The organism is Cetobacterium sp. 2G large, assembly GCF_014250655.1.
GTDB lineage: Bacteria > Fusobacteriota > Fusobacteriia > Fusobacteriales > Fusobacteriaceae > Cetobacterium_A > Cetobacterium_A somerae.
The window spans coordinates 115344-173014 of sequence record NZ_JACHTH010000007.1; the positions used below are offsets into that span (position 1 = coordinate 115344).

The following is a 57671-nucleotide window of genomic DNA, read 5'->3' on the forward strand; positions in this document are numbered from 1 at the left end:
AGAGATTCAATATTAGGAAGTTTAAATTTAAAAGGAGAAAATAATTCATTGTATTTATCTCCGAATCTGTTATATAGATTAAGATATAATGAATTTTTTCAATATATTGAAAATGATATAAAAATGGTACTTAACTAAAAGTTATAGAAAATTTCTATAACTTTTTTTCTTTTTTATAATATTATTGAAAAAAATTTTCAAAATTGAATTGACAAAATTTTAAAGAAGGAGTAGTATTTTAAAAATTACAAACTTGGGGAGGTTTAATAAAATGAGTAAAAAGTATTTATTTGGATTGGCAATAGCTTGCTTAGCTATAGGTGCTTGTGGTGAAAAAGAGAATGGGGTAAAAAATGAAGAGAAAACTAAAGTAGTAACGGTTTCATTAGGATCTAAACCTAAAAGCTTAGATCCAGCTATGTATAATGAAATTCCATCGCTTTCTATAGTGGAGCAGATATATAATACACTGTTTCAGATTGATGAGAATGGAAAAATAGCTCCAGAACTAGCTGAATCTTACGAGTATATAACACCGACAGAATTAGTTATAAAATTAAAAAAGGGTGTCAAGTTTCATAATGGAGATGAATTAAAAGCAAGTGATGTTATTTTTAGTTTAAATAGAATGGTAGAAAAGCCAGCTACAAAAGTAATGTTAGACGTTATTGAGAGTGTTGAGCCACTAAATGACTATGAAGTTAAAATAAAATTAAAGGAACCGTCAGCACCCCTGTTGTACACATTATCTTATCCTTTAACTGCGATATTAAATGAAAAATACACAGAAGAAAAAAATGGAAATATTGCTACAGACGCTATGGGAACTGGAGCATTTAAATATAAGAGTTGGGGAGATGGAGAAAAAATACAATTAGTAGCTAACGAGGAATATTTTGGTGATAAAGCTAAGATAGATGAACTAATATTTAGAGCTATTCCTGAGAATACAAGTAGATTAGCGGCATTGGAAACAGGAGAGGTTGATATAGCCACGATTGCACCAATTGACGTTCAAACTGTAGAAGGAAGTTCGGACTTATATGCAGTTTCATTTCCTACAACATCAACAGAGTATTTGACTTTAAATACAGCAAGAGAACCTTTTAATAATAAGGATTATAGAAAAGCTTTAAATTATGCTATAGACAAACAAAGTATAGTAGATGCAGTTTATTTAGGAAAAGCGAGTGTGGCAAATACAATAGTAAATCCTACAGTTTTTGGAAGTGATCAAAAAGTTGGAAAAATAGATTATAATCCAGGAGTAGCTAAAGAACTTTTAGAAAAATCAGGAGTAAAAAATAAGACAATAAAAATTATGTCTAATGATAATCCAGTTAGATTACAAGCCGCTCAGATTATACAAGCTAATTTAAAAGAGGTTGGAATAAATGTAGAAATTGAAACTGTAGAATGGGGAACTTACTTACAAATGACAGCTCAAGGAGATTTTGATGTGTTTATAGGGGGATGGGTAGCTGGAACTTCAGACTCAGATATAGTTTTATTTCCTTTATTACATAGTAGTTATAAAGGAGGAGCTGGAAATAGAGCTAATTTTGAAAATCCTGAATACGATAGATTGGTTGAACTAGGTAGAAAATCAACAGAGAGTTCAGAAAGAATAGAAGCTTATTCAAAAGCACAAGAAATTTTAGCAGAGGAGAATCCATTAGTTCCATTGTATTATAAAAATGAAAATATGGGATTAAATAAAAGAATAAAGAATTTTGTTCCAGTTGCTAATACAATTCATAATTATGCAACAATTGAAGTTCAATAATAAATCTTCTTGACAAAGGTAAAGAAGAAGAGTATTATAGTCAACAATTTAGATAAAAAATAAAAAAAGGGAGTGTTGAGGGGTATGAAGTTAGATTTAAATTACACACTGCAATTTACACAAGAAATTTTAGCTATTCCAAGTCCAGCTGGTTATACAGAAAAAGCTATGAATAGAATAGCTAAGGAATTGGAAAAGTTAGGATTTAAATATAGTTACAGTAAAAAAGGGTGTTTAATTGTGAAAATAGAAGGGGAAGATTCTACTTATACAAGATTATTATCAGCTCATGTTGATACACTAGGCGCTGTAGTAAAAAAAGTAAAAAGTAATGGTCGTTTAGAGCTTATAAATATCGGAGGATATGCTTGGGGATCTGTAGAAGGAGAAAATGTTATTATTCATACTTTAGATGATAAAGAATACGAAGGAACATTATTACCTATTAAAGCATCAGTTCATGTATATGGAGATATTCCAAGAGAAATGCCAAGGATAGCTGAAAATATGGAAGTTAGATTAGATGAAGAGGTATACTCTGAAAGTGATACGAGAGCTCTTGGAATTTGCCAAGGAGATTTTGTAAGTTATTATACTAAAACTAAAATAACAGAATCAGGATACATAAAATCAAGATACTTAGATGACAAGCTTTGTGTAGCTCAAGTATTAGCTTATCTAAAATATTTAAAAGATAATAATAAAAAACCAAATAATAATTTATATGTTTATTTTTCAAATTTTGAAGAGGTAGGGCATGGAGTATCAGAAATACCAAAAGATGTAGATGAGTTTGTAGCATTAGATATTGGACTTGTAGCTGATGATGCTCACGGTGATGAGAAAAAAGTTAGTATTGCTGCAAGAGATAATAAAACAGTTTATGATTTAAAAATAAGAAAAAAATTACAAGAGGCAGCTGATAAAAATGGTATCCATTATACAGTAGGTGTTTATAATAGATATGGATCAGATGCTACAGCATCAATTCTTCAAGGTGCAGATTTAAGATATGCTTGTATAGGACCAAATGTTGATGCAACGCATCACTATGAAAGAACTCATGTAGATGGGATAGTAGAAACTATAAAACTGTTAATAGCATACTTTTAAATAATAAAAAACCCTCTTCTTTAATTAGAGGGTTTTTATTATTTAATTATATTTATAGTTGTTGTAAAAAAGTTATAGCCATTTTAGCAGTAACAATAGTTGTTATAACAAGAAAAACAGGTCTTATGAACTTTGTACCTCTTGTAACAGCGACTTTTGCACCAACATTAGCTCCAATTAGCATTACAACTCCAACTGTAAGGGCATACATATAAGCAATTTTTCCATAGTATATAAATGTTATAACACTAGCAATATTACTAGCTAAATTTAAAAACTTTGAATTTCCACTTGCTCTGATGAAATCTAATTTAAAAATTTCAATAAATCCAAATATTATAAATGAACCTGTTCCAGGACCGAAGAACCCATCATAAAATCCAAGAGAAAATGCCATTAAGATTCCAAGTTTTAAATTTTTTGAATTTACGCCTTGAAAATTATCATGGCTACCTAAATTTTTATTTTTTAAAGTATAAATAAGAACAAAAACTAGTAAAAAGAATGCAATAGGATATAAATATTTTGAATCAATCAAAATAACCGCTTTAACTCCTAAAATAGCTCCAATAAAAGAAAAAGGAATTAGATATTTAATTAAATCCCAATTTATTTTTCCAGAACGAGCAAATTTAAAAGCACTACCACTACTTGAAAAAAAAGCTGCTAGTTTATTTGTTCCAAGTGCCATATGAGGATCTAATCCTGCAGCTAAAAAAGCTGGTAAGCTAATTAGTCCACCCCCACCAGCAATAGCATCAACAAATGCTGCACAGAAGCAAGCTGAAGCTAAAAACATAAAGTTAATTAAAGAAATCTCTGAAAAAAAGGTTTCTAACATTAAAACGCCCCCTAGTTAATTATTTGTTTTGAGTATATCATTAAATGTATTTTTACACAATCTCTCTTTTTCTAACTTAGTTAGTTTTTTAATTCGAATCTCCTCTTTAGATGCTTCAGATCTATTTTCTTTAATAAAAACAACCTCAATTTTTGTAGGTTTATAAATTTTTGTATATTTAGCTCCTTTGCCACTAATATGTTGTTGAAATCGCTTTGTAAGATCTGTTGTAATACCCGTATATAAAGAGTTGTTTTCACATCTTAAAATATAAACGTACCATTTTTTATTTGAATTATTCATATCATCCTCATTATAATAGTTATATAAAATATTATAATGTGTCTGTGAAGTTTTTAAAAGCTTTTTTTCCAGTATCATCTCTTTTGAAGACCCCAGCATGCTCTAAAACTGTAGAGAAAGTTTTTCCTATCTCTTCTTTTAAAATATCTAATGTTACAATATTGTCTCTTTTTGACACTATATTTTTAATCCAATCATAATGTTTACCAAGAGTAGGATTCTCTTTTAAAGTAATTTGCCAATTTGGATTTTGTAATTCTTTTTCTAAAAGAATCATTTCTTCTTGAAGTCTTCCAGGTAAAATAGCAAGTCCCATAACTTCAATAAGTCCTATATTTTCTTTTTTTATATTGTGAACTTCAGAATGAGGATGGAATATTCCCATAGGGTGTTCATCAGAGGTTCTATTATTTCTTAAAGCTAAATCTATTTGATATTCATCGCCTACTTTTCTAGCAATAGGAGTAACGGTATTGTGAGGAATACCTTCAGAATAAGCTATAATATCAACAGTTTCATCACTATAATTTTTCCATTTTTCAAAAATATATTCAGCTGCTTTAGATAGAGTTTCCTTATTTTTTGAAGATATTCTAATAACAGACATAGGCCATTTAATGGTTCCGCAACTAACTTCAGGAAAATCTTTCATTTGAAATTTATTTTCGATTGGAGCTTTCTCCATAGGGAATGTATGCTTTCCAGCTTGGTAATGATCATGAGATAAAATTGATCCCCCAACTATAGGTAAATCAGCATTAGAACCAATACAATAATGTGGAAAGATTTCAATAAATTCTAAAAGTCTATCAAAAGTATCTTTGCCCATTTTCATAGGTCTGTGATCTTCACAAAAAACTATAGAGTGTTCATTATAATAAACATATGGAGAAAATTGAAAATACCAATTTTCAGACTTTAAATTCATAGGAATAACTCTATGTGTTTGTCTAGCTGGATGATTTAATCTTCCACTATATCCCACATTGTCTAAACACAAAAGACAACTAGGATAAGAAGACTTAGGCATATTTTTTTCTCTTTCAATATCTTTAGGATCTTTTTCAGGTTTAGCCAAATTAATAGTTATTTCTAAATCGCCGTAGGGAGTATTCGAAAACCAATGTAAATTTCTTTTAATTCGAGCATCTCTAATATAATTGGTATTTTTTGAGAATTCATAGTAGTTAGCTGTTGCTTTTTCAGGTGAAATTTTAAAATCATTATTGAACTTATTAATAACTTCTTTCGGTCTTGGAGTGATACAATTCATTAATTTAGTATCTAAAAGTTCCATTTCAGATGGAGAATCATTAATCAAACTATTTTCAATAGCCCAATGACAAATATCCAGAAGTATAATTTCAAGATCTCTTCCTGTTTTAGGTTCTTCTTCTTTCCACTCTTTTAAATTTAAAACATCGAGTAAAAGATTTCTAGAGTAAATCTCTTCACATGAATCGATTAGTTCTTTTTGTAATCCGTAGTTTAACAGTTCTTGTATTAAAGAGTTAATCATTAAAAATCACCTAACTTTTTAGCTCCATCTCCTGGATTGCCAATATAGAATGTTGCTTCTAGCCCTGTTTTTTCTTTGTATTTTTTACCAACATTTTCAATAAATTTTTCAATACAATCATTTTTTACTAAAGATACAGTACAGCCACCAAATCCTGCACCAGTCATTCTAGAACCGATAGTTCCCTCTTCTTCCCAAGCTGCTTCAACTAAACTATCAAGTTCAAGACCAGTAACTTCATAATCATCTTTTAAAGATTTGTGAGAATCATTCATAAGTTTTCCAAAAGTTAAGATATCTCCGTCTTTTAAACATTTCATAGCTTTTAAAACTCTTTCATTTTCAGTAACAGCATGTCTAACTCTAGGTATAGCTTCTTCAGACTTTATAAAATGTTTTGTATTTTCAAATTTTTCTGAATCCATATCACAAAGAGCATTAATGTTAATACCATTATCTTTTAAATCTTTTAGTGCGTTTTCACAAGAAGCTCTTCTTTCATTATATTTAGATTCACCAAGACCTCTTCTTTTATTTGTATTTGCAATAATAATAGACGCATTATTTAAAATAAATGGAGCATAAGAATATTCAAGCGTATTACAATCTAAAAGTATAGCGTGATCTTTCTTACCTATTCCAATAGAAAATTGATCCATAATTCCACAGTTAACACCAATAAATTCGTTCTCTGTTTTTTGACTTAATTTAACCATATCAACCATATTAATATCTAAATTAAATAGAGATTTAAGGATAACTGATGTTAAAACTTCAATAGAAGCAGAAGATGATAAACCTGCACCATTTGGAATATTTCCAAAGAATAAAACATCAAATCCACTATTTATATTAAACCCAGAATCTAAAAAAGTTTTTACAACACCTTTTGGATAATTAGCCCAATCATCTTTTTTGTCATATATTAAAGAATCTAAAGAAAATTCAATAATTCCTAAATCTTTAAAATTTTCAGAAGACATTCTAAAAATGTTATCCTCTCTCTTAGTTACAACAGCATAAGTACCAAAGTCTAATGCACATGGAAAAACTTTACCACCGTTGTAATCAATATGTTCTCCAATTAAATTAACTCTACCAGGTGCAAAGAAAACTTCAACTGAAGTTTTATCATCTCTTTTAAATTCTTTTTTAAAATTTTTTACTAAGTTATTGATAAGTTCCATAAATAATCTCCCCTTTATTTTGTTTATTTTGATTTGAGTATACTTTAAAAATAGATTACTTAAAAGTAAAAATATAATTTTAGAACAAAGTTAATTAAAAAAGTTAAAAAAGTTAGTGTTAAATACATTGACTTAGAGACTTGGATAGAGGTATTATAAATTATATAGAATTAGGGAGGAATATATGGATTTTACACAATCTCAACTAAGAATATTAGAGATGATTAAAAATAAAAATAAAATATCAAGAAAAAGGATAGCAGAGGAGTTAGAGTTGACACCTGCAGCTATAACAAAATCGATTGAACCTTTATTACAATGTGGGATAGTTTTAGAGGTGTCTCAAAGAGAATCAACTGGTGGGAGAAGAGCGATAGATCTATCTTTGAATAAATATTGGGTAGGAAAAATTTTGGGAATATCATTAACTCCTACATCGTTGGTAATATCAGTTGGAAATGTAGCTGGGGAGATAGTTAAAACAAAGAGTTATAAAATATCAGAAGATAAAGAGTTAATAGATTATTTAGAAACAATTATTGAAAAAGAGTTAGAAGAGGAAAAAGGAATAAAAGTTATATCGATGGCAATAACTGGACTTATAAACTCAGAGAAGGGAGTTATTATATTTTCTCCTCACTATAAAAGAAAAAAAATCGATATAAGAGATAGAATTGAAAAAAGATTTAAATTACCTACTCTGATAGAAAATGATGTTAGAGCTATGGCATTAACAGAAAAATATTTTGGTGGAGCTCAAGATAGTGAAAATTATGTAGTTTTAAATGTTTCAGAGGGAATTGGAAGTTCAATATTTGTAAATGGGAATTTATTATCAGGCCACGGATTTATTTCTGGAGAGATTGGTCATGTAGTTATGGATAGAAGTAGTTTAAGAAGATGTTCTTGTGGAAAAAGAGGGTGTTTAGAAGCTGAGGCTTCAAATAAAGCGATAATAAATAGACTTGTTTCTATGATTAAATTAAATAACTATAGTTCATTAAAAGAAAAATTAAATACCAAAGGAACAATTGGGATTCTAGATGTATTACAAGGAGTTAAAGAGAGAGATTTTTTAAGTACAAAGGTTAGCACAGAAGCTATGGTTATAATTGCTCACAGTATAGATATGATAATCTCTTTAATAAATCCAGAAAAAATAATTTTAGTAGGTGAATTATTTAAAGAAAATTTACTTTTAAATACTTTGAAATTAGAATTACAAAAAGTTACTTTAGAGGAACAAAAATATGATTTAATAGTTTCAAATATGTTAGATGAAATGCATACTTATAACCCAATATCGGTTGTAAGACATAATTTATTTAAAAAAAATATGTGGAGGGATGAGGTTTGAAATTAAATATTACAGAGTTTGGAACAACTTTTAATGGTGAAGAAGTATTTTTGTATAATTTGAAAAATGAATTTGTTGATTTAGAAATTATTTCTTTGGGGGGAATTATAAAATCTTTAAAAACTTCTGATAAAAACGGAAATTTTGAGAATATAGTTTTGGGATATAAAACTCTAGGAGAATATGAAAAAAATGAATATTTTTATGGATGTATAACAGGAAGAGTAGCTGGAAGAACAAAAGATGGAATTTTAAAAATAGGAAATAAAATTTATGAACTGCAAAAAAATAATGGAGGAAATAATTTACATGGAGGTCCTAATGGTTTAAATGCGAAAGTGTGGAAGGGTGATGCAAAAGTTTCTGAGAATAAAGGAATTTTAACTTTAACATATAAAAGTCCTCACTTAGAAAATGGATTTCCAGGAGAAGTAGATTTTAAAGTTATATATACTTTAGAGAAAAATGAATTGAAAATAGAATATTTTGGAGACAGTGATAGAGATACATATATAAATTTAACAAACCATACATATTTTAATTTGAGTGGTGAAGCGAAATATGATATAAAAGAACAATTTTTAAAAGTTAATGCAGAGGGTTATGGTTGGGTAGATGAAAATACAGTTCCTTTAAAAATGGAGAGAGAAGATAATTTTGTTAATTTTGAAAACTTTCAAAAATTAGGAGATATATTACAGTTATCACATAAACAAGTAGAGATTGTTGGAGGAGGAATTGATCATCCTTTTGAATTATCAAAAAAATATAATTTTGATATTGAGTTAAAGGATGAGGAATCAGGAAGAAACATTAAAGTAAAATCTAGTGAACCTGTAGCAGTTATTTATACAGGAAATTTTTTAGATAAAAAGCATAATGGAATATGTTTTGAAATGCAAGATTATCCAGATATTTTTAACTTTATGCCAGAAAAAGCTAAAATTTATAATAATAAAATAGAGTATTATACATATACAACATTCGAATTTAATAACTAATTGTAAAATAAATGTAAAAAAAGAGTTAAAAATAAACAAAAATAGTTGAAAAAAATAAAAAGATGCTATATAATAACCTCAGATTTAGTAAAAAACAAGGAGGAAGAATTAATATGGCAGAAGTAGTACTAAAAAAAGTAGAAAAACAGTATCCTAATGGATTTAAGGCAGTTCATGGTATCGACCTTAATATTAAAGATGGAGAGTTCATGGTATTTGTAGGACCATCTGGTTGTGCAAAATCAACTACTCTTAGAATGGTTGCAGGTTTAGAAGAGATTACAGGTGGAGAAATCTATATAGGAGAGAAGCTAGTTAATGACTTACCTCCAAAAGATAGAGGAATCGCAATGGTTTTCCAAAACTATGCTCTATATCCACATATGACAGTTTATGATAATATGGCATTTGGACTTAAAATGGCAAAAGTTCCTAAAAATGAGATTGATAAAAGAGTTAAAGAGGCAGCTGAGAAACTTGAGATTACAGATCTTTTAGATAGAAAACCTAAAGAGATGTCTGGAGGACAAAGACAAAGGGTTGCTGTAGGAAGAGCTATTGTAAGAAAGCCAGAAGTATTTTTATTTGATGAACCACTATCAAACTTAGATGCAAAATTAAGAGTTTCTATGAGAGTAAGAATAACTCAACTTCATAAGCAATTAAAAGAAGAAGGTCAAAATGCAACAATGATTTACGTAACACATGATCAGGTTGAAGCTATGACAATGGGAGATAGAATTTGTGTATTAAATTATGGAAAAATTATGCAAGTTGATACACCATTAAATCTATATAATACTCCGGCAAATAAATTCGTAGCAGGATTTATTGGTTCGCCAGCAATGAATATTGTGAAGGCATCTTTAATATCAAAAGAAAACAAATTATTTGTAAAATTAGCTAATGGGGATGAATTAGAGTTACCAAAGGAAAAAGCTGAAAAAGTAAAAGGACACGTAGGGAAAGATGTATGGTTTGGAATAAGACCAGAAAATGTAGGAAATAAAAATACAGCAAAACCTGGTGATTCATCATTAGTAGGAAAAGTAAATATAGTAGAGCAAATGGGTAATGAAGAGTTTATCTATTTCTTTATAGGAGATGCACAATATACAGCAAGAATTCCAGCAGAGAAATCTACAGGAGCAAACTTTAATCAACAAGAAAATTTCTATTTCGAAATGGATAAGTGTCATTTATTTGATATAGAAACAGAAAAAAATATAACAATTTAATAGTATGAATATAAAAAGAGGTCTTTTTTTAAAGGCCTCTTTCTTATATTAACTTTATTTATTTTCTACTGTAATAGATAACAAATCTTCGTTTAATTTATAAGCTGTAAAAAACAAAGAACTTGCTTCTTTTGAAAATAGATTAGGTGTTCCTTCTGGATAATAATCTTCGAAGTCATCTGAGTCTTCAACAATATATGGAGATTCTAAAAAATCAATAAACTCTCCATCATTAAAATATTGTTTATAAATTTTTAAAGCTTCACTCTTATTCATTTCCATTTTTATTCCTCCCTTAGCTTAATTAGCTTATGTTACTTTCTACTAAAGAATTGATAAAAATCCTACAAAGAATTTTATAGTTTTTATTGTATTTGACAAAAAAGAAAAATTAAAGTATATAGAGATATTGAAATAACTCAAAATAGGAGGAGATTTATGAAGAAACTTATCAATAAAAAAGAAAATATCGTAAAAGAGATGATTGATGGAATGATAAAGGCATTTCCAAATAGTATTGAAAGTGTAAAAGATTTGCCAATTATTGTGAGAAAAGAAAAGAAAAACAAAAAGGTAGCTTTAATTAGTGGAGGAGGAAGTGGTCATGAACCAGCTCATGCAGGATTTGTAGGATATGGGATGTTAGACGCGGCAGTAGCTGGAGAGATATTTACTTCTCCTAGTGCTGATAAGGTTTATGAAGCAATAAAAGCAGTTGACTCAGGTGCAGGGGTTCTTCTTATAATTAAAAATTATAGTGGAGATGTAATGAATTTTGAGATGGCTGCAGAAATGGCAGAAATGGAAGGAATAAAAGTAGGGAAGGTAATTGTTGACGATGATATAGCAGTAGAAAATAGTACATATACAGTTGGTAGAAGAGGAATTGCAGGAACTGTATTTGTACATAAAATTTTAGGAGCAGCAGCAGAGGCTGGATATTCTTTGGAAAATCTTGAAAAACTTGGAAAAGTTGTTGTAGAAAATATAAAAACAATGGGAATGTCTTTGAAGTCGTGTATGGTATTTACTACTGAAAAAAATAGTTTTGATTTAGCGGAAGATGAAGTTGAAATTGGATTAGGAATACATGGAGAACCTGGGACGCATAGAGAAAAGTTTGTAGATGCAAATACACATGTAGATCATCTTTTAGAAAAAATATTGAAAGAGTCTAAAATAGAGAATGAGAAAGTGGCGGTTTTGATAAATGGATTAGGAGAAACCACTTTAATAGAACTATTTATAGTTAATAATAGAGTTACAGATATTTTAAAGGAAAAAAATATTATCATAGAAAAAACTTTAGTAGGAAATTATATGACATCTTTAGATATGGGAGGATTTTCAATTACAATATTAAAACTTAATGATGAAATTGAAAAATTATTAAATGCTAAATCTGATACTGTGGCGTTAAAAACATTCTAGGAGGACAGATGGAATTAATAACTTTAATAGATAAAATAGCAGATAGAATATATGAAAATAAAGATTATTTAAGTGAATTAGATAGAGAAATTGGTGATAGTGATCATGGTGTAAATCTATCTAGAGGTTTTCAAAAAATTAAAGATGAAAGTGAAATATTAAAAAGCCTTAATTATTCAGATTGCTTCAATAAAATGGCAATGATACTAATATCTAATGTAGGTGGAGCATCAGGAGCAATATATGGAACTGGATTAATGAAAGTAGCTCAAACTTTAAAGGGAGTTGATATATTAGATAGGAATAACATAGTAAAAGCAGCTGAAGCAATGGTAGAAGGGATAAAAATGAGAGGGAAGGCTCAGTGTGGCGAGAAAACAATGCTAGATACAATAGTGCCAGTAGTTGAGGTATTAAAAAATAATAAAGAAGATTCTTTAGATGCATTATTAAAAAAAATTCAGATAACAGCAAAAGAAGGAATGGAATCAACTGAAAATATGTTAGCAACAAAAGGAAGAGCGAGCTATCTAGGAGCAAGGAGTATTGGTCACATAGATCCAGGAGCAATGTCTTCATATTTAATTATTGATACAATCTGTAAAAATTTAAAGTAGGTGATAAAATGTTAGGTTTCGTAATTGTTTCTCATAGTAAACGTTTAGCTGATGAAGTTATCGAACTTTGTAATGAAATGAAAAAATATAACTTTCCTGTAGTAAATGGAAGTGGAACAGATGAAGATTATCTAGGATCAAATCCTTTAATTATAGCAGAAGCCATAAAAAAAGCATATATAAAAGGAGGAGTTGCTATTTTTGGTGATTTAGGAAGTTCGATATTAAATGCAGAGTTGGCGTTAGAATTTTTAGATGAGGATTATGATAAAGAAAAAATAAAAATAATGGATGCTCCTTTAGTTGAAGGTGTATTAATGGGAATGGCGATAAATGATGATAAATTAACTTTAAAAGAGTTAGAAGATGAATTAAAAGAGTTAAAGTTTTTAAGTAAGATATAGAGAGTACAAGCTATTAAAATATAACTTTAATAGCTTGTTTTTATATAAAAAAATAAAAAATGTAACTTATGTTACAGAAAAATTGTCTAAAAAGATATATTATATATTCAAAAGAGAAAGGAGAGGATATTGTGGGAAATTTTGGAGGAAATTTACAAAAGATTAAGAATGGTAAAAAAACATATGGAATAACACCTCATATTCCAGGAGGATTTGTAACACCAAATACACTGATAAAAATAGCAGAAGTTGCTAAAAAATATAAAGGTGTTTTAAAAATTACATCGGGACAAAGAATTTTAATAACAAATTTGAAAGAAGAAGACTTAGCTAGTGTTTGGAACGAGTTAGAGATGGAACCAGCTGTAAAAACCCAAAATTCTGTAAAAAATGTAGAAATTTGTCCTGCAAATTTTTGCAAAAGATCAAAATATCCTACAATAGGTTTAGGTATGAAAATTAGTAATGATTTTCATGGAATGGAACTTCCATGTAGAACTAAAATAGCAGTAGTTGGATGTAGAAACGCATGTACAAGTGCTTATTCTAAAGATATTGGTGTTATTGTAGATATGGATGGGAAATTTTTTATTACAGTTGGTGGAAGTGCAGGTTTTAATCCTAGAAATGCAGATATTTTAATTAAAAATCTTTCTGAAAATGAAGCGTACCTTTTAGTAAAAACTGTATTGGAGTATTATAATGAAAATGCTCAAATGGGAGAAAAGTTAGGTCATTTTATAGATAGAATAACAATAGATAAGTTTAGAAGTAATGTTATAAAAGAAAAAAAATTAAAGGAGGAAAAAAATGATAACTAAGGATACTATAATAGCAGATATTATTGAAATAAATCCAATGGCAGTAGAAATTTTAATGGGATATGGGATGGGATGTATAGGATGCCCGTCAGCACAAATGGAAACTTTAGAACAGGCATGTGAGATTCATGGATTGAATATAAATGAAGTTTTAGAAAAATTAAATAAAAAATAGAGAGGTGTAAAATGAGTTTATTTTTAGGAAAAATACACTATTGGCTTTTTAATAAAATATTATGGTTTGAAAATATAGAAGAGTGTGTTATTACTTTAGCTTTAGAAGAGGGAATGGACGTTAAAAATATTAGAAATGAAATTGAAAGTAAATATAGAAAAAAACTTGAAAATAGAAATTTAGAAGAGATTATTGATTTAGAAAATATACACGGATGGTTACAAAATAGAATACATTCATCAGAAGCAAGATTAGCAGCATGGATAAAAATTATTTTACAAAATGATTTAGATGCTCAAATAAAATTAGAGAAAATTTTTCAAGAACAAGGTGTTTTAGCAGCAAGAGAGGCGAAAATTGAAATAGACTATATTAGTGCTACTGATATATATAATAGTATAAATAATTATATTTTAGATGGGATGCCTTGTGATAGAGTAAATGTTGTATCAGTTTCTGAGGAAAATCTTGTGAGTTGGAAAAGAAGAATTTGTGTACACGAAGAAATTTGGAGTAAAGAAGGTGTAGATGTAAGGTTTTTTTATAATTTAAGAAACATTTGGATAAAAAACTTTGTAAAGGAATTAAACAATAATTTTGAGTATTTAGAAGAACCTTTAGGAGAGTATAAAATATTAAAAAAGAATTAAAAAATAAGTACTTAAACGTAGCGAAGTTAAAAACTTCGCTATTTTTATAAATGTCACTAATTTGACTGAAACTATAAATCATGTTACAATATATACATTATCTAAAAAAAGGGAGGTTTTACATGAGTGTGAACAAAGGAGAAAATATAGGGTTAGATATCGAAAAAACAAAAACTTTCAAAAATTTTTTATTAAGAGAGAATCCCATTTTTTATATTTCGTTTTTTATCATTTTTACAATTTTATCAGTTATTGGATTAAATAAATCCCAGTTTGAAAAGATAACAAAAGTATTATTAAATTCCATAATAACAAATTTTGGATTTTTATATTTAATAATAGTATTGTTAATAGCATTAGTATGTTTATATCTTTGTTGTAGTAGTTACGGTGATATTAGATTAGGGAAAGATGACTCAAAACCAGAATATTCAAATATTTCTTGGTTTTCAATGCTTTTTTCAGCTGGAATGGGAGTAGGGCTAGTATTCTTTGGGGTAGCAGAGCCTATGACTCATTTTGTAAATCCAATAGGTGGAATAGAAAGTGGTTCTAAATCGGCAATAGATTTTGCGTTTAATACATCATTTTTTCATTGGGGAATACATCCATGGGCTATTTATAGTTTTTTGGCGCTAGGAATGGCTTATTTTCAATTTAGAAAAGGAGAAAAAGGACTTATTAGCTCACTATTTTCACCGATTTTAAAAGGGAAAAAATATGAAAAACAGTTAAAAATGATAATAGATGTGATAGCTATTTTGGCAACAATAACAGGAGTAGCGACAACTTTAGGATTTGGAGCACTTCAAATAAATAGTGGACTAAATTATCTTTTTAATATTCCAAACAATATAATAAGTCAAATTATAATAATAGGTGTTGTTACAGTTATTTTTGTATACTCAGCATTGGGGTCACTGGATAAGGGAATAAAAACTTTATCGAATTTAAATGTGTTAATATCATTTTTATTATTGTTTATTGTAATTATTTTAGGACCTACAATAGGAATTTTCAATATTTTTTCAGAGAGTTTAGGAAATTATTTGAATAATTTTTTGAAGATAAGTTTAAGAACAAATAGCTTTGGTGATAAAACATGGTTATCTTCATGGACAATCTTTTATTGGTCTAATTGGGTTGCTTGGACACCTTTTGTTGGAACATTTATAGCTAGAATATCTAAAGGAAGAACTATAAGAGAGTTTATTATAGGAGTTGTGGTAATCCCATCGCTAGTTTCATTTATATGGTTTTCAGCTTTTGGAACATTAGGAATATCTTTGGGGAAAGAGTTTGCAAAAGTAGCAATAGAGCATACTGAAACAGCGTTATTTTTAGTTTTTGGTGAGTATCCTTTGGGAGATTTAATGAGTGGAGTAGCTATTGTTTTATTAGCTTCATTTTTTATAACCTCAGCAGATTCAGCAACATATGTTTTAGGGATGATGAGCTCAGATGGAGATTTAAATCCTCCAAAATATAAAAAATTAATTTGGGGAGTTTTTCAATCTCTTTTGGCAATAGCCCTTATATCTGCTGGAGGGTTAGATATGTTAAAAACAGCATCTATAATAATAGCTTTTCCACTTTTGATACTACTTCCTATAATGATTTTTTCACTTTTTTACTCTCTGAAGAGAGATATTTTTATAAAAAAGCGTATAAAATTGAAAAATGAAATAAAAAAGATGTCTTTAGAAGAGATAGGATATCTTTCAGATACAGTAAAAGATTTAAGAATTTGCAAAGAAGAATAATTTTAAAATGAAAAAATATGAAACTAATTTCACCTAGGTAAAATTAGTTTCATATTTTTATTTATATGCTCTTTACAAAGTCCCATTTATAGGGTAATAAAGTGGGGACTAAAATTTTGAGGGGGTTTACAAAAATGAATACAGTAAAGATGATGCTATTATTAAGTTCAGTATTAACAACATTATGCTATTCGGATAATTTAGATGGGTCTAATCATGCAAAAGGTCACGAAGGTATAAATCCTGGGAGTTATTCTAAAACAAATCCATTTTGGACAAATAATCCAGAAATATTTGGAGATAACAGAGAGAAAGCACACGTAACTAAAATGTCTTTTAATACTATTGAAGAGGCACTAAATAATCCAAATTATACTGATTTTAAAAATTCTAAAAACTTTAAAAGTTTGAATGGAGATTGGAAATTTAAATTAGTGGATCATCCAGATCAAGATTTAAAAGATTTTTACAAAACTTCCTATAATACGAACAATTGGAAAACTATACCAGTTCCATCGAGTTGGCAGTTACATGGATATGATCAAATTAGATATAATGATACAGCATATCCTTGGGAATATCAAAAAACACCAATAAATCACCCTGATACTCCTAAAGATTATAATCCAATTGGTTATTATAAAAGAGAGTTTAATATGGATAAAAATTGGGGTGGAAGAGAGGTTTATATCTCTTTTCAAGGTGTTGAATCAGCATATTATTTATACGTAAATGGAGAGTATGTAGGATATAGTGAAGATTCATTTACAGGACATGATTTTGATATAACAAAATTTTTAAAAGAGGGAAGCAATGAAATTGCAGTTAAAGTATATAGATGGAGTGATGGTAGTTGGTTAGAATCTCAAGATATGATTAAATTAAGTGGTATTTTTAGAGATGTTTTCTTATATTCAACTCCTAAAACATATATAAGGGATTATACAGTTGTAACAGATTTAGATAAAAATTATGAAAATGCAGATTTAAATGTAAAGGTAGATGTATCTACAAAGTCTGGTTTTGTCCCAGGGGAATATACTGTTATTGGAAAAGTTTATGATGATAAGAAAAAAGAAGTTAAGAATTTTGAAAAAGTTGTTGAAGTTACAGGAGATGAATTAAAGCAAATTATAAATTTTAACGAAAAATTTATAAATCCCAAAAAATGGAGTTCAGAAGAACCAAATTTATATACTTTAGTTTTAGCTTTAAAAAATCCCAAAGGTGAAATAATTGAAACTGTAAGCAATAGAATAGGATTTAGAAAAGTTGAAATAAAAGATAATAAAATAATGGTAAATGGAAAGAAACTGATGTTAAGAGGAGTTAATAGACATGAGTTTACAGGAGATAAAGGTAGAGTTGTAAGTGAAGATGTAATGCGTAAAGATATTGAACTTATGAAACAAAATAATATAAATACAGTGAGGTCTTCACATTATCCTAATGATCCTAAGTGGTATGATTTATGTGATGAGTATGGACTTTATGTTATGGATGAAGCTAATTTAGAAACTCATGGAAGACTTGATGAGATCCCTCAAGATAGAGTAGAGTGGACACCAGCAGTTATAGATAGACAAGAAGCAATGGTTGAACGTAGTAAAAATGAACCATCTATAATTATGTGGTCAATAGGAAACGAGTCATCAACAGGAAAAAACTTTGAATTAGCTGCAAAATATTTAAAAGAAAAGGATCCAACAAGACTTACTCATTATGAGCCACAAAGAGATATAACTGACACATATAGTAGAATGTATAGATCAATAGAAGAGATGAAGGCGTATTTGGTTTATGAAGATAATACAAAACCATATTTACAATGTGAATTTGCTCATGGAATGGGTAATAGTATTGGAAATCTTCAAGATTATTGGGATGTTATGGAAAGTAATGAAATATTTCATGGTGGATATATTTGGGACTGGGTAGATCAAGCTATAGAAACAATTGATCCTAAAACAGGTGAAAAATATTTTGCATATGGTGGAGATTGGGGAGATGAAGAATTTACAGATAAAAACTTCTCAGCTAATGGATTGATATTTGCTGATAGAACAGTGCAACCAGAACTTATAGAAGTAAAAAAAGTATTCCAAAATATAGGTATAAAAAATTCTGATTTATCTAAAGGAAAAATATCTTTAGAAAATAAATATATGTTCACTAATTTGAAAGATTATAGTGGAAATTGGGAAGTTACTGAGAATGGAAAAGTTATAAAAAGTGGAAAATTTGAAGTAGATTTATTACCTGGAGCTAAAAAAGATGTAGAGATTCCATTAAAAGATATAAAATTAGATTCTAAAAAAGAGTATTTCATAAATATAAATTTTGCATTAAAGAATGATAAAAGTTGGGCACCAAAAGGTTATATTGTTGCAAGTGAGCAATTCCAACTAAAAGATAAAAATATTAGTGAGAAAATAGATTTAAAGAATGTTAAAGAATTAAAGTATAAAGAAAATAATAGTATTTTAGATATTTCAGGGAAAAATTTTAAAGCAGAGATTGATTTGAAAAAAGGTGGAATAAAATCTTTTGAAAGTAATGGAAAAAATATTATAGAAACTCCACTTGAATTTAATTTCTGGAGAGCTCCAAATGATAACGATAGGGGAAATGGAGCAATGAAAAGACTTGATACTTGGAGATATGCTGGTAAAAATAGTAAAGTTGTAAATTATAAAGTTGAGAATATAGAAAATAAAGTTATTAAAGTAGATTTAGAAATAGATATTCCTACAAAAGAAACATCAAAACTTTATGTAACGTATCTTATTGATGGAAATGGTGAAATTTTAGTAGATTCGTCACTGTATTCTCCAAAAACTTTACCAGAAATACCTGAATTTAGTATGATAACAGAATTAAATCCTAAAAACAATAGAGTTAAGTGGTACGGAAGAGGACCAGAAGAGAATTATATTGATAGAAAGACAGGGTATGATGTTGGAATTTATGAAGAAAATGTAGAGAATTTCTTTATTCCATATATAAATCCATCTGAGACAGGAAATAGAAGTGATATTAGATGGGTTGAAATCGCTAATGAGAATGGAGAGGGATTATTGGTTACATCTCTTCCAGAGAGAGAAACTTTAGAGTTTAATACACTTTATTATACTCCTGAAGAACTTTCGAGTGGAAAAAGACATCCATTTGAATTAGATAAGAATAAGAACGTAGTTTTAAGAATAATTGGAAAACAGATGGGAGTTGGAGGTGATAATTCATGGGGAGCTAGACCACATGATCAGTATCAGTTAAAATCTGGAGAAGTACAAAGATACACATTTAAAATAGTAGGAAAAAATAAAGATATAGATTCATTTGAAAAAAGAGATAATAATTTAGATATAGATTCTAAGAATTATTTTGAAGCAAGAAGAGCTATTGAGCAAGTTGCAAATAATGTAGTATATCTATCTGATTTAGGAGTAAAAAACTCAAATAAGATGACATCTAAAGATAAAACTATCGCTGAAAATCCATTGACTCTAAGACTTGAGAATGGAGAGGTTATAAAATTTGACAAGGGTATAAATGGATTATCAGACAATGATATAATTGTTAATATTGAGGGAAAAGGATTTAAAAAGTTCCAGAGTTATGTAGGATTAGATAGAGAAGTTTTAGGTTATAGAGGAACAGCTGAATTTAAAGTTTTTGCTGATGGAAAAGAAGTTTTTAATAGTGGCGTTATGAAAAGTTCAGATAGAGCTAAATTTATTGATATTGATTTAAATGGAGTTAAAGAACTTAAGTTACAAATATTAAATTCAGATGGTGTAACAAAATATGATCATGGAACATATGGAGATGCAAAATTTGTAAAATAAAATGTTAAAATAATTAATTAGAAAAAGAGTTGTGGAGAATTTTCATAACTCTTTTTTTTGTAAAAAATATAAAAAATTATCCAATAAAAAAAAACTATATAGTTATAAAATGATTGAAGTTTGAACATAAAAGTGCTATAATTTGGTAATATGTAAAAAATGAAATTAGGAGCGTACAAATATGAATGACTGTGTAATTCTAAAGGGAAAAAAGGACAGGTTAGTTGTGCAATTAGATAGTAACATCGATTTTAGCTCTTTAAAAGATAAATTTTCTGAAAAGATTAAACAGGCTGAAGCATTCATAGGCGATGCGAAAATAGCCATTGAATTTACTAATAGAAAACTAACAGAAATAGAGGAAAATATTTTAATCGGAGTAATAAATAGAGAGACGAATATAAAGATAGCCTTCATTTTTTCTGAAAAATCTACTTTTTCGCAATTACCAGGAGGACAACTTCCGTTTAGTAATATAAAAGATGTAACAGATGAGGGATGTACAAAGTTTCATAAAGGAACTTTACGTTCTGGACATAATTTAGAATTTGATGGAAATGTAGTTGTATTAGGGGATGTGAATCCAGGTGCAGTAATTAAATCTAAAGGAAACGTTGTTGTATTAGGATATTTAAATGGAACAGTCTATGCAGGAGAAGATGATGGTTCAGAGGCCTTTGTAGGAGCTTTTTCTTTAAATCCTATTCAAATAAAAATAGGACAAGTTATAGCGAAAAATCCAAGTACAAATGTATTAGATGTTAATAAAGTTAAAAAAACCTTAGATTTTGAAGTAGCTTATTTAAAAGATGGAAATATTTTTATTGAAAAATTCAATAAAGCAACTTTAGAGCATATGGTAAAAATATAAAGGGAAATAGGAGGAATTATGGGAAAAGTTATAGTAATTACTTCAGGAAAAGGTGGAGTAGGTAAAACGACGAGTAGTGCTAACTTAGGGGCTGCACTAGCTATGCAAAATCAAAAGACACTATTAATTGATACAGATATAGGTTTAAGAAATTTAGATGTTGTTATGGGATTAGAAAATAGAATAGTTTATGATTTAATCGACGTTATCGAGGGTGTTTGTAAACCTAAGCAAGCTATAATAAAAGATAAAAGAAATGATAATTTGCATCTTTTACCAGCAGCTCAATCAAGAGATAAAAATGCGGTAACTCCAGAGCAAATGAGAGAGTTAATTGAAATACTAAAAGCTGAATATGATTTTGTATTAGTTGATTGTCCAGCAGGAATAGAGCAAGGATTTAAAAATGCTATCGCAGCGGCAGAAGAAGCTTATGTTGTAACAACACCAGAAATTTCTGCAGTTAGAGATGCAGATCGTATTATTGGATTATTAGAAGCAAATGAAATTAGAAATCCAAAATTAATAGTTAATCGTTTAAGAGTAGAAATGGTTAAAGATGGAAATATGTTAAGTGTGGATGATGTAACAGATATTTTAGGAATAAAACCTATTGGAATTGTTCCAGATGATGAAAATATAGTTATATCAACAAATAAAGGAGAACCTTTAGTATATAAAGGGGAATCTTTAGCAGCTAGAGCATATGTAAATATAGCTTCAAGAACACTTGGACAAAATGTTGAGTTTTTAGATTTAGATCCTAAAGTTGGATTTTTTGATAAGATAAAAGAAATATTTAAAAAATAAGGGGAGGCGAAATATGGGATTTTTTAGTTTTTTGAATAAAGAAAAATCTAGTTCAGTAGCTAAAGACCGTTTAAAGTTAGTACTGATACATGATAGAGCTATGCTTTCTCCCAAAATGCTTGAAACTTTAAAAGATGAAATAATTGCAGTAATATCTAAATATGTGGATATAGATAGAGATTCTTTAAATATTGAAGTTTCTCAAGAGGCGGAAACGGGAAGAGAAACAGCATTGATAGCAAATATACCTATAAAAATAAAAAAATAGTACTACGGTGCTATTTTTTTTAATAAATGAGGGGATAAAATTAAATAATACAGGGGGATAAAAATGAAAAAAGAAAATTTAAGTAAACTATTATTACTTTTAGTTGCCATGATTTGGGGAAGTGGATTTCCAGCTACAAAAATAATTTTAGATAGTGGAATAAAACCATTTGAATTTTTAGGAATAAGATTTTTTATAACAGCAGTAGTCATGTTTTGTATTATGAAAATAAAAAAAATAAAAATTGAAAAAACTGAAAGAAACTTAGGATTAATAGCGGGCTTAATTTTATTTTCAGCCTTTGCTTTTCAAACGGTTGGATTAGTTTATACAACTTCATCTAAAAATGCTTTTATAACTGGAGCAAATGTTATTTTTGTACCATATATTGTATGGATTATCACAAAAGAAAAACCAAAGTTAATTTACATACTATCATCTATAATGTGCTTTATAGGTATAGGGTTTCTTTCTTTTGAAAAGAATTTAACAATTAATTTTGGAGATTTCTTAACTTTTATATGTGCTATATGCTTTGCTCTTCAAATTGTAGTTATAGGAAGCAGAATAAAAAATAAAAATCCCTTTACAATTAATGGATTTCAAATGTTTTCAGCAGGAATTATTGGAATCTTGCTGAATATAATATTTGAAGGAGCAACAATCTTTACTAGAACATATGATTTTAAACAGATTTTAGCATTAGTATACATAATTCTTTTTAATACTTTCATCTGTTATTCAATTCAAACATATGCTCAAAAAGAGATTAATCCTAGTCAGGTTTCTTTAATTTTAACAACAGAGATAATATTTGGAGCATTATTCTCTGTTTTACTTTTAGGAGACAAGATGACTTTTCAAGTTGTAATAGGTGGATTACTAATTTTTACATCTATACTATTAACAGAAGTCAAAAAACGATAAAAGTTAATTAGGAGGAAAACATGAGCCATATTGTAGGTAAGTCAGCATATAAAAGTTTAGAGGAGAGACTTAACAGATTTCCTCAAGGAGCACCACCATCTAAAGTCCTATATGATATACTAGCGATACTATTTTCAGAAAAAGAGGCAGAGTTAGTAGCACAACTTCCAATAAAGCCTTTTACATTAAAAAAGGCGGCATCAATTTGGAAGATATCAGAAAAAGATGCTAAAAATATTTTAGATACACTAGCATCAAGAGCGATTTTATTAGATACGGTACATAAAGGGGTTCAAACTTATATACTACCACCACCAATGGCTGGATTTATAGAATTTTCTATGATGAGAACTAGAGGAGATATTGATCAAAAACTTTTAGGAGAACTTTTATACCAGTATATGAATGTAGAAGAGGATTTTATAAAGGATCTTTTTTATAGTTCGGAAACAAAATTAGGAAGAGTTTTTGTAAATGAAGATGCTCTAGAAAAAACTAGAGAGACACAAAATACCATGTCTTCAAATACTTTAGATAATTTAGTTCAAGTTTTAGATTATGAAAAAGCTTCACATATAATAGAAACATCAGACCATATGGGAATTAGTATGTGTTATTGCAGACATAAAATGCAACATGTGGGAAAAGCTTGTGATGCACCAATGGATATTTGTATGACTTTTGGAAATGTAGCAAACTCATTGATAAATAATGGTTACGCAAGAAGAGTTGATAAAATAGAGGGAATGGATTTACTTCAGCAAGCATATGATAGTAATTTAGTTCAATGTGGCGAAAATGTAAGAGAGGGAGTAACATTTATTTGTAATTGTTGTGGATGTTGCTGTGAAGCTTTAGTGGCAGCTAAAAAATTTGGAATGATGCATCCCGTAGAAACAACAAACTTTTTACCTAAAATAAATCATGAGACATGTATAAATTGCGGTAAGTGTTTAAAGGTTTGCCCTGTTAATGCTATAAAGAAAATAGAGGGAGAATACGTAGTTCAAGAGGAACTTTGTTTAGGATGTGGAGTATGTGGAAGAGCTTGTCCTAAAAGTAGTATATTATTAATGCCTCGTGAAACAAGAGTGATAACTCCAATAAACTCTGTTCATAGATCAGTTTTAATGGCAATTGAGAAAGGTATGCTTCAAGAGTTGATATTTGATAATAAAGCTTTATTTAGTCATAGAGCTATGGCGGCCATACTAGGAGCAATTTTAAAACTATCTCCTGTGCATAAAATTATGGCGAGTAAACAGATGAAATCAGTTTACCTAGAGAAATTATTAAAAAATTATTAATTTTAAGAATGGAGAGGTTTATGAAAAAAATTATAGTTTTCCTATTTATTTCGATGATATCTTTTGTAAAAGGGGATGAAGTGAGTAAAATAAAAATGAGAGAACTTATAAAGCAGATAAAAACCCAATCCAAAGAGAAAATATTAGTGCCACAAAATGGAACTAATATTTTTTTTAATGGAGATAAATTGGATATGGAATTTATAAAAAATGTAGATGGGGTTTCCCAAGAATCATTGTTTTATGGTGTTGGAGGTATAAACGAAGCAACTCCTGAAGATGAAAAAAATTATCTTTTAAAGAATTTAATTGAAATAGAAAAAGAGGGAAAAGTAGTATTTTCAGTAAATTATGCTAACGATAAAAAGTTGAGAGGTAAAATTTTAAAGGATACAGAGAAATATAATTTTGTGGGAGAAGCAGTTTCTTCATATAGTGCTAATAGTATTTTTCAACCTCTTCAAAAAAATAGTTTAAAAAATGTAACTAACTTAAAGGAAGTTAAAAATTTTTTATATCTTTTAAATCCTGAAAAATTTAAGAATGTAGATGATTACTATAGAGTTTTAAAGAATACAGATTTTGATTTATTAATTATAGAACCTAGTTTAAATGGTAAATTTTTAACAAAAGAACAAATCAAATCTTTAAAAATAAGAAAAAATGGAACTCGAAGATTGATAATTGCTTATTTTAGTATAGGAGAAGCAGAAAATTATAGAGGTTATTGGCATAATTCTTGGAATAAAAAACTACCTGAATGGATAGTTAAAGAGAATGAGAATTGGGAAGGTAATTTTATAATAAAATATTGGAGTCCTCAGTGGAAAGAGATTATAAGAAATTATCAGAAAAAATTAGATGACATAGGAGTAGATGGATACTATTTAGATACTATAGACACTTATGAGCAGTTTTAAAGGTGGTATTTTATGAAAAAAAAATTTATTTTAAGTATAGTTGAAAGTATTGTATATTGTCTAGCAATATATTTAATATTTTTTTATTTTTCAAATTTTAAAAGTGATTTCTTAAATATGAATATTCAACCATTAACTATTGTTATAGGAATAATGGCATTAAAATATGGAGTCTATATTAGTCTACAAACGGTTATAATAGCCTCATTATTTTATATTCTTGCTTACTATCAACTAGGTAATGATTTAGTTGTGTTCTTTTTAGATTTTAGTTATTATAAATTTATTTTGCTTTTCTTTTTTATTGCCCTATCCCTTGGAAGATTTTCTGATAATCTTAGAAAAAAAATAGATGATTTAAAAGATGAGAATAAAATCTTAGAAGAAAAAAATCAAAATCAAAGAGAAAAAAATTTAGAATTAGTGAATATAAATGAAAGATTAAAAAGTAGAATAGTGGGAAGTAAAGAAAGCATTTTAACTCTACATCAAATAACCTCATCAATATTAACTAAAAATGTAGAAAAGATATTTACACAAATTTTACAGATATTAACTGATTTTTTAGGAAGTGATGTGATATCAATATACATATACAATAAAGAGAGAAATACTTTTAGAGCAAGAGTAAAAATAGGAAATAGCGTAATTCCAAACTTTATAATAGTAGAAGAGGGAGATATATACTCGAAAGTTTTAAAAAGTAAAGAAACAATGGAAGGGAATAGAGATTTAAATATAAAAAATCCTGTTTATGTAGCTCCAATTTTGAAGGGCGAAGAGGTTGTTGGAATTGTAAACATAGAAAGATTAAAATATAATAATCAAGAAAAATATCTATTAGAATTGTTTAAGGTAATAAGCCAGTGGATTAATAATGCTTTAGTAAATGCTTTTGATAAGGCAGAGATTGAAATATTAAAAAATTCATATGAAAATACAAGAATATACAATCTACAATATTTTTCATATATTTTAGAAGAGGATAAGAAAAGAAAAAAATTATTTGGATCTGAATATATAGCATTAGAAGCTGGAAATCCAAATTTTACACCAGAAGAGTTAAATGAAAAGTTAAAAGGAAAAGTTAGAGATATAGATGTTGTAGGAATGAGTGAGGAGACTATAAAATTTCTTTTTGTAAATGCTAATAGAGAAAGTAAAGATGTTTTAATAAAAAGGGTTTCTGAAATTCTTCCAGGAGTTGAAATATATGAAATCTAAATATATATTAGGTCTAGTACTAATAGCAGTATTCTTTTTTCAAGAGTTAAGAATAAAAAATTTGGAAGATATATTTAATTTAAAACAGATTTATAATTTTAGTCTTCCAACTCCAGTATCTGGAAATTTAAAAATAGAAAAACCTGAAAAATATCTTATTTTATACGGAGATGGAAGTGAGGGAAGTCAAGATATAAAAGATGGATTAGAAGAGGTTTTTAATTTTTCAAAAGTTAAGTATGACTCAATTTCAATTTCAACAGATAAAGCTTTGGATTTTTCTGAGTATAGTTTAATAATCTTAGCAGTAGAAAATTATAGTGGTTTATTAAAGGAAAACTTTTTAGGAATAAAAGAGAGAGTTGAAAAAGGTGGAAATCTTTTTATAACTCAAAGATCTTATAGAAGTCCTTTTAATCAAATGGCTGGGATAGAAAAAATTGGTGAATTTATTGAAACTAAAAGTTTCAATTTAAAAAAAGATATATTTCCAGGATTAAAGGATTTAAAACCTGGAAGTATTATCTTTGGTAGCTCGGGACTAAAAATGAATTTAAAAAAAGACATTGATGTGATAGCTACTACAGATAATAATGAACCTTTAATGTGGATTAGAAAATATGGAGAGGGAAAAGTATTTTTTAGTAATACCACATTATTTCAAGGTAAAATTTTTAGAGGAGTAATGAAGCAATTAATAGCTTATATTGAAGATGTTACATTTTTTCCAATTTTAAATTCTAAAATACTTCAAATTGATGATTTTCCATCACCAATTCCAGTAGTTCAAAATGAAATTATAAAAAAAGAGTATGGAATGGATACTTCAGGATTTTTTAATCTTATTTGGTGGCAGGATATGATGGGAATTGCAGAAAGACAAAGATTAAAAATGACAGGATTTATTATAATTGAGTATAACGATTTAACTATTAAAGATAAAATAGTCAGAGTTGGAAAAAAGACGTTTGATGATCTTAGTAAAAGAGGAAGAGAACTAAAATCGATAGGTGGAGAACTAGGATTACATGGATATAATCATTACTCTTTAGGATTGGAAAAAGAGATTGATTATGAAGATTATGGATATACACCATGGGAAAGCATTGATGCAATGAAAAAAGGATTAACAGTAGCAAAGGATGAAATAGAAAATATTTATGGTGAAAATTTTAATATTTATAGTTATGTAGCACCAAGTAATCTCTTACCTGTAAGTGGGAAGAAAGCTATAGTGGAAACATTTACAAATTTAAAAGTATTTTGTGGAATTTTTTATGGAGAGAATGAACCGGGATTACTGTTACAAGAAGTAGGAAGAGATCCAGATTTTAAAAATATATACTCCCTTCCTAGAATGTCATCTGGATTTTTCTATACAGATACAGTTATTTGGCAAATATATAATGCTATTGGAGCATATGGATATCTTTCACATTTTATACATCCAGACGATATTATGGATAAAGAGAGAGGAAATGGTAAATCTTGGGAAGAGTTAAAAGCAGAGTTTGAAAGAATATTTTCAACTGTAAATAGTAACTATCCAGTTTTAAAATCACAAATTCAAAGTGAAATGACATATGATTATAGTGTTATAGAAAATATTGATTTAGAATATGAAAAGAAGGATAACAATGTTTTCATAAATATAAAAAACTATAGAGGACAATTTGATTCACATTTTAAAATAAAAAATAAAAAAATAATTAAAGTCCTAGGTGGCGATTTTAAATTTATTAACAAAAGTGAAAATGAATCTTTTTATATTGTGACAGCAAAAGGCCCAGAAGTTAAAATAATATTGGAGGATTTATAATGAAAATAAAAAAGATATTCCTCATATTTATATTTCTTATATTAGATATTCTAATATTTTTTTATTTTAAAAATGGACTCTTAAGTTTCAGATCATACTTTTGGATTTCTCATTTTTCATTAGCTTTAATTTTTATATATTTAAATAGATTATTTTTAGGAGAAAATCAATTTGATATTTTTATTTTAATTTTTCCTATAGTTGGATATGTTATGGCTTTAATAAATAATTTTTTATTTTTTAGAGAATATTTTAAAAGTGATATTGAAATAAATGAGAATTTAGAAAAATATATTTTAAATGAAGAGAAAGAAATAATTGTAAATAGCTCAATTGATCTTAATTTAATAGGAGCTTATGATATCTTGGCAGTTGGAACTCCAACAGAAAAGAAAAACTTTTTAATTGGTTTTGAAACTCAAAATTTAAAGTTTAAGGTCGATGTTCTAAAAAAAGCACTGTGGGATGAAGATATAGAAGTTATACACTATGCAGCAACAGAGATAAATAAAATTGATGAAAATTTTCAAAAGGTTATAAAGGAAAAAGAGATGTTAAAAGACTCAAATGAACTTTCTAAAATATATTATGATTATTGTACTTCAGGACTTTTGCTTGGAGAGATTTTAGAATTTTATCAAAATAAATACATAGATATTGCAAAGTCAAAAGAAAATTTAGATATAATTGATAAATATAATCTTTTAACTATTTATAAAGATATGAAAGATTATAAAGCGTGTAATAGACTAATTCAAGAACTTATAGAAAAAAAAGATTTAGATGAGAAAATAGTGGAATTTATAGAAAAATATTACTATGATTTAAATGATTATGAAATGTTGAAAGAGGTTAAAAAATGGCAAAAATCTGTTTAATATGCGAAGGGTCTTATCCATATGTTGTAGGTGGAGTATCTTCATGGATTCAGGATTTAGTAAAATCCAATGAAGAACATTTATTCTCAATTGTATGTATAATACCAAATTTAGATTTTGCAAAAATAAAATATGAAATACCTAAAAATGTTACAGAGATTAAAAATATAATTTTGGATAAAAATTATGAGATTTCACCGTTTAAAGTTTTTAAAAATAGATTTAAATTTAAGAAATTAGAGGAAGAGATAGAAAAAATTTTAAATTTTAATAATCTTGATTCTGAAGAAGTTATAAAAATAATAGAAAAAATATCAGATAAAAAATATGGAAATCCATTGGAGATAATAATAAATAAGAGTTTTTGGAATAGTTTATTAAAATACTACAAGCAAAATTATGATGGAATTGGATTTAATACTTTTTATTGGACATATAGAAATATATTTTTAAATTTAATATCTTTATCTCAAGAGGAGTTGCCAAAAGCTGATATATATCATCCTGTGGCAACAGGGTACTCTGGATATGTATCCGCACTAGGAAAAATAAAAAATGGTGGATCATTGCTTTTAACAGAACATGGAATTTATCCACGTGAAAGAGAGGAAGAAGTTATTGGTGCTAAATGGATAGAGAAAGATTTTAAAAAAATATGGATAGATTTTTTTTACTTTTTATCAAGATTAACCTATGATGAGTGTGATAAAATAATATCTTTATTTGACTACAATAAAGAACTTCAAATTGAAAATGGAGCAGATTCAAAAAAGTGTGAAGTAATTCCAAATGGTATTGATATTGAATCTTATTCTAAAGTTATAAGAGAAAAAAGAGAAGGGTTTAATATTGGTTCAGTTTTAAGAGTCGTTCCTATAAAAGATGTAAAAATGATGCTAAAGGGATTTAAAATGGCGTTACCTAAGCTGAGAAATACTAAACTTTTTTTAATAGGACCTACAGAGGAAAATGAGGAGTATTATAACGAGTGCTTAGAATTAGTAGAAAATTTAGATTTGAAAGATTATGTTACTTTTACAGGAAGAGCAGATGTAAAAGATTATTATAAATTTTTAGATTTTTTAATGTTAACATCAATTTCAGAAGGACAACCACTTAGCATATTAGAAGGATTAGCTTGTGGAATTCCTTTTATAGCTACAGATGTTGGAAATTGTAGAGAAATTTTAAAAGAAAAATCTGAAGGAGAAGCAGGAATAGTTGTACCACCAACTTCATACTCTGATTTAGGAGATGCTATAGTTTCACTTTTTCAAAATAGAGAAAAAATAAATGAGATGGGAAAAAATGGAAAAGAGATAGTTAAAAAATACTATTCAAAAAAGAAATTTATAGATTCATATAAAAGATTATATAAAGAGTTAGGAGAATAATATGGCAGGAATAGGATTTGAGTTGAAAAATCTGTTTTCAGAGGATAGTAATACGTTTCAAGATATAAAGGCCATGGCCTATTCAGCCCTTATTGGAGTAGGTCCATGGCTCATAACTGTTATAACTTTAAATATTCTTATGTTTATAGGAAAACAATATATTCTTTCAAGAGGAGAGAGAAATCTATTTATGACAGGAATAGTTTATTCGTTCATATTTTCTCAACTTTTAACTGGAGCAGTTCAATATTTAATAACGAGATTTATATCTGATTGTATATACTCAGGAGAACAAAAAAAATTAAAATCAACATATATAGGAACAATAAAATTTATAACTATAATATCATTTTTTATAGGTGTTTTATATTTTAAAGGACAGGATTTATCGTGGTTTTACATATATACATTAACTGCATTATTTTGTTTTTTATCAGGAATTTGGGTAAGTATGAATTATATATCAGCTGTAAAGAACTATAGTTATTCGATATTAGCTTATGTTATAGGAAATGTTGTAGCGGTAGGTTTAGGAGGATATATTTTAAAATATTCAAATAATGAATTTTTTAAAAATAATCTAGCTTATTCAATTATTTTAGCTTATACAATTGGAATAGGAATAACATTTTTTATGCTTTTTTCATATTTAACATATATATTTGAAGATTCAGATGAAAGTGAGTTTGAGTTTTTAAGAGCTTTCAAGAGATATACCTCTTTAAGTTTTATTGGAATATTTTTTAATTTTGGAATGTGGTCTCATATATTTGTAAATTGGATATATGGTGATTCATATAGAGTAGGAGGAGTATTTTTAAGCTCTCCATTATATGAGGTTGCAGTATTTTATGCTTTCTTTTTAACAATTCCAACTATGATTTATTTTTTAGTATTTATGGAAACTAAGTTTTTTCCAATTTATAAAAGATATTACGCTCTTCTAACTTTAAATGGAAACTTAGTAGATATAGATGTTGAAAAGAAAAAAATGATTGATGTATTAAAAGAGGAGATTTACTATATAATGGAGCTTCAATTTTTTGTTTCATTTTCAGTAGCTCTTTTATCTAAAGTAATATTTTTAAAATATGGAATGGATTTATATTTACTAGATCTATTTAGAGTCATGATTTTTGCAGCTTATTGTACGGTTTTTATATCTGTATATATAACTATATTTTTATATTTTGATTCTAGAAAAGAGGCGTTATTAATATCAATTGTATTTTTCATTTTAAGTACCTTTTTTTCAATAATAACATCATTAATGGGAAATGAATATACAGGACTTGGATTTTTTGTAGCAGCTTTTTTATCCCTTATTTTATCAGAAATAATGCTAGATAGAATAGCTCAAGAGTTAAATTATATTACTTTTTATAAGCAAAATTTTTCTTTTAATATTAAAGCTCCTTTTCTTGAGAAACTAGAAAAGATACTAAATCGCAAATTAATTTTTCCGCTAATAATAGTTATACTCTTATTTTTAAGTGGTTGTACAAGTACTCATACAAAAGATGGATTTAATAGAAAAACTAAAAGAAATTGGAATACAATGAGTTATTATAATAAAGAAGGATATAATTATGATGGATATAATCAAGAGGGAATTAATTCAAGAGGATTTACAAAAGAGGGATGGAACATATATACAGACTCACCGTATGACTATTTTAATTTTGATTTTAGTGGAATAAACAGTGATACAGGAAAAAATATTGATGAAAGAGGATTTGATTATAACGGATATAATAGAATAACTAAGTCTAAATATGATAAAAAAGGATTTGATTTTCAAGGGTTAAACAAGGAAACAAAAACAGAGTTTGATAAAAATGGATGGACGTGGTATGGTTTAAATAAAGAAACAAATAATTATTATAATAAGAATGGGTATAACTATGAAGGATATAATGAAGAGGGTTATAATAAAAGTGGTTATGATAAAGATGGAAACAAAAAACCAATAGAAGGTTTTGAAAATGAAAATGACGCGTCATATGAGAATATTTATGATAAAGATGGTTACGATAAAAATGGTTATGATGAAAATGGAGTAGATAGAGAAGGATTTAATAGAAAAGGAGTGTATGTGGGAGATGAATATTAAAAATATTATATGTACATTTCTACTACTTCATTTAAGTTCTTTTGGTGTTGGACGGGAGATATTAAATTTTTATTTAGAAGAACCAGAAAACAATCTATATCAGAGCTATGGAGAGCTAGAAAATAAAGATGGAAAAAAATATTACAAATGGAAAATAGGAACGGGAACATCCAAGCTAAATGAAAATTGGACTTTTGATTATGATATTGAAAAAAAATATGATAAAAATTCTAATACAGATGGATGGGAAAATACCTTTTCTTTATATAGGAAATTAGAAGAAAAAGAAGTTTTTGGAAAAAATTGGTCTATGGATATTGGACCTTACATTAAATACAATGTAAGCGATATATCTAGTGACTTTGGAGAGGATTTTAAAGAAAATAAATACTCCTTGAGATATAGAGTTCGTACTAATTCAGATATAGGATTGGGTGGAGCTTATTGGGGATTTGATTTTTTTCTTTCATCTATTGATACAAACTCTAGAGATGGATATTCCTTAGAGGGTAACTTAACAGGAAGTATAAATTTAGGTTATGGATTCCAGAATTTTTTCACAATATATAATGAGTATTTAGATTATGGAAATAATAGAGGAACCTATTTATTTAGAATTGAAAACAATTTTAGATGGACATATGATTTAAATGAAAATTTTGCATTTTCATTAGATTCAGAAATTGATTCATATAACTACTACAAGAATACAGATCAAGATAAATCATTTAAATTCAATGTAGGACCGTACTTATTATACAGTCAAGATATAACGGAGAAGTTGAGAATTTTTGCAAAAATTGGAATAACTGGATATAATTTTGAAGAAGTAAAAACAAAATTTTCAAATGTTTCAGAATCTGGACTATATATGAAAATTAGATGTGGTTTTGAATATGTTTTTTAAAAAAAATAGTTAAAAACATTGATAAAAAAGTCATTATGTGCTAAAATTTTCTTTGAATATTTGTTCAAAGAAAATTTAAAGGGGTAATAATGAAAGTAAACAGGTGTAAATTAGCAATTTTGTTAGCAAGTTTAATGTTAATGGCTTGCGGTGAGAAGGAAAAGTCTATTATAGGTAAAGGAAATGGATTTTCTGGAGAGATTAAAGTAAACGTAATCACAAAAGGAGATAAGATTGAAAATCTTGAATTAGTTTCAGATAATGAAACTTCACATATAATGTCAAGATCATTTCCAATTTTAAAAGATAGAATTTTAAAAGCTCAATCTCCAATAGTTGATAGTGTATCAGGAGCAACATACACATCTTTAGGAGTTAAAAGAGCAGTGGCTGCAGCTTTAAAAGAGGGTGGAAAAGATTTTGGTAGAATAACTGTAAAAACAGCAGGACCAGAGCAACCAGTGGCATATTTAGAGCCAGTATCTACAGACCTAGTTATAGTTGGTGGAGGACCAGCAGGTCTTGCAGCAGCAATATCTGCAAAAGAAGCTGGATTAAATAATATAATATTAATTGAAAAATTAGATATATTAAGTGGAAATGGAAAATACGATATGAATTTCTATGACTTAATTAATTCAGAAGCAGAGAAAAAAGCAGGTGTAGAGGATTCTGTTGAGAAATTAATTGCTGATAATACAAACTGGATGGATACTCCAGAAAGAACTAGAGCTCAAGCAGAAGGAGCTTCAAAATTAGATTCTTGGTTAAGAGAAATGGGAGTAAAATTAAATCATTATTACGGAAAAAGAGGGCATATGGCTGAAAAAGATGCTTATGCTGGAGAAGAAGTACAAGATGGAATGGAAGCAAAAGCTAAAAGTTTAGGTATAGATATAAGAACAGGGACAAAAGGAACAGATTTAATAGTAGAGAATGGAGCTATTAAAGGAGTTAAGGTTCAAAATGGAAATAACTTTTATGATATAAAGGCAAAAGCTGTTGTTATGGCAACTGGAGGATTTTCATCAAATAAGGAGTTGTTAGCTAAATACTCTCCTGGAACTGAAAAACTTCAAACTTCAAATCAACTTGGAGCAACGGGTGATTTTATTCCTGTATTTGAAGAAAATAATATGCAATTAGCTAATTTAGATGAACTAAATTTATTCCCATTTATAGTTAGAACTACTAGAGATTTAACTGGTGGTGGAGATGGATTTATGCTTGTAAATGCAAAGGGAGAAAGATTCTTAAATGAAAATATCTCTAAAAATGATAGATTTAAAGCTGCTCAAACAATATTAGCTCAACCAGATGGAAAGGCATTTTATATATATGATCAAGCTTTATATGAAGCAAGTTACCGTTTACAAAAACATACTGCAAAAGGATATCATGTAAAGGCTGATACTTTAGAAGAGCTAGCACAAAAACTAGGTGTACCAGCAGATAAGCTAGTAGCTACAAGAGATCATTTCAATAAAGCGATACGTGGAGAAGAAGAAGATCCATTTAGAGCAAAACCATTTAAAAGAGAGTTCAGAACAGAGGGACCATTCTATGGTGTTCAGGTTGAATCAGCTGTTCACATGACTAGAGGTGGAGTAGTAGCAAACGAAAAAACTGAAGTTTTAGATGTAGAAGGAAATGTAGTTCCAGGAGTATTCGCTGCAGGAGAAGTTACAAACAGTAGTGCTGCATACAGTGCTGCAGTTATATTTGGACGTATTGCAGGAGAGAACGCAGTTAAATTTATAAATCAACAATAAAAAAAGGGTTGCATAAACCCTTTTTTTATATATCTATAACTTTTCCATTTTCAAAAGAAATAATACGGTCACACATATACTTTACAACATTTAAATCATGAGATATAAAAATATATGTTAGATTTAATTTTTTTTGTAGCTCACTTAAAAGATTTAAAATTTGAGCCTGAACAGAGATATCTAAAGCTGAAACAGATTCATCTAAAACAATAACTTTAGGATTTATAAGTAGAGCTGCTAGAATTAAAACTCTTTGTTTTTGTCCTCCACTTAGCTGATTTGGATATTTATTTAAGTAATCTCTAGATAAACCAACTAATTCTAACATAGAAAGAATTTTTTCAAGTCGTTCATGTTTAGGAAAATTTAAAACAGATAAAGGTTCTTCTAAATGCCACTGAATACTTTTTTTAGGATTTAGAGAAAGATAGGGATCTTGTAGGACCATTTGAATATCTTTACGAAACTCTAAAATTTCATTTTTATTATAATCAAATATATTTTTATTTTTATATATGATTTCACCAGAATCAGGTGATAAAAGTAGTAGTAATATTTTTCCAAAAGTACTTTTGCCGCATCCACTAGGTCCTACAATTCCAAGAGTTTCACCTTCAAAAATATTAAAAGTAACGTTATTTAAAACCAAAGAGTTTTTAAATTTTTTGTTTAGATTTTTTATTTTAAAGATTATTTTATTTTTCATAGATTCTTTTCCTTTAAAGGATTGATACATCGAATTCCTTTATGATTTTTTTTATCAAAATTATACATAATTCTATTTTTTTTACAATTCTCTATAGCAGCAGGACATCTAGGAGAAAAAAAGCATCCTTCGATATTGTCATTTATATTTGGGATTCCTCCTTTCATCACTTTAATAGACTCTCCTTTTTTAAAATTTTCAGGAAGAGAATCCAGAAGTCCTTTAGTATAGTGATGATTAGGATTAAGAAAGATGTCATAGGTACTACCACTTTCTACAATTTGTCCAAAATACATAATTAAAGCATTGTCAGTAAAATTCTTAATAATCTCTAAATCATGAGATATTAGAATTATAGAAGTTTGATATTTATTTTGAATCTCTTTTAAAAGATTTAAAATTTGTGCTTGAGTATTTTTATCAAGTGCTGTTGTTGGTTCATCTGCAATAATAATTTTGGGATTATTGGCAATTGCCATTGCAATACCGATTCTTTGACCCTGTCCTCCACTAAGTTCATGTGGATATTTATTATATATCTCCATAAAATTATCTTTAAAACCAACATCAGATAGAACTTCAAAAGTTCTATTTAACATCTGTTTTTTATCTAAATTTTGATGTTTTTCAATTACTTCTAAGATTTGTTTTCCAACTTTCATTAGAGGATTTAATGAACTAATTGGATTTTGAAATATAATAGAAAAACTATTACCTCTAATTTTTTCAAGTTCTTTTTCAGAAGCTTTACAAATATCAGTACCTAAAAAATTAATGGTTCCTTTTGAAATTTTTAAATCATCTGATAATAAATTTAAAAGACTCATTGCTGTAACAGTTTTACCACTTCCACTTTCACCAACTATTCCTAGAACTTCACCCTTTTTTAAAGAGAAAGATATTTCATCAACAACAACTCTATTAATTTTTGAAATCTCCTCTATGGATAGATTTGTAACATTTAAAATAACCATATTTATATATACTCCTATTTTTTTATATACTCTTTGATACCTTCGCCAAGAAGATTAAAGCCAATAGCTACTAAACTAATTAAAACTCCAGGAACAAAAGCATAAAATGGATTTGTTGTTATATACTCCTGAGCTCTGTAAATAATCTCACCCCAAGTAGGTTCAGGAGGATTAGCTCCCATTCCTAAATAACTAAGACTAGCTTCTGTTAGAATTGCTGTTGAAAAAGATAATGCACCAACAACAATTAATGTAGATAGTATATTTGGAAAAATATGTGAAAAAATAATTTGAATCTCTTTAACCCCTATTATTCTAGCCCAAGTTATATATGGTAGATTTTTAATTTCCATAACTTTACTTCTGCTAATTCTGAAAAAAGTAGGAATATTTAAAATGCCAATTGAAATGGCTGTGTTTTTAAGATCTTTTCCAAATATGGTTATAAAAACTAATAAAAATAAGATAGATGGAATAGACATAAAAGCATCAATTATTTTAGAGATTATTTCATCAATCCAGTTGGAGAAATACCCCGATATAGTTCCTAAAAAACTTCCGATAATTCCACCAATAAGAACAGAAATAAAACCAACATAAAAAGCTCCTTGAGAAGCAACCATAACTCTAGATAAAATATCTCTTCCCAACTGATCAGTTCCTAATATATGGGAAAAAGATGGCGGTTTTAATCTATTTAACTCATCAATTAAGTATGGATTATATGGAGTCCAAAATATACTTAAAATCATAAAAAAGAAAAGAACACCAATAATAGATAAACCAATTTTTAAGTTAGTATTTTTAGATAGATTCATCTTTTTTCTCCTTCTTTTCTAATTCTTGGATCGATAATAGAATACATAATATCTATAATAAAATTTATCAAAATAACAGAAAAACTTATATAAAGAACAATACCTTGAACAAGTGGATAATCTTTTCGACTTATTCCTTCCATTAAAAGGGTTCCTAATCCTGGTAATGCAAAAACATTTTCAATAACGATAGTTCCAGTAATAAGATAAATCGTAATCATACCAATTACAGTGATAACACTAATCAAAGAGTTTCTTAATATATGTTTTTTATATATCTCATTTTGATTTAAACCTTTACTTTTTGCTACTCGAACATAATCCTTTGAACTTTCCTCAATCATACTATTACAAAGGTAGTGACTGACTAAAGGCACCTTACTTATGCTAAGAGTAAGTATCGGGAGAATAAGAGATTTTAAAGATGTAATTGGGTATCTATTCCAATTAACACTTCCTAAAGTAGGAAGAAGTTTTAGCTTTAATGAGAAGATATACATTAAAACTATTGCAGTCCAAAACGCAGGGATTGAAAACCCAATTTGAGAAAAAACTTTTAAAAATTTAAAAGTCTTAAACTTATGATTTTTAGCTAAAATTGTTCCTAATGGTATAGATGTAACCAATACAATTACTAAAGTTGAAATTGTAATTATAAAAGTAGTTAAAAATCTAGACTTTATTAGTTCAACAACAGTATAACTAGAATAAGAAAAAGAATTACCTAAATCTCCTTTTAAAAGTTGAAAACACCATTTAAAAAATCGAATATAAAAAGGAGCATTTAAGCCAAGCTCCTCTCTCAAACGAGCTTCTAAAATAGGATCACTTTCAATTCCTAGTCTAATTAAAACTGGGTCTCCAGGTAATGATTCAAAAAGTAAAAAAATAATTAAAGATACTATAAAAATAGTAATAATAGATGAAAAAATTTTTTTTAAATATATCAAAGATTTCACCTACTTATTAATTTTTTTTAATTTTATAGTTGAAACATCTATAAAAGCAAAAGGGTATGTTTTATATCCTGTATATTTAGATGAGAGAGCTACGGCGACTCCCTGATCCATTAAATAAACAGATGCAATATCTTCATTTAACAATTTTTGAATCTCTTTATAAATTTCAATTTTTCTTTGAGTATCATAAGTTTCAGTCGCTTCTAATAAAAGTTCATCCACTTTTTTATTTGAATAATTCCCCATATTTGAAGAGTAATTTGTCTTATATCTTTGAAGAATTCTTTGTGGATCAGGGTATCCTGCAACTCTTAAAAGAGCAGCTTCATATTTATGACCTTTGTAAACTTCTGGAAGATACTGTCCCCATGGAATTGGATTAATACTTACATTAACACCAATTTTAGATAAATCCTCTTTAATAAAAAGAGCTAAATCATTTTCAAAAGTATTTTCTGAAATAGTTGTTAAAGTAAAACTTAAGTTACTGTAACCAGCTTCTTTTAGAAGCTCTTTAGCAGTTTCTGGATTATAGGGATAATTTTTTTCTAGTCCATTCTTATAAAATTCTTTTAAATATGGAGACATATGTGTATATAACTTTTCAGCTTTAGGTAAAGCTAAATTTTCAATAATTCTATCCATATCAATAGCTTCCCAAATAGCTTGTCTAACTTTTTTATTTTGGAAAGGTTTAAAAGAGTTATTTAAATATAAAATATTAACATCATTACCTAAAGATGATACCACTTCTATATTTTTATCTTTTGTAACTTCTTTTAAAGATTCTAAATTTAAAGGAAGAAAATCGATTTCACCATTTTTAAATGAAAGAAGTCTACTAGCTCCTTCTTTATAGACTTTAAATTCAACCTCTTTTATTTCAGGAGCACCTAAATAATAGTCTTCAAAAGCCTCTAACACAATTTTTTGTCCAGGGATATATTCAACAAATTTATATGGTCCTGCTCCAATTGGATTTTTTTCTAATTCGCTTTCGCTAATTCCTTTTGGTATAATAGAAACATCAGTAATATTATATATATCAGAGCTACTATGTTCAGTATCTTTTATATTTATCTCAATAGTATTAGTATCTAATATGTTTATACTTTCTAATTTTTTATTCCATTCTCCAACAATGGCTTTTCCACTATTTGTCCCAGCGACTCTTTCAAAAGAGTATTTAACATCTTCAGGAGTAATTTTTTGCTTATTATGAAATGTAATATCATTTCTTAGTTTGAAAATATAGCTTCGTCCATTATTTTTAATTTCATAAGATTCAGCTAAAGCGGGAACGAGAGTTTTAGAGTTAGGATCAAATCGAATTAATCCAGTATTCATATTTCTAATGACCTCTTTTGTAGCAGCCGAAACATCAGTATCTGGAGCGATTGAGTTAAATCCGACTTTAATAGGAATTATTATTTTTGTTTTATTCTCAATTTGTTCTTCCTTACATCCACCTAAAGAAAGTAGTGATATTGCTATTAAAGCAGCCATAATTTTCTTTTTCATAATGCCTCCAAAATTTTTATCTAAACTGTATTAAGTTTAGCATAGTTTTACAAGAAATTCTACTTGTAGTATAGAAATTAAAATATTTTGAAAAATAAAAAATTTTTTATATTTTTTAAAATATGATAAAATATGGAGTAAATATAAAAAGTTAAGAGGTAGAAGATGTTTAAAAATATATTATTAGACAATCTGACAATAGGAATATTAGTTTTAGATAGTAACTTAGAAGTTAAATATTTAAATAAAAAAATGAGAAATATTTTAAAAGAGCAGAATATTGACGAAAAACGTTTAAATTTGTCAGTAAAAGAATTTAGTTTAATTGAAAATTATCAAGTAAGAACTTACGATATAGAAGTAGAAAATGAGAAGTTTGTCCAAATGGAATTCCATGAAATAATGGAAAAATCTGAATATAAATTAGTAACAATGTTAGATACAGTTCAAGATTTCATATTTTATTTAGATTCAAAAGGTAGAATAGAGTATTTCAATGAATCTTATGCAAATTATCTAGGCAAATCTTATTTAGAGATAATTGGAAAAAAAGAGAGTGAATTTTTTCCAAAAAAGATGGCAGAGAAGTGTGAAATTAACAACAGAAAAGCTTTAGAAAATGGGAATTTTTATGAAGAGGAAAAATTTCAAGGAAGGTGGTATCAAACATTTAAATCTAGAGTTGACTTAGGAAATGATAAGTATGGTATTTTAGGAATGATAAAAGAGATTACAGATTCTAAAAAGAAAACATTAGATTTGAAAGAGAAAGTTTATAAAGATCTTTTAACTGGACTATATAATAGAAATTTTTATGAAGAAAAAATAAATAAACTTTTAGAAAATAAAAAAAACACTATTTTTTCAATGATGATTCTAGATATTGATAAATTTAAAGAGATAAATGATAATAACGGTCATGATATTGGTGATCTAGTTTTAAAAAAAATATCTGAGATTTTAAAAAGAAATGTAAGAAAATCAAATGATTTCATAATTCGAATAGGTGGAGATGAATTATCAATAATTATAGATGGGACTTTAGAGGATTTAGAAAAAATTTATGAAAGAATACAAAAAGATTTAGAAAAAGAGAATTTATCAAATGATTTAAAATTTAGTGTTAGTGTAGGAATGGCAGAAAGATATGAAAATGAAAGTTTAAATAGTTTATATAAAAAAGCGGACATTGAATTATATAAAATGAAAGATAAAAAACAAAAAATAAAATAAGGGAGATACTTAATGAGTCGAACAAGATTATTTAGATTTATTTCTATTGCTACTATGATTTTGATTTTCTGGTTTTCTCATCAAAATGGTGAAGAATCTTTAAAACAATCTAATTTTATACTTCAATATTTAAAAGATTTTCTAGAGATATTTGGTTTAGATGTTAGAAAGTTAGCACATTTTACAATATACCTAATCTTAGGTAGCAGCTATTTTTTAAGTTTCAAAGTTTTAGATAAAAAATCTGCTTTAATAAGTATAATTTTAACATTTTTATATGCTTGTACAGATGAATTTCACCAAGGATTTATACCAGGAAGAGGACCAGCAATAAAAGATGTATTAATAGATACGTTAGGGGGAAGTTTAGGAATAATATCAATATTTTTATTTTTTAATTTCAATAAAAATCCTATAATCAAATTAAATAAGAAAAAGTGATAGTCTGAGAAAATTGGGACTATACCAAATTTAGTGTAAATTAACTTCTTAGCTATCAAATTTTAAATGTCCAAATAGGCTATCTTAGATTAGATACTCCAAGGTACTTCTTACTAAGATAGCTTTTTTTATTTCAAATATTTTTCTAAACGTTCTCCATACTCTATTGATAACATTCTTAGGATTCCTTCCCAACCTCTGACTTTTTGGTTCCATTTTTTCATAATATTTTTACTAGAAAGAAAAAGGACCTTTAACAATGCATCTTCACTAGGATAAACAGATCTAGAATTACTAACTTTTCTAAATTGGCTATTTAAACTTTCAATTATATTGGTAGTGTAGATCATCTTTCTAATTTCCATAGGAAAATTAAAAAAATGCGATAATTCACTCCAATTAGTATACCAACTTCTAAGAGCTGGCGCAAATTCAGGAAGGTCATTTTTTAAAGCCTCTAAAGCTTCAAATGCGCATTCTGCATTAGTAGCATTGTAAATACTTTTTAGCTGCTGAGCATAGCTTTTTCTATCTTGATAATTCATATATCTTAATGTATTTCTAATTTGATGTACCATACAACGTTGAATTTTAGTTTCAGGAAAAATAGTTAAAACGGCATCACTAAAACCTTTTAAACCATCAATAGACACTGTAAAAATATCCTCAATGCCTCTAGTTCTTAATTCATCCACAACTTTTAACCAAAACTTAGAACTTTCATTCTCTCCTATTACAATACTTAAAATATCTTTTTTTCCTTCTAAATCTATTCCTAAAACAACATATGCAGCTCTATTTGAAACTTTCCCATTACTTTTAATATTAAAATGTATTGCGTCCATAAATACAAAAGGATAGCATTTTTGTAGTGGTCTATTTTTCCAATTATCTATCTCTTCGAAAACTCTATCAGTTATTCTACTAATTTGTGATGCTGAGAATGTTAATCCATAAATCTCTTCAAGATGAGCATTAATCTCAGAAATAGTCATTCCACGCCCATACATAGAGATAATTTTATCTTCAATATCAGAGATATCTCTAGAATATTTAGGAACAACTGTTGGTTCAAACTGTCCCTCTCTATCTCTAGGAATATCAACTTGAACTTTTCCAAGAGAGGTATTAACTTGCTTAGAATTATACCCATTTCTACTGTTAGTAGTATTAGCGCTTGATTCTCTGTCATATTTATCATATCCAATAGATTCATCAAATTCAGCTTGCATCAAGATATTAACCATATCTTTAAACATATTTTTCATGAAATCTTGAGCATCGTCAGCAGATTTAATCTTATTTTCTTCAATTAATTGTTTAACAAGTGGATTTACTTCTGAATTTTTTCTAGCCATAAAAAAACCTCCTCAGTTACTAATTTAATTATACAAATTAATAGCCAAGAAGGTAAAATATATATATTTAATTTTTACAATTTACACTAAATTTGGGAAACTCCCAGAAAATTTCTCAGACTATCACATATTATAAAGCCATTGTTAATATCTCTAATACATCTTTATATTCTAATTTTTTCATAGTTCCAATTGGGCCTAATCTTGTTGCGCTAGTTGCCATATCTTCAAATTTTGAACTATCAATTCCTATATCTGTTAGAGTAGATGGAATATCTAAGGAATTAAAAAATTCTCTTGTTTTTGTGATTACTTTTTTAGCAACTTGGAAATCATCGTCTCCAAAAATACCCCAAACATTATTGGCATATTCTACAAATCTATGAACATTTTCTTTATCAAGAACATACTCCATCCAATAAGGTGTTAAAATTCCTAAACCAACACCATGTGTTATATCATACTTAGCGCTTAGTTCGTGTTCCATTTGATGTGTTGCCCAATCAGTAGATTCTTTTCCAGCAGATGTTAATCCATTTAATGATAAAGAACTTGCCCACATAATATTGGCTCTTGCATCATAATTAGTAGGATTTTCATAAGCAATTGGTGCATAATGAATAACTGTTTTTAAAAGACCTTCCATTATACGAGATTGCAGATAACCTTTTTTATCTGGTGAAAAATATTGTTCAAAAAGATGACTCATTATATCTACAGCACCAGCTGCAGTTTGATATTTGTTAACTGAAAAAGTATAAGTTGGGTCAAGTATAGAAAAAACAGGTCTTAAAATATAACTGTTAAATCCTAATTTTAAATTTTCTTTTGAGTTAGATAAGACACTATTCCCATTCATTTCGCTTCCTGTTGCAGCAAGAGTTAAGATAGAAGCTACAGGTAGTGCTTCAGTTAATAGATTAAATTTTTTATCCACACAAAGGTCTTTCCAAATATCTCCATGATATTTAGTTTGAGCAGCGATTCCCTTTGCACAATCGATAGTACTTCCACCTCCAACAGCTAAAACTAATTCTAAATTGTGTTTTCTACAAAGATTAGCTCCTTCTCTAACTGTTTCAATTCTAGGATTAGGATCAACTCCAGAAAGTTCAATAACTTCAATGTTTTCTTCAGTTAAAAACTTTATAACCTCATCATATAATCCATTTTTTTTAATACTATTTTTCCCATAAAGAAGTAAAATTTTACTTGCATGTTTTTTAACTTCTTTTCCTACATTTGATACTTGCCCATCTCCAAATAGAACTCTCGTTGGAACATCATAAATAAAATTTTTCATAATAAAATCCTCCTATAAAATTTTAATAAAATTTCTATCCTTAACTATGGTACCTTTATTAATATAAAATTTAATTATTCTAGTTAGGTTTCTATAGCTTATATTAAGCCTACCAGAAAGTTCATCTAGAGATTTAAAAGTTATTTCTCCTCCATTATCTTCAAGATATTTTATAAAAATATCTTTTGCTTTTAAAGTACTTTTATAAAATATAGCTCTATTTGTATTTAAAAGTTTTTTGTTCCCTTCAATAGCTAAAAATCTCCAAAAGTTAATATTATCTTCAAGATAGTCTTTTGCTAATTGAAAAGGTAGAAGAATAACTGCCACATCACTTTTAGCAACTACATCAAATAATACTTCCTCTTTATTAATGTATTCAATATCTCCAAAGATTTCTAAAGGTCTAAGTATATTTAAACATATTTGATTTCCATTATCAAGAATACAAGAAACCTCAACAGTTCCTTCTACTATAAAATAGATGCTATTAGTTCCTTTATGAGCTTCTAAAATATACTCTCCTTTTTTATAATGTTTTATTAATAATTTTTCATGAACTTCTTTAATTAAAATATCGTCTAAATTATAAAAGTTTATGTATTGTTCTATTTTTTTCATAAATTCTCCTTAATGGGCCAATTGTCCTATCTATTATATAAGAATTTATATATCATAAAAATAGAAAAAATGCTAGAAAAATATATAAAATATGAAAATAAAACGAGGTGGAGTATGAGAGCGGTAGATATTATTCAAAAAAAGAGAGACAATATTGAGTTAACATCTGAAGAGATGAGCTTCTTACTAGGAGAGTATTTACAAAATAGAGTTCCTGATTATCAAATGTCTTCATTTCTAATGGCAGTTTATTTTAATGGAATGACAAAGGATGAGCTAAAAGTATTTACAGAACTTATGATGAATAGTGGAGAAGTTATAAAGTTTGATGGAATAGAAAAGTTCTTAATTGATAAACATTCAACAGGTGGAGTAGGAGATAAAACTACTATTGCTTTAGCAGGATTATTTGCAGCCTTTAATATAGGAACTGCAAAACTTTCTGGAAGAGGTTTGGGACACACTGGAGGAACAATAGATAAATTTGAGGCTATTCCTGGATTTGTTTTCCCAGAAACAAGAGATGAATTGGTAAAAATGGTAAATAAAGTTGGAACAGGTATTATGGGATATTCGGATACAATAGTTCCTTTAGATAAAAAATTATATTCTCTTAGAGATGTAACTGCAACAGTATCAAGCATACCTTTAATAGCAAGTTCTATTATGAGTAAAAAGCTAGCAGTTTATGCTGATGGAATTATTTTAGATGTTAAAGTTGGTTCTGGAGCATTTATGAAAAACTTAAAAACAGCTGAAGAGTTAGCAAAAACTATGATTGATATTGGAGATTCTTTTGATAGAAAAGTAGTAACTTTATTAACAGATATGGATCAACCACTTGGATATGCTGTTGGAAATGCTAATGAAATAATTGAAGCGATTGAAACTTTAAAAGGAAGAGGACCAAAAGATTTCACTGAGCTTGTAGAAACAATAGTTGCGACTGCTCTTCAAATTAAAGGTGATGTTAAGTCTTTAGAAGAAGGAAAAGAGAAGGTTGCTGAAGTTATATCTAATGGTGCAGCTATTCAACACTTAAAAGATTTCATAGAAGCAGCAGGAGGAAATCCAAAATTAGTTGATGACTATACATTACTTCCAAAGTTTAAATCAGAATATGAATTTAAAGCTAAAAAATCAGGATGGATTTCTAAGATTGAAGCTGAAGAGATCGGAAAAGCAGCAATGGTTTTAGGAGCTGGAAGAGCGACTAAAGATGATATAATTGATCATTCTGTTGGAGTTTTATTAACTAAAAAAGTTGGAGACTATGTTGAAGCGGGAGAAGTTTTAGCTTTTGTTCAACACAATGATAAAAATTTAGAATCATCTATTAGATTTTTAGAAGGTGCTTATACAATAGTGGATGAAAAAGTAGAAAAAAATAAAGTAATTCTAGAAATTTTATCTAATATTGGGTTATAATAAGTATAAAGAATATTTTAGGAGGAAAAATGAATTTAAGTAAATATATTGATCACACAGTATTAAAAGCTACAACAGAACCAAAGGATATTATAAAATTATGTGCGGAAGCTAAAGAACATAAATTCTTTTCAGTTTGTGTAAATGGATGTTATGTTGAATTAGCAGCAAAAGAACTTGCAGGAACAGATGTTAAAGTTTGTGCTGTAATTGGTTTCCCTTTAGGAGCTATGTCAACAAAGTCAAAAGTTTTTGAAGCAAAAACTTGTATAGAAGATGGTGCATCTGAAATTGATATGGTTATCAATAGTGGAATGTTAAAAGCTGGTGAGACAGAGTATGTTAAAAATGAAATAGCAGCTATTAAAGAAGCTATTGGAACAAATGTATTGAAAGTTATAATAGAGAATTGTTATTTAACTGATGCTGAGAAAAAAATAGCAACTCAATTATGTTTAGATGCAAAGGCTGATTTTGTAAAAACATCAACAGGGTTTGGAACAGGTGGAGCTACTTTTGAAGATATAATGTTAATGAAAGAGATTGTTGGAGATAAAGCTGAATTAAAAGCTGCAGGTGGAGTAAGAGATTTAGCAACTGCAGAGAAATATATATCTTTAGGTGTAACAAGATTAGGAACAAGTTCAGGTGTTGAATTAGTGACAACTGGAACTGCTGACCCAAATAAATACTAATTATGAATCAAGATTACTTAAGTAGTTCCCTTTCAAAGGAGTGCTTAGATAATTTATTAAGAGTTTCTCAATGCCAAGAGTTTAAGCAGGGAGAAACTCTTTTTTTAGAGCACTCATTTTGTGAGAGTATATATTTCATAATTAGTGGAAATGTTACAGTATATAAAGATAATTCAGATGGAAAAAGAAAAATAATCTATTTGCTAGGAAAAGATTCATTTTTAAATGATACTATGGTATATGATGAATCACAAAAAACAAGTGTTAGTTGTGATGCTTTTACTGATGTTAAAGTGATGATTATTCCAATAAAAGAGCTTAAAAGATTAATTTTAAAATATCCAGATTTAGCTATCTTAATGATAAAATCTCTTTCAAAAAAGACAAAACGTTTATATCGACAATTAAAAAATACAACAACTATATCTATGGATAAAAGAATTGCTGCAAAACTATGGAAATTAGCAAAAGATTTTGGATATGAATACAAGGAATTTCATGGTTTTACAGTAAAAGTAAATAACACCTATTTGGCAGATATGTTAGGAACTAATAGAGAAACTGTTTCAAGAGGTATAAAAAAACTTAAAGAGCTAGGTCTTGTTAAAGTTGAGAATGGACAAATCTTTATTTTAAAAACAGAAATTAGAGATTTTTATAGACGTTAAAATAAAAAATAGGAATACTCCTATATTTGTGGTATAATTATGAGTAAAATTTAAAAAAATTAGGAGGAACAAATGACAAATAATGACGTTCTAAGAAGAGTTAGATATGCTTTAAGAATAAATGATAAAGCTATGATGGAAGTTTTCAAATTAGGAGGAATGAATATCTCTTTAGAAGAGTTAACAGCTCTTTTAAGTAAGCCTGAAGATGAAAACTTTAAAACTTGTAATAATAAAACTTTAGATGTATTTTTAAGTGGACTTATAACTTATAAAAGAGGACCACAAAAAAATGCTCCAGAAAAAACAGAGGAAGTACCAAATAATAAAAATATAAATAACTACATCCTAAGAAAGTTAAAGATTGCTTTAGCTTTTAGAAGTGAAGATATGATAGATGCATTTAAGACAGGTGGAATTAATATGTCTGAATCAGAATTAAGTGCAATCTTCAGAAGACCAGACCATAAAAATTACAGAGAAGCTGGAGATAAATATGTTAGAGTATTTATTAAGGGAATCACTGAACTTTTCAGAGGGGAAAAATAATAAGATTACAAATTGATCTTAAAAAAATTTATTTTTTGTCAATATAGAAATGTGTGACTAGAGTCACACATTTTTTTCTATATAAAGTAATAGAATGAGATACTAGTATAAAAACAGTTGTATAAGAGGTGAAGAGATGAAAAAATTATTAACAAATGATGAATTTAATACAGCATTATTAAGTTTATCAAAAGAGTATGATATCTATGCTCCAGTTACACTTCCTTTTAAAGGAACGTTCTCTGATACTGATTTAGTTAAATATGAGAAGATAACTAAATTAGAAGAGATCAATCTAAAAGATAAAAGTTACTATTCAGCTAAAGAGATTCTACTACCTATAAGACAAACAATATTTTACTTTAATGAAAATGAGTTTAAAAAACCAGAGGGAAGAACAAAAAAAGCTTTAGTTTTACTAAGAAGTTGTGACCTTCATGCTATTGAAAGAGTAGATAATATATATTTAAATAACAAATTTGCAGATGAATATTATGAAGATGCAAAAAAAATGGTTAAATTTGCAGTTATTGGCTGCCCAGGAAAAGGATGGGAGAGCTGCTTCTGCGCTTCAATGGGAACAAATACAACAGAGAATTATAACTTAGGTCTTACATTTAAAGATGGTGCAGTTTATACTCATATAAAAGATGAAGAGTTAAACGAATTCTTTAATGATGGGAAAGAAGAAGAGTTTCAAATGGAGTTTGTAACAGAAAATGTTGAAAAAGTTACAGTTCCTGAAAATATAGAGTTAGAAGATATTATAAATGATGAGATGTGGAGAGATTACGATAGATGTATTAAGTGTGGAAGATGTAATTTTGTTTGTCCTACTTGTACTTGTTTTACAACTCAAGATATCTTTAATAGAGATAACTCTAAAACTGGAGAGAGAAGAAGAGTTTGGGCTTCTTGTCATGTAGATGGATTTTCAACTATGGCTGGTGGACATGAGTTTAGACAAAAATCTGGAGATAGAATGAGATTTAAGGTTATGCATAAAATCTCTGACTATAAAAAAAGATTTGGAACACATATGTGTATTGGATGTGGAAGATGTGATGATGCTTGTCCTGAGTATATCTCTTATATAAACTGTATAAATAAACTATCGAAAAAGTTAGGTGATAATAATGAGTAATATATATATGCCTGAAAGAGGAGAAATTTTATCAATAGTTCAAGAGAGTCCAATTGAGTGGTTATTTAAAGTTAAAACAACTATAAAACCAGCTCCAGGACAATTTATACAACTATCTATTCCTATGGTAGGAGAGGCACCAATATCTGTTGCTAATTATAATCATGACGAAGAATGGATTGAGTTTCTAATAAGAAAAGTTGGAAAAGTTACTGATGCAATATTTAATCTTCAACCAGGAGATTCAATATTTTTAAGAGGAGCTTATGGAAACTGTTTCCCTATGGATACATACTCTGGAAAAAGAGTAATTGTAGTTGCTGGTGGAAGTGGAACTGCTCCAGTAAGACCACTAATAAAACATTTTATAGATGATGAGAATACAGATATTGAGCTAATTTTTGGATTTAAAGATCAAGAATCTATTCTATTTAAAAAAGAGATAGATGAGTGGAGAAAAAAAGCTCCAATGATTTTAACTGTGGATAAAGGTTGTGGAATTGATGGAGAGTGTGTAGGACTTGTTACTGAGTATATTCCTCATCTAAAAATGTATGAAAATTTTGATAATTTAGAAGTTGTTATAGTAGGACCTCCTATGATGATGAAATACTCTGCATTAGAGTTTTTAAAGTTAGGAATTCCAGAGGACAAAATTTGGGTTTCTTTTGAAAGAAATATGTCTTGTGCTGTAGGAAAGTGTGGACATTGTAAAATTGATGAAACATATGTTTGTTTAGAAGGACCTATATTTAATTATGTAAAAGCTAAAACGCTTTTAGATTAGGAGGAGACCATGGCTTTAGAGTTAAGTAGAAAAAGTTTTACAAAAAATGCGTATAGAATAACAAAAGATAGAAAAAAAACAGCTTTAAGAGTTAGAGTTCCTGGTGGAGAGATAACAGCAGAACTACTTTTAAAAGTTTCTGAAATAGCTTCAAAATATGGAAATGGAAAAGTTCATATAACAACTCGTCAAGGATTTGAAATTAAAGGTATTGATATTACAAAAATTGATGAAGTAAATAAAGAGATTCAAGTTTTAATTGATGGTTTTGATATTAATCAACCAAATGGAGAGGGAAATGGATATCCAGCAGCTGGAACAAGAAATATAACAGCTTGTATTGGAAACAGTGTTTGTCCTAAGGCTCAATATAATACAACAAACTTTGCTAAAAAAATAGAGAAAGAAGTTTTCCCTAATGATTTCCATTTTAAAATTGCTTTAACAGGATGTCCAAATGATTGTATCAAAGCAAGAATGCATGACTTTGGTATAATTGGAATGACTATGCCTTTATACGAAAAAGAGAGATGTGTTTCATGTGGAGCATGTGTAAAAAAATGTAAAGGATTATCAACAGGTGCTTTAAGAGCAGAAAATTATACAGTTGTAAGAGAACATAGTAAATGTATAGGGTGTGGAGAGTGTGTTTTAAACTGTCCAACATCATCTTGGGTTAGAGATGAGAAAAAGTACTATAGACTTGCTATTATGGGTAGAACAGGAAAGAAAAATCCAAGACTTGCTGAAGATTGGATTTTATGGGCTGATGAAGAGAGCATAATAAAAATTATTAAAAATACATATAGATATGTAGATACATATATTAACAGAGCACTTCCAAAAGAACATATTGGATATATTGTTGATAGAACAGGATTCAATGAGTTTAAAAAGTTTGCATTAGAAGGTGTTAATTTAGAAGAAGTAGCAATTGAAAGAAATATGGTTAACTGGAATGGAATTATCTACTCTGGTGCTGAAAATGATATTGGTAAATAATTAAACTAACTAAAACTGTAGAGTGAGTAAAATCAAGCTACAGTTTTTTTATTGACTTAGAGTTTACTCTAAGTGGTATAATATTTTACAATTTAAAAATTAATTCACTAAAATGGAGGGAAGATGATTTGGATTTTACAGAGATTGCTACTATTAATACTTCCAATATTAGGAGTAGCATATATTTTTTATAAAATATATGGAAGTTTATGGTATTTTCTATTTATACCAGTTTTTATTTTTTTACCTTTTGTTCTCTTTTATTTTTATCGAAATAAAAGAAGCGTATCTTTAGAAATTTTTTTAGGGCATTATCTATTTTATCTTAACTATATAGTATTTGGAGCTTTAATTATTTTATCAATTGCCCTTATTTTTAAGATGTTTTCAATTGATATTTTAAAAGAAGTTAGTTATAGAAAGACGAGTTTTCATATTTTTATGATTTTTAGTTTAGGTATTCTGTCGATTTTAGGATATAAAAATTTTAAAAATATTTCTGTAGAAAATTATGAAACACCAAAAGAGATAATTAGAAATGAAAAAAAATTAAAATTTGCTTTCATAAGTGATGTTCATTTAAATGGGAAATTTGATGGGAGTAAATTAAAAACAGCTTTTGAAAAAATGAAAAATGAAGATGTTGAGTTAGTTCTTATAGGTGGAGATTTTTTAGATAATTCATATAAGAGTGTAACAGATGATATTAAAAGTATAATTGATGAAACAAACTTTAAACATGGAATTTATTTAGTTTTAGGAAATCATGAATACTATGGTGGAATAGAGGGAAATATTGAATATATAAAAAATCTTGGAGTAAATATTTTAAGAGATGAGGTAGTGGAGATTGAAGGAATAACAATTGTAGGAAGAGATGATAGATATAATAAAAAGAGAAAATCATTAGATGAACTTTTAAAAAATGTCGATAAAAAAAGTTCTGTTATAGTTGTTGATCATAATCCTCAATCTTTAAAAGAGTTAGGAAATGAAAAAGTGGATTTGTACTTATCAGGCCATACACACAAAGGGCAACTATTTCCTTTTAATTTAGTAGTAGATTATATGTATGAAAACTCAGGTGGATATAGGAAGATAGGAGAGACACATACATATGTAAGTTCAGGATTGGGAACTTGGATGATTCCATACAGAATTGGAAGTAGTAGTCAGATAATGATCTTTAAATAAAGCTAATTAAAGAGATAACTTTATTATGTAATAGAGTTATCTCTTTATATATTGTTTGAAAATTTATTTTTTTATATAGTTGTTTACAATAGAAAGGATATCGTTTCCATATTTTTCAAATTTAGCTTCTCCAATACCATTTATTTTTAAAAGGTCATCTTTTTCTCTAGGTTTGTAATTACAAATATCAATTATAGTTTTATCAGAAAAAATTATATACGATGGAACATGGTTGTTATGAGCGGTTTTACTTCTGTATTCTGATAGAAGATTAAATAACTGCTCTCCACCAGGAATAAGAGGTAATGAAGTTTTTTTATCATTAGGTCTTTCTTTTTTCATAATAGAATCGTCATCATTGTTTAAAACCCTCATAGATAAGGTTTCTTTAGATTTTATAAAAGTATAAGCACTTTCTTTTAATTTTAAAAGTGGGTATTTTCCCTCAGTGCTTTCGATAAAATCACTTCCTATAAGGTAATCCATAATTGTTTTAATATAGATAGAAGATTTATCTTTTAAGCATCCATATGTAGATTGTTCATTTAAACGGTTTTCTCTAATTCTTGCATTGTTAGAACCTTTTAGAATATCTAAAATTAATTTTGCACCATATTTACTATTCAATCTTCCAACACATGAAATAATTTTTTGAGCGTCAATAGTTATATCAATAAGTTCACCTTTATTTTCACAATTTCCACACATTCCACAATTTTCAGCCAAAGGTTTATTTTCGAAATAGTTTACAATATATTCAATAAGACAGCCATTAGTTCTAGTATAATTTTCCATAGCAGAAAGTTTACTATATCTAATTTTAGCTATTTCTGGAGATAAGTTTTCATTTTCAATAAATAGTTTTTGAATAATAATATCTTTGGGATTATAAAGTAGAATACAACTTGAAATAAGACCATCTCTACCGGCTCTACCGGCTTCTTGATAATAACTTTCAATATCTTTTGGTAGATTATTATGAATAACCCATCTTACATTGGATTTATCAATACCCATTCCAAAAGCATTAGTTGCGACAATTATTTTACATCTATCTAAAAGAAAATCCTCTTGATTACTCATTCTCTCATTATCAGAAAGGCCAGCATGATATTTAGCAATACTCTTTCCTTTAGAAAGAAATTCATAAATTTGTTCACACTCTTTTCTTGTAGAAGTATATATTATTCCACTTTCTTCAGGATGTTCTTCAATAAATTTTTGTATAAATTTAAAATTATCTACATTTTTGAAAACAGAAAACTTTAGATTATCCCTCTTAAATCCATTTTTAAATATAGTTGCTTTAATATTTAAACTTTCTAAAATATCTTCAGTAACTTCAGGAGTAGCAGTGGCAGTGAAAGCAGATATTACTGGATTACTATTTAAAGCTTGAATAAAATTTTTAATATTTTTATAGCTAACTCTAAAGTCATGTCCCCATTGAGATATACAGTGTGCTTCGTCAACAGCAATTTGTGATACATTAATATTTTTTATAACTGATAAAAATCTTGAATTTTCAAGTCTCTCAGGTGCAATATAAATTATTTTGTATTTATTAAAAAGAAGAGCATTATAAATAATCTCACATTGTGAATTTGAAAGACTACTATTTATAAATACAGAAGGGATACCATTTTCATTTAAAGCATCAACTTGATCTTTCATAAGTGATATTAAAGGAGATATAACAACAGTAACTCCCTCAAAAATTAAGGCTGGTATTTGAAAACATATAGATTTTCCACCACCTGTTGGCATAATAGCTAGAGTATCTTTTCTTTGTAAAATATTTTTAATGATGTCATTTTGTCCTTTTCTAAACTCATCATATCCAAAGTATTTTTTTAGAATTAAATTTTCTTTTGCTAGGAATTTATTCATACATCCTCCTGGGATTTTATTTATTACAATATTATTATATTATATCATTAAAAATAAAAAAGGTATCTATTTTATTTTTGACAAAATAGATACCTTTTATTAATCTTTTAAAATTAATCTTTTTTAGATACGTAATAATATGCTGCTCCTAATCCAACTCCTCCAACTATGTTTCCTAAAGTTACTGGAATTAAGTTAACAATCATTCCCATAAAAAATTGTGGTTCTTTAAACATTAGTGCTGAGAAAAGAGTCATGTTTGCAATACTATGCTCTAAACCAACAGTTATAAAGGCAAATAGACACCACCAAATCATGATTAATTTACCTGACTCAGATGTCATTTTTATAGAACACCAAACAGCTAAACAAACAAGTATATTACAAAGTATTCCTCTATAAAATAGATCCCAGAAAGGTGCTGTAGCTTTTAATGTAGCTATAGTTCCCATAAATTTACCAACACTTTCAGCTCCAGGAACAAAGTGAACAGTTAAATTTGTTAGAGAGAATAAATATCCACATAAAATAGATCCAGCTAAGTTTCCGAAATAACATACAACCCAAAGTTTAATAGTATCAGCCCAAGTTGTTTTTTTAGATAGTGTAGATATTGTCATAACAAAGTTATTTCCAGTAAAAAGTTCACTACCACACATAATAACTAAACTCAGTGCTACTCCAAAGCAAGCTCCCATAAGTGTTCTAGCACCTAAAGGTCCAATAACTGGTGCTGCTAATCCACCAATAGAGAAAATTAATAAAATTCCTAATCCAACAAAAAATCCAGCAAAAGTTGATAAGACAAAGTATTTTCCAAAACTATTTTTTAAAAAATTAGATTTGCTAACCCCTGCATTTGCAACTTTTTCAACTGCCTCAAAAAACATATATTCCTCCTCAATTAAATGATATACTAGCATTTTATATTAAAAATAAAAAAACATAGTGTGATTTAAATCACACTATGCTAAATTGTGTAAAAAAAGATTTTTTGTGGATTAAAATGTAATCTAACTGTATCTTTTAAAAGAAAACATTACAATGTCTTAAATCTACATTCCATAAAAGCTTGATGTTTCTCTTTGTGCACTGGCAGCCATGAATCGCATCAAATATAGTTTCTAAGTTATAATGTCTAATTACATAAGATTCTACACAGACATCTAAAGTTGTTTTTCTATCTCTTAAATTGCAAGGATATACTATAACAATCTCCTCTTTAAGCTTATTAAGTGTTTTTAAAGTATCTAAGGTAATATCGTTGATATTTTCAAATCTATGTAAAACATTATTCTCTCTATCTAGAATAAGTCCCTCTCCAATATGGAATAGATTTTCCTTAACAATATTTCTGTAAGAGTTAGTTAATTTTTCATAAGCTATAATCATGGTATCAACCCCTTCTATTATCTTAATTACCATATGTATTACCTCATAGATACCATAAAGTCAAATGCTTTCCTTTAATTTGAATCATCATTCTAATAAATAGTTCCTAAAGAATAATCATGTATTGGGATTGGATACATTTCAAATCCTTGTATTTTTTTATTAAGTGCACCATTTAAATCTCTATAAAATAGCATTACTTCGCTATTATTATTTACAATAATCTCTTGAATCTGTTGATAGATTACTTCTCTTTTATTTTTATCTAAAGTGCTTCTAGCCTCTTCTAAAAGTTTATCTACTTTTTCATCACTAAAAAATGTACGATTTCCTGGTGCACCAAAAGCGCTTGAGTGGTGAGTTGGATAAAGAGCGTAGTCAGAATCTCCTGTAACGCTTCCCCAAGATCCTATAAACATATCAAACTCTCCACTATTAGTTTTAACCCAATAAATACTAGGCTCTAAAACAGTAATTTGAACACTCACTCCAATATCATTTAAATATCCGGCGATAATTTCAGCAGTTTGAATATCTATATTATTACTCATTGTAGCTAAAGTAAGAATTTTATCTTTTAAAGGTGTTAGAAGTTTTGAAGCTTCATTTTTATCATATCCTAAATTTTTTAAATTTGGATTATGACCTTTTACTCCTTTAGCAACTGGAGAGTTAGCAATTTTTCCCTCTCCATTTAAAACTACTTCTAAAATAGCTTCTTTGTCAATAGCTAAATTTATTCCTTTTCTTATATTAGAGTCTTTAAAAATATCTTTTTTTAAATTTAAACCCATATATGTATATGAATATGATGGTTTAGATATAAATTTTAAATTTTCATTACTATTAATAGTTTTTTCATCTTGAGGTGGTAGTGAAAAGGCTATATCAGCTTCTCCTGTTTCAAGAGCTATAGTTCTATTTGTTGCTAAAGGTATTGTTTTTATATTTATTTTTTCATAAGTTGGCTTAGTATCAAAATAGTTTTCAAATCGTTCAAGTACCAAACCCTCTCCTGGAGACCAACTTTCTAAAATATATTTACCGCTTCCCATAGGTTGTTCAACTAAAATATCTGGATTTTTTGTTAGATAATTTTTACTTACAATGCTTAGCGCAGGATGTGTAAGTTGATCTATAATAGATGAAAATGGTTTCTCTAAAATCATTTGAAAGTTATACTTATCCTTTATAATAATCTCTTTAATAGGAGGTAATATACCTGCAATTCTAGGAGATTTTTTCATTCTTTCAAAGGAAAACTTAACATCTTCAGAAGTTAAGTTTTCTCCATTTTGAAAAAAAACATTGTCTTTTAAAGTAAAGTTAATAGTTTTATTATCTATAAACTTATAGCTTTTAGCTACTCCTAAAACAGTTTCCATATTTGAATTTTTTTCTAAAAGTCTTGAATATAACAAACGATTTATTCTTAAAGAAAATCCATCGTTTCCAAAGTGTGGATCAAATGTTCTAGGATCTCCCTCTTGTACTATATTAATTGTTGCTGAAAAAACAGCAACACTCATTGTAAAAATAAGAAATAAAAACAAACAAATCCTTTTCATAAACTCCTCCCCTATAAGATAATTTTTTCGACTTCATCAATAGCTGTTCCTAAAAACTCCTGAGCAACTTCTTTGAATTTTTGAGAATCACCACTAACAAAAAACTTTATAGATGTTTTTTTAGAAGATGCTCCTTCACCTATAATTAATTTCAAA

General features: G+C 27.9%; 55 protein-coding genes (2 of these 55 cut by a window edge). 37 read left to right on the forward strand and 18 right to left on the reverse strand.

Features of this window, described 5'->3' with window-relative positions; genetic code table 11:
- From H5J23_RS11225 to H5J23_RS11235, 3 genes are all read left to right on the forward strand, one after another.
- Nucleotides 1–138: the final stretch of a carboxylesterase gene (locus H5J23_RS11225; RefSeq protein WP_185892283.1), read on the forward strand. The gene continues 1272 nt to the left of window position 1, outside the view; 138 of the gene's 1410 nt are visible here — the last part of the coding sequence; its start codon lies beyond the left edge, outside the window; its stop codon occupies nt 136–138.
- A 133-nt stretch (nt 139–271) separates the two neighbouring features.
- Nucleotides 272–1786 carry an ABC transporter substrate-binding protein gene (locus tag H5J23_RS11230; RefSeq protein ID WP_185892284.1) on the forward strand — a complete coding sequence of 505 codons (1515 nt, stop codon included), beginning with the start codon at nt 272–274 and terminating at the stop codon, nt 1784–1786.
- A gap of 84 nt (nt 1787–1870) precedes the next feature.
- Entirely contained in the window at nt 1871–2899 is a 1029-nt protein-coding gene (locus H5J23_RS11235; protein ID WP_023050364.1) for a M42 family metallopeptidase, read from the forward strand.
- 52 nt (nt 2900–2951) lie between these two features.
- Here H5J23_RS11235 and H5J23_RS11240 read toward each other — a convergent pair whose 3' ends face one another.
- From H5J23_RS11240 to H5J23_RS11255, 4 genes are read right to left on the reverse strand one after another with little or no spacing between them, the layout of a single operon-like run.
- On the reverse strand, nt 2952–3740 hold the full coding sequence (locus H5J23_RS11240) for a TSUP family transporter (RefSeq protein WP_040406909.1): 789 nt from the start codon (nt 3738–3740) through the stop codon (nt 2952–2954).
- 15 nt (nt 3741–3755) lie between these two features.
- The gene (locus H5J23_RS11245) at nt 3756–4043 is read right to left on the reverse strand and encodes a GIY-YIG nuclease family protein (protein ID WP_185892286.1); all 288 of its coding nucleotides are present in this window, start codon (nt 4041–4043) and stop codon (nt 3756–3758) included.
- A gap of 31 nt (nt 4044–4074) precedes the next feature.
- Nucleotides 4075–5562 (reverse strand): UDP-glucose--hexose-1-phosphate uridylyltransferase, encoded by a 1488-nt coding sequence (gene galT / locus H5J23_RS11250; protein ID WP_185892288.1) that lies wholly within the window; start codon nt 5560–5562, stop codon nt 4075–4077.
- The gene (locus H5J23_RS11255; protein WP_185892289.1) at nt 5562–6749 is read right to left on the reverse strand and encodes a galactokinase; all 1188 of its coding nucleotides are present in this window, start codon (nt 6747–6749) and stop codon (nt 5562–5564) included. Before H5J23_RS11255 ends, galT begins: the two co-directional genes overlap by 1 nt.
- Before the next feature lie 184 nt (nt 6750–6933).
- Here H5J23_RS11255 and H5J23_RS11260 point away from each other — a divergent pair, with 184 nt between their 5' ends.
- From H5J23_RS11260 to H5J23_RS11270, 3 genes are all read left to right on the forward strand, one after another.
- Entirely contained in the window at nt 6934–8106 is a 1173-nt protein-coding gene (locus tag H5J23_RS11260; protein ID WP_185892291.1) for an ROK family transcriptional regulator, read from the forward strand.
- On the forward strand, nt 8103–9107 hold the full coding sequence (locus H5J23_RS11265) for a galactose mutarotase (RefSeq protein WP_185892293.1): 1005 nt from the start codon (nt 8103–8105) through the stop codon (nt 9105–9107). Before H5J23_RS11260 ends, H5J23_RS11265 begins: the two co-directional genes overlap by 4 nt.
- Before the next feature lie 113 nt (nt 9108–9220).
- Complete coding sequence (locus tag H5J23_RS11270) at nt 9221–10345, forward strand: ABC transporter ATP-binding protein (protein ID WP_185892294.1); 1125 nt, start codon at nt 9221–9223, stop codon at nt 10343–10345.
- A 54-nt stretch (nt 10346–10399) separates the two neighbouring features.
- On the opposite strand, the gene H5J23_RS11275 is transcribed toward H5J23_RS11270, so the two are convergent.
- Nucleotides 10400–10627 carry a hypothetical protein gene (locus H5J23_RS11275; protein ID WP_023050356.1) on the reverse strand — a complete coding sequence of 76 codons (228 nt, stop codon included), beginning with the start codon at nt 10625–10627 and terminating at the stop codon, nt 10400–10402.
- Nucleotides 10628–10783: 156 nt separating this feature from the next.
- Here H5J23_RS11275 and dhaK point away from each other — a divergent pair, with 156 nt between their 5' ends.
- From dhaK to H5J23_RS11380, 21 genes are all read left to right on the forward strand, one after another.
- Nucleotides 10784–11776 carry a dihydroxyacetone kinase subunit DhaK gene (gene dhaK / locus H5J23_RS11280; protein WP_023050355.1) on the forward strand — a complete coding sequence of 331 codons (993 nt, stop codon included), beginning with the start codon at nt 10784–10786 and terminating at the stop codon, nt 11774–11776.
- Nucleotides 11777–11784: 8 nt separating this feature from the next.
- Nucleotides 11785–12393, forward strand: coding sequence for a dihydroxyacetone kinase subunit DhaL (dhaL, locus tag H5J23_RS11285; protein WP_185892296.1), 609 nt, complete (start codon nt 11785–11787; stop codon nt 12391–12393).
- 8 nt (nt 12394–12401) lie between these two features.
- Nucleotides 12402–12797 carry a dihydroxyacetone kinase phosphoryl donor subunit DhaM gene (gene dhaM / locus H5J23_RS11290; protein ID WP_023050353.1) on the forward strand — a complete coding sequence of 132 codons (396 nt, stop codon included), beginning with the start codon at nt 12402–12404 and terminating at the stop codon, nt 12795–12797.
- Between the two features lie 131 nt (nt 12798–12928).
- Entirely contained in the window at nt 12929–13618 is a 690-nt protein-coding gene (locus H5J23_RS11295; RefSeq protein ID WP_221892831.1) for a hypothetical protein, read from the forward strand.
- On the forward strand, nt 13608–13793 hold the full coding sequence (locus H5J23_RS11300; RefSeq protein WP_023050351.1) for a DUF1858 domain-containing protein: 186 nt from the start codon (nt 13608–13610) through the stop codon (nt 13791–13793). Before H5J23_RS11295 ends, H5J23_RS11300 begins: the two co-directional genes overlap by 11 nt.
- Nucleotides 13794–13804: 11 nt before the next feature.
- A complete protein-coding gene (locus tag H5J23_RS11305; protein ID WP_185892300.1) occupies nt 13805–14443 on the forward strand; it encodes a hypothetical protein in 639 nt (212 codons plus the stop codon).
- Between the two features lie 122 nt (nt 14444–14565).
- Nucleotides 14566–16206 (forward strand): BCCT family transporter, encoded by a 1641-nt coding sequence (locus tag H5J23_RS11310; protein ID WP_185892302.1) that lies wholly within the window; start codon nt 14566–14568, stop codon nt 16204–16206.
- A gap of 134 nt (nt 16207–16340) precedes the next feature.
- Entirely contained in the window at nt 16341–20054 is a 3714-nt protein-coding gene (locus H5J23_RS11315) for a glycoside hydrolase family 2 TIM barrel-domain containing protein (RefSeq protein ID WP_185892303.1), read from the forward strand.
- 181 nt (nt 20055–20235) lie between these two features.
- Nucleotides 20236–20925, forward strand: coding sequence for a septum site-determining protein MinC (gene minC, locus H5J23_RS11320; protein WP_023050347.1), 690 nt, complete (start codon nt 20236–20238; stop codon nt 20923–20925).
- Nucleotides 20926–20943: 18 nt separating this feature from the next.
- Nucleotides 20944–21735 (forward strand): septum site-determining protein MinD, encoded by a 792-nt coding sequence (gene minD, locus H5J23_RS11325; RefSeq protein WP_023050346.1) that lies wholly within the window; start codon nt 20944–20946, stop codon nt 21733–21735.
- 13 nt (nt 21736–21748) lie between these two features.
- Nucleotides 21749–22003 carry a cell division topological specificity factor MinE gene (gene minE, locus H5J23_RS11330; RefSeq protein WP_023050345.1) on the forward strand — a complete coding sequence of 85 codons (255 nt, stop codon included), beginning with the start codon at nt 21749–21751 and terminating at the stop codon, nt 22001–22003.
- A 63-nt stretch (nt 22004–22066) separates the two neighbouring features.
- On the forward strand, nt 22067–22930 hold the full coding sequence (locus H5J23_RS11335) for a DMT family transporter (protein ID WP_023050344.1): 864 nt from the start codon (nt 22067–22069) through the stop codon (nt 22928–22930).
- Nucleotides 22931–22950: 20 nt separating this feature from the next.
- Entirely contained in the window at nt 22951–24237 is a 1287-nt protein-coding gene (locus H5J23_RS11340) for a 4Fe-4S dicluster domain-containing protein (RefSeq protein ID WP_023050343.1), read from the forward strand.
- Between the two features lie 20 nt (nt 24238–24257).
- Nucleotides 24258–25157, forward strand: a complete 900-nt coding sequence (locus tag H5J23_RS11345; RefSeq protein ID WP_040406902.1) for an endo alpha-1,4 polygalactosaminidase — start codon at nt 24258–24260, stop codon at nt 25155–25157.
- 12 nt (nt 25158–25169) lie between these two features.
- Nucleotides 25170–26381, forward strand: a complete 1212-nt coding sequence (locus tag H5J23_RS11350; protein WP_185892305.1) for a GAF domain-containing protein — start codon at nt 25170–25172, stop codon at nt 26379–26381.
- The gene (locus H5J23_RS11355; protein WP_185892307.1) at nt 26371–28200 is read left to right on the forward strand and encodes a DUF2194 domain-containing protein; all 1830 of its coding nucleotides are present in this window, start codon (nt 26371–26373) and stop codon (nt 28198–28200) included. The genes H5J23_RS11350 and H5J23_RS11355 overlap by 11 nt, the downstream gene beginning before the upstream one ends.
- Entirely contained in the window at nt 28200–29078 is an 879-nt protein-coding gene (locus tag H5J23_RS11360; protein ID WP_023050339.1) for a hypothetical protein, read from the forward strand. The genes H5J23_RS11355 and H5J23_RS11360 overlap by 1 nt, the downstream gene beginning before the upstream one ends.
- A complete protein-coding gene (gene pelF / locus H5J23_RS11365; protein WP_185892308.1) occupies nt 29060–30472 on the forward strand; it encodes a GT4 family glycosyltransferase PelF in 1413 nt (470 codons plus the stop codon). Before H5J23_RS11360 ends, pelF begins: the two co-directional genes overlap by 19 nt.
- 1 nt (nt 30473) lies before the next feature.
- A complete protein-coding gene (gene pelG / locus H5J23_RS11370; protein WP_185892310.1) occupies nt 30474–32585 on the forward strand; it encodes an exopolysaccharide Pel transporter PelG in 2112 nt (703 codons plus the stop codon).
- The gene (locus H5J23_RS11375; protein ID WP_185892312.1) at nt 32575–33492 is read left to right on the forward strand and encodes a hypothetical protein; all 918 of its coding nucleotides are present in this window, start codon (nt 32575–32577) and stop codon (nt 33490–33492) included. Before pelG ends, H5J23_RS11375 begins: the two co-directional genes overlap by 11 nt.
- An 89-nt stretch (nt 33493–33581) precedes the next feature.
- Complete coding sequence (locus H5J23_RS11380) at nt 33582–35264, forward strand: FAD-binding protein (RefSeq protein ID WP_023050335.1); 1683 nt, start codon at nt 33582–33584, stop codon at nt 35262–35264.
- A 25-nt stretch (nt 35265–35289) separates the two neighbouring features.
- Here H5J23_RS11380 and H5J23_RS11385 read toward each other — a convergent pair whose 3' ends face one another.
- Genes H5J23_RS11385 through H5J23_RS11405 form a run of 5 tightly spaced genes read right to left on the reverse strand, consistent with a single transcriptional unit; the run spans nt 35290 to nt 40242 of the window.
- Nucleotides 35290–35970 carry an ABC transporter ATP-binding protein gene (locus tag H5J23_RS11385; protein ID WP_185892314.1) on the reverse strand — a complete coding sequence of 227 codons (681 nt, stop codon included), beginning with the start codon at nt 35968–35970 and terminating at the stop codon, nt 35290–35292.
- Nucleotides 35967–36944: an ABC transporter ATP-binding protein gene (locus H5J23_RS11390; RefSeq protein ID WP_023050333.1), complete on the reverse strand. Its 978-nt coding sequence runs from the start codon at nt 36942–36944 to the stop codon at nt 35967–35969. The genes H5J23_RS11385 and H5J23_RS11390 overlap by 4 nt, the downstream gene beginning before the upstream one ends.
- A 14-nt stretch (nt 36945–36958) precedes the next feature.
- A complete protein-coding gene (locus tag H5J23_RS11395) occupies nt 36959–37762 on the reverse strand; it encodes an ABC transporter permease (RefSeq protein ID WP_023050332.1) in 804 nt (267 codons plus the stop codon).
- Nucleotides 37759–38712, reverse strand: coding sequence for an ABC transporter permease (locus H5J23_RS11400; protein WP_185892316.1), 954 nt, complete (start codon nt 38710–38712; stop codon nt 37759–37761). Before H5J23_RS11400 ends, H5J23_RS11395 begins: the two co-directional genes overlap by 4 nt.
- Nucleotides 38713–38721: 9 nt before the next feature.
- Entirely contained in the window at nt 38722–40242 is a 1521-nt protein-coding gene (locus tag H5J23_RS11405) for an ABC transporter substrate-binding protein (RefSeq protein ID WP_023050330.1), read from the reverse strand.
- Nucleotides 40243–40407: 165 nt separating this feature from the next.
- Between H5J23_RS11405 and H5J23_RS11410 the strand changes: the two genes are divergently transcribed.
- Together H5J23_RS11410 and H5J23_RS11415 are read left to right on the forward strand one after the other, a co-directional pair.
- On the forward strand, nt 40408–41475 hold the full coding sequence (locus tag H5J23_RS11410; protein ID WP_023050329.1) for a sensor domain-containing diguanylate cyclase: 1068 nt from the start codon (nt 40408–40410) through the stop codon (nt 41473–41475).
- A gap of 12 nt (nt 41476–41487) precedes the next feature.
- On the forward strand, nt 41488–41916 hold the full coding sequence (locus tag H5J23_RS11415) for a VanZ family protein (RefSeq protein ID WP_185892318.1): 429 nt from the start codon (nt 41488–41490) through the stop codon (nt 41914–41916).
- 128 nt (nt 41917–42044) lie between these two features.
- On the opposite strand, the gene H5J23_RS11420 is transcribed toward H5J23_RS11415, so the two are convergent.
- The 3 genes from H5J23_RS11420 to H5J23_RS11430 form a co-directional block, all read right to left on the reverse strand.
- A complete protein-coding gene (locus H5J23_RS11420) occupies nt 42045–43274 on the reverse strand; it encodes an IS256 family transposase (RefSeq protein WP_185892319.1) in 1230 nt (409 codons plus the stop codon).
- A gap of 130 nt (nt 43275–43404) precedes the next feature.
- On the reverse strand, nt 43405–44577 hold the full coding sequence (locus tag H5J23_RS11425; RefSeq protein ID WP_185892321.1) for an iron-containing alcohol dehydrogenase: 1173 nt from the start codon (nt 44575–44577) through the stop codon (nt 43405–43407).
- Nucleotides 44578–44589: 12 nt separating this feature from the next.
- Nucleotides 44590–45198 (reverse strand): Crp/Fnr family transcriptional regulator, encoded by a 609-nt coding sequence (locus H5J23_RS11430; RefSeq protein WP_023050326.1) that lies wholly within the window; start codon nt 45196–45198, stop codon nt 44590–44592.
- 114 nt (nt 45199–45312) lie between these two features.
- On the opposite strand from H5J23_RS11430, the gene H5J23_RS11435 reads away from it, so the two are divergent.
- The 8 genes from H5J23_RS11435 to H5J23_RS11470 all read left to right on the forward strand — a co-directional run bounded on the left by H5J23_RS11435 (nt 45313) and on the right by H5J23_RS11470 (nt 52665).
- Nucleotides 45313–46626, forward strand: coding sequence for a thymidine phosphorylase (locus H5J23_RS11435; RefSeq protein WP_040406896.1), 1314 nt, complete (start codon nt 45313–45315; stop codon nt 46624–46626).
- 29 nt (nt 46627–46655) lie between these two features.
- Nucleotides 46656–47321 (forward strand): deoxyribose-phosphate aldolase, encoded by a 666-nt coding sequence (gene deoC / locus H5J23_RS11440; protein WP_185892322.1) that lies wholly within the window; start codon nt 46656–46658, stop codon nt 47319–47321.
- 2 nt (nt 47322–47323) lie between these two features.
- The gene (locus tag H5J23_RS11445; protein ID WP_023050323.1) at nt 47324–47989 is read left to right on the forward strand and encodes a Crp/Fnr family transcriptional regulator; all 666 of its coding nucleotides are present in this window, start codon (nt 47324–47326) and stop codon (nt 47987–47989) included.
- Between the two features lie 72 nt (nt 47990–48061).
- Entirely contained in the window at nt 48062–48538 is a 477-nt protein-coding gene (locus H5J23_RS11450; protein ID WP_023050322.1) for a DUF1456 family protein, read from the forward strand.
- Between the two features lie 136 nt (nt 48539–48674).
- Nucleotides 48675–49682, forward strand: coding sequence for an anaerobic sulfite reductase subunit AsrA (gene asrA, locus H5J23_RS11455; RefSeq protein WP_185892324.1), 1008 nt, complete (start codon nt 48675–48677; stop codon nt 49680–49682).
- Entirely contained in the window at nt 49675–50469 is a 795-nt protein-coding gene (gene asrB, locus H5J23_RS11460) for an anaerobic sulfite reductase subunit AsrB (protein WP_185892326.1), read from the forward strand. The genes asrA and asrB overlap by 8 nt, the downstream gene beginning before the upstream one ends.
- Before the next feature lie 9 nt (nt 50470–50478).
- Nucleotides 50479–51471: a sulfite reductase subunit C gene (gene asrC / locus H5J23_RS11465; protein ID WP_023050319.1), complete on the forward strand. Its 993-nt coding sequence runs from the start codon at nt 50479–50481 to the stop codon at nt 51469–51471.
- A gap of 123 nt (nt 51472–51594) precedes the next feature.
- Nucleotides 51595–52665 carry a metallophosphoesterase gene (locus tag H5J23_RS11470; protein ID WP_185892328.1) on the forward strand — a complete coding sequence of 357 codons (1071 nt, stop codon included), beginning with the start codon at nt 51595–51597 and terminating at the stop codon, nt 52663–52665.
- 63 nt (nt 52666–52728) lie between these two features.
- Here H5J23_RS11470 and recQ read toward each other — a convergent pair whose 3' ends face one another.
- The 5 genes from recQ to murI form a co-directional block, all read right to left on the reverse strand.
- Nucleotides 52729–54555, reverse strand: a complete 1827-nt coding sequence (gene recQ / locus H5J23_RS11475) for a DNA helicase RecQ (RefSeq protein WP_185892330.1) — start codon at nt 54553–54555, stop codon at nt 52729–52731.
- 113 nt (nt 54556–54668) lie between these two features.
- Nucleotides 54669–55445, reverse strand: a complete 777-nt coding sequence (locus H5J23_RS11480) for a formate/nitrite transporter family protein (protein WP_040406893.1) — start codon at nt 55443–55445, stop codon at nt 54669–54671.
- A 136-nt stretch (nt 55446–55581) separates the two neighbouring features.
- Nucleotides 55582–55980: a hypothetical protein gene (locus H5J23_RS11485; RefSeq protein ID WP_023050315.1), complete on the reverse strand. Its 399-nt coding sequence runs from the start codon at nt 55978–55980 to the stop codon at nt 55582–55584.
- A gap of 59 nt (nt 55981–56039) precedes the next feature.
- Entirely contained in the window at nt 56040–57515 is a 1476-nt protein-coding gene (locus H5J23_RS11490) for an ABC transporter substrate-binding protein (protein WP_185892332.1), read from the reverse strand.
- An 11-nt stretch (nt 57516–57526) separates the two neighbouring features.
- Nucleotides 57527–57671, reverse strand: the end of a protein-coding gene (gene murI / locus H5J23_RS11495; RefSeq protein ID WP_185892334.1) for a glutamate racemase. 629 nt of this gene lie beyond the right edge of the window; the window shows 145 of its 774 coding nt (coding positions 630–774); its start codon lies beyond the right edge, outside the window; it ends in the stop codon at nt 57527–57529.

Bases quoted from the DNA above. Each gene is read 5' to 3' on its own strand.
- H5J23_RS11230 (WP_185892284.1), top strand. From the start codon at position 272: ATGAGTAAAAAGTATTTATTTGGATTGGCAATAGCTTGCTTAGCTATA.
- H5J23_RS11235 (WP_023050364.1), top strand. From the start codon at position 1,871: ATGAAGTTAGATTTAAATTACACACTGCAATTTACACAAGAAATTTTA.
- H5J23_RS11240 (WP_040406909.1), bottom strand. From the start codon at position 3,740: ATGTTAGAAACCTTTTTTTCAGAGATTTCTTTAATTAACTTTATGTTT.
- H5J23_RS11245 (WP_185892286.1), bottom strand. From the start codon at position 4,043: ATGAATAATTCAAATAAAAAATGGTACGTTTATATTTTAAGATGTGAA.
- galT (WP_185892288.1), bottom strand. From the start codon at position 5,562: ATGATTAACTCTTTAATACAAGAACTGTTAAACTACGGATTACAAAAA.
- H5J23_RS11255 (WP_185892289.1), bottom strand. From the start codon at position 6,749: ATGGAACTTATCAATAACTTAGTAAAAAATTTTAAAAAAGAATTTAAA.
- H5J23_RS11260 (WP_185892291.1), top strand. From the start codon at position 6,934: ATGGATTTTACACAATCTCAACTAAGAATATTAGAGATGATTAAAAAT.
- H5J23_RS11270 (WP_185892294.1), top strand. From the start codon at position 9,221: ATGGCAGAAGTAGTACTAAAAAAAGTAGAAAAACAGTATCCTAATGGA.
- H5J23_RS11275 (WP_023050356.1), bottom strand. From the start codon at position 10,627: ATGGAAATGAATAAGAGTGAAGCTTTAAAAATTTATAAACAATATTTT.
- dhaK (WP_023050355.1), top strand. From the start codon at position 10,784: ATGAAGAAACTTATCAATAAAAAAGAAAATATCGTAAAAGAGATGATT.
- dhaL (WP_185892296.1), top strand. From the start codon at position 11,785: ATGGAATTAATAACTTTAATAGATAAAATAGCAGATAGAATATATGAA.
- dhaM (WP_023050353.1), top strand. From the start codon at position 12,402: ATGTTAGGTTTCGTAATTGTTTCTCATAGTAAACGTTTAGCTGATGAA.
- H5J23_RS11300 (WP_023050351.1), top strand. From the start codon at position 13,608: ATGATAACTAAGGATACTATAATAGCAGATATTATTGAAATAAATCCA.
- H5J23_RS11305 (WP_185892300.1), top strand. From the start codon at position 13,805: ATGAGTTTATTTTTAGGAAAAATACACTATTGGCTTTTTAATAAAATA.
- H5J23_RS11310 (WP_185892302.1), top strand. From the start codon at position 14,566: ATGAGTGTGAACAAAGGAGAAAATATAGGGTTAGATATCGAAAAAACA.
- H5J23_RS11315 (WP_185892303.1), top strand. From the start codon at position 16,341: ATGAATACAGTAAAGATGATGCTATTATTAAGTTCAGTATTAACAACA.
- minC (WP_023050347.1), top strand. From the start codon at position 20,236: ATGAATGACTGTGTAATTCTAAAGGGAAAAAAGGACAGGTTAGTTGTG.
- minD (WP_023050346.1), top strand. From the start codon at position 20,944: ATGGGAAAAGTTATAGTAATTACTTCAGGAAAAGGTGGAGTAGGTAAA.
- minE (WP_023050345.1), top strand. From the start codon at position 21,749: ATGGGATTTTTTAGTTTTTTGAATAAAGAAAAATCTAGTTCAGTAGCT.
- H5J23_RS11335 (WP_023050344.1), top strand. From the start codon at position 22,067: ATGAAAAAAGAAAATTTAAGTAAACTATTATTACTTTTAGTTGCCATG.
- H5J23_RS11340 (WP_023050343.1), top strand. From the start codon at position 22,951: ATGAGCCATATTGTAGGTAAGTCAGCATATAAAAGTTTAGAGGAGAGA.
- H5J23_RS11345 (WP_040406902.1), top strand. From the start codon at position 24,258: ATGAAAAAAATTATAGTTTTCCTATTTATTTCGATGATATCTTTTGTA.
- H5J23_RS11350 (WP_185892305.1), top strand. From the start codon at position 25,170: ATGAAAAAAAAATTTATTTTAAGTATAGTTGAAAGTATTGTATATTGT.
- H5J23_RS11355 (WP_185892307.1), top strand. From the start codon at position 26,371: ATGAAATCTAAATATATATTAGGTCTAGTACTAATAGCAGTATTCTTT.
- H5J23_RS11360 (WP_023050339.1), top strand. From the start codon at position 28,200: ATGAAAATAAAAAAGATATTCCTCATATTTATATTTCTTATATTAGAT.
- pelF (WP_185892308.1), top strand. From the start codon at position 29,060: ATGGCAAAAATCTGTTTAATATGCGAAGGGTCTTATCCATATGTTGTA.
- pelG (WP_185892310.1), top strand. From the start codon at position 30,474: ATGGCAGGAATAGGATTTGAGTTGAAAAATCTGTTTTCAGAGGATAGT.
- H5J23_RS11375 (WP_185892312.1), top strand. From the start codon at position 32,575: ATGAATATTAAAAATATTATATGTACATTTCTACTACTTCATTTAAGT.
- H5J23_RS11380 (WP_023050335.1), top strand. From the start codon at position 33,582: ATGAAAGTAAACAGGTGTAAATTAGCAATTTTGTTAGCAAGTTTAATG.
- H5J23_RS11385 (WP_185892314.1), bottom strand. From the start codon at position 35,970: ATGAAAAATAAAATAATCTTTAAAATAAAAAATCTAAACAAAAAATTT.
- H5J23_RS11390 (WP_023050333.1), bottom strand. From the start codon at position 36,944: ATGGTTATTTTAAATGTTACAAATCTATCCATAGAGGAGATTTCAAAA.
- H5J23_RS11395 (WP_023050332.1), bottom strand. From the start codon at position 37,762: ATGAATCTATCTAAAAATACTAACTTAAAAATTGGTTTATCTATTATT.
- H5J23_RS11405 (WP_023050330.1), bottom strand. From the start codon at position 40,242: ATGAAAAAGAAAATTATGGCTGCTTTAATAGCAATATCACTACTTTCT.
- H5J23_RS11410 (WP_023050329.1), top strand. From the start codon at position 40,408: ATGTTTAAAAATATATTATTAGACAATCTGACAATAGGAATATTAGTT.
- H5J23_RS11415 (WP_185892318.1), top strand. From the start codon at position 41,488: ATGAGTCGAACAAGATTATTTAGATTTATTTCTATTGCTACTATGATT.
- H5J23_RS11420 (WP_185892319.1), bottom strand. From the start codon at position 43,274: ATGGCTAGAAAAAATTCAGAAGTAAATCCACTTGTTAAACAATTAATT.
- H5J23_RS11425 (WP_185892321.1), bottom strand. From the start codon at position 44,577: ATGAAAAATTTTATTTATGATGTTCCAACGAGAGTTCTATTTGGAGAT.
- H5J23_RS11430 (WP_023050326.1), bottom strand. From the start codon at position 45,198: ATGAAAAAAATAGAACAATACATAAACTTTTATAATTTAGACGATATT.
- H5J23_RS11435 (WP_040406896.1), top strand. From the start codon at position 45,313: ATGAGAGCGGTAGATATTATTCAAAAAAAGAGAGACAATATTGAGTTA.
- deoC (WP_185892322.1), top strand. From the start codon at position 46,656: ATGAATTTAAGTAAATATATTGATCACACAGTATTAAAAGCTACAACA.
- H5J23_RS11445 (WP_023050323.1), top strand. From the start codon at position 47,324: ATGAATCAAGATTACTTAAGTAGTTCCCTTTCAAAGGAGTGCTTAGAT.
- H5J23_RS11450 (WP_023050322.1), top strand. From the start codon at position 48,062: ATGACAAATAATGACGTTCTAAGAAGAGTTAGATATGCTTTAAGAATA.
- asrA (WP_185892324.1), top strand. From the start codon at position 48,675: ATGAAAAAATTATTAACAAATGATGAATTTAATACAGCATTATTAAGT.
- asrB (WP_185892326.1), top strand. From the start codon at position 49,675: ATGAGTAATATATATATGCCTGAAAGAGGAGAAATTTTATCAATAGTT.
- asrC (WP_023050319.1), top strand. From the start codon at position 50,479: ATGGCTTTAGAGTTAAGTAGAAAAAGTTTTACAAAAAATGCGTATAGA.
- H5J23_RS11470 (WP_185892328.1), top strand. From the start codon at position 51,595: ATGATTTGGATTTTACAGAGATTGCTACTATTAATACTTCCAATATTA.
- recQ (WP_185892330.1), bottom strand. From the start codon at position 54,555: ATGAATAAATTCCTAGCAAAAGAAAATTTAATTCTAAAAAAATACTTT.
- H5J23_RS11480 (WP_040406893.1), bottom strand. From the start codon at position 55,445: ATGTTTTTTGAGGCAGTTGAAAAAGTTGCAAATGCAGGGGTTAGCAAA.
- H5J23_RS11485 (WP_023050315.1), bottom strand. From the start codon at position 55,980: ATGGTAATTAAGATAATAGAAGGGGTTGATACCATGATTATAGCTTAT.
- H5J23_RS11490 (WP_185892332.1), bottom strand. From the start codon at position 57,515: ATGAAAAGGATTTGTTTGTTTTTATTTCTTATTTTTACAATGAGTGTT.